Annotated in this window: 43 protein-coding genes and 2 pseudogenes (2 of these 45 running past the window's edge); 26 read left to right on the top strand and 19 right to left on the bottom strand. The window is 66.4% G+C overall.

The genetic code is table 11. The features are described from left to right. The 3 genes in view from ACVWYO_RS21755 to ACVWYO_RS21765 are tightly spaced (each overlapping or abutting the next) and all read left to right on the top strand, a layout consistent with a single transcriptional unit that may run on beyond the window. On the top strand, positions 1 to 817 hold the 3' portion of the coding sequence (locus ACVWYO_RS21755; protein WP_457354382.1) for a bifunctional PIG-L family deacetylase/class I SAM-dependent methyltransferase. Its footprint begins 395 nt before the window's first position; the window shows 817 of its 1212 coding nt (coding positions 396-1212); the start codon falls outside the window, past its left edge; it ends in the stop codon at positions 815 to 817. Next, positions 814 to 1776, top strand: coding sequence for a glycosyltransferase (locus ACVWYO_RS21760; protein WP_457354384.1), 963 nt, complete (start codon positions 814 to 816; stop codon positions 1774 to 1776). Before ACVWYO_RS21755 ends, ACVWYO_RS21760 begins: the two co-directional genes overlap by 4 nt. Continuing rightward, positions 1769 to 2839: an acyl-CoA dehydrogenase family protein gene (locus ACVWYO_RS21765; protein WP_457354386.1), complete on the top strand. Its 1071-nt coding sequence runs from the start codon at positions 1769 to 1771 to the stop codon at positions 2837 to 2839. The genes ACVWYO_RS21760 and ACVWYO_RS21765 overlap by 8 nt, the downstream gene beginning before the upstream one ends. Before the next feature lie 170 nt (positions 2840 to 3009). On the opposite strand, the gene adhP is transcribed toward ACVWYO_RS21765, so the two are convergent. The 7 genes from adhP to ACVWYO_RS21800 form a co-directional block, all read right to left on the bottom strand. Beyond that, entirely contained in the window at positions 3010 to 4104 is a 1095-nt protein-coding gene (adhP, locus tag ACVWYO_RS21770) for an alcohol dehydrogenase AdhP (protein ID WP_457355106.1), read from the bottom strand. 123 nt (positions 4105 to 4227) lie between these two features. Then, positions 4228 to 5679, bottom strand: a complete 1452-nt coding sequence (locus tag ACVWYO_RS21775) for an NAD(P)(+) transhydrogenase (Re/Si-specific) subunit beta (RefSeq protein ID WP_457354388.1) — start codon at positions 5677 to 5679, stop codon at positions 4228 to 4230. Between the two features lie 4 nt (positions 5680 to 5683). Beyond that, positions 5684 to 6031, bottom strand: coding sequence for a proton-translocating transhydrogenase family protein (locus tag ACVWYO_RS21780; protein ID WP_457354390.1), 348 nt, complete (start codon positions 6029 to 6031; stop codon positions 5684 to 5686). Next, complete coding sequence (locus ACVWYO_RS21785; protein ID WP_457354392.1) at positions 6028 to 7197, bottom strand: NAD(P) transhydrogenase subunit alpha; 1170 nt, start codon at positions 7195 to 7197, stop codon at positions 6028 to 6030. Before ACVWYO_RS21785 ends, ACVWYO_RS21780 begins: the two co-directional genes overlap by 4 nt. 62 nt (positions 7198 to 7259) lie before the next feature. Further along, a complete protein-coding gene (locus tag ACVWYO_RS21790) occupies positions 7260 to 8642 on the bottom strand; it encodes an NAD-dependent succinate-semialdehyde dehydrogenase (protein ID WP_457354394.1) in 1383 nt (460 codons plus the stop codon). Between the two features lie 68 nt (positions 8643 to 8710). Further along, the gene (locus ACVWYO_RS21795) at positions 8711 to 9748 is read right to left on the bottom strand and encodes a zinc-dependent alcohol dehydrogenase family protein (protein WP_457354396.1); all 1038 of its coding nucleotides are present in this window, start codon (positions 9746 to 9748) and stop codon (positions 8711 to 8713) included. Positions 9749 to 10239: 491 nt separating this feature from the next. Continuing rightward, positions 10240 to 11856, bottom strand: coding sequence for an FAD-dependent oxidoreductase (locus ACVWYO_RS21800; protein WP_457354398.1), 1617 nt, complete (start codon positions 11854 to 11856; stop codon positions 10240 to 10242). A gap of 544 nt (positions 11857 to 12400) precedes the next feature. On the opposite strand from ACVWYO_RS21800, the gene ACVWYO_RS21805 reads away from it, so the two are divergent. The 5 genes and pseudogenes from ACVWYO_RS21805 to ACVWYO_RS21825 all read left to right on the top strand — a co-directional run bounded on the left by ACVWYO_RS21805 (position 12401) and on the right by ACVWYO_RS21825 (position 17308). Further along, positions 12401 to 13843 (top strand): aldehyde dehydrogenase, encoded by a 1443-nt coding sequence (locus ACVWYO_RS21805; RefSeq protein ID WP_457354401.1) that lies wholly within the window; start codon positions 12401 to 12403, stop codon positions 13841 to 13843. A gap of 7 nt (positions 13844 to 13850) precedes the next feature. Next, positions 13851 to 14327, top strand: coding sequence for a DUF3237 domain-containing protein (locus ACVWYO_RS21810; protein ID WP_457354403.1), 477 nt, complete (start codon positions 13851 to 13853; stop codon positions 14325 to 14327). 29 nt (positions 14328 to 14356) lie between these two features. Then, positions 14357 to 15193 carry a p-hydroxycinnamoyl CoA hydratase/lyase gene (locus tag ACVWYO_RS21815; protein WP_457354405.1) on the top strand — a complete coding sequence of 279 codons (837 nt, stop codon included), beginning with the start codon at positions 14357 to 14359 and terminating at the stop codon, positions 15191 to 15193. A 7-nt stretch (positions 15194 to 15200) separates the two neighbouring features. Then, positions 15201 to 16040, top strand: a pseudogene (locus tag ACVWYO_RS21820) (CoA-binding protein); the annotation flags it as partial. Positions 16041 to 16684: 644 nt separating this feature from the next. Next, positions 16685 to 17308, top strand: coding sequence for an acetate--CoA ligase family protein (locus tag ACVWYO_RS21825; protein WP_457355108.1), 624 nt, complete (start codon positions 16685 to 16687; stop codon positions 17306 to 17308). 4 nt (positions 17309 to 17312) lie between these two features. Here ACVWYO_RS21825 and ACVWYO_RS21830 read toward each other — a convergent pair whose 3' ends face one another. The 4 genes from ACVWYO_RS21830 to ACVWYO_RS21845 all read right to left on the bottom strand — a co-directional run bounded on the left by ACVWYO_RS21830 (position 17313) and on the right by ACVWYO_RS21845 (position 23553). Then, entirely contained in the window at positions 17313 to 17777 is a 465-nt protein-coding gene (locus ACVWYO_RS21830; RefSeq protein WP_457354407.1) for a MarR family winged helix-turn-helix transcriptional regulator, read from the bottom strand. A 28-nt stretch (positions 17778 to 17805) separates the two neighbouring features. Continuing rightward, positions 17806 to 19143: an MFS transporter gene (locus ACVWYO_RS21835; protein WP_457354409.1), complete on the bottom strand. Its 1338-nt coding sequence runs from the start codon at positions 19141 to 19143 to the stop codon at positions 17806 to 17808. Between the two features lie 190 nt (positions 19144 to 19333). After that, positions 19334 to 22399: a TonB-dependent receptor domain-containing protein gene (locus ACVWYO_RS21840; RefSeq protein ID WP_457354411.1), complete on the bottom strand. Its 3066-nt coding sequence runs from the start codon at positions 22397 to 22399 to the stop codon at positions 19334 to 19336. 59 nt (positions 22400 to 22458) lie between these two features. After that, positions 22459 to 23553 carry an alpha/beta fold hydrolase gene (locus ACVWYO_RS21845; protein ID WP_457354413.1) on the bottom strand — a complete coding sequence of 365 codons (1095 nt, stop codon included), beginning with the start codon at positions 23551 to 23553 and terminating at the stop codon, positions 22459 to 22461. Positions 23554 to 23734: 181 nt separating this feature from the next. Between ACVWYO_RS21845 and ACVWYO_RS21850 the strand changes: the two genes are divergently transcribed. The 3 genes from ACVWYO_RS21850 to ACVWYO_RS21860 all read left to right on the top strand — a co-directional run bounded on the left by ACVWYO_RS21850 (position 23735) and on the right by ACVWYO_RS21860 (position 27020). Further along, entirely contained in the window at positions 23735 to 24598 is an 864-nt protein-coding gene (locus ACVWYO_RS21850; RefSeq protein ID WP_457354415.1) for a shikimate dehydrogenase, read from the top strand. Positions 24599 to 24672: 74 nt separating this feature from the next. Next, positions 24673 to 25977, top strand: a complete 1305-nt coding sequence (locus ACVWYO_RS21855) for an MFS transporter (RefSeq protein ID WP_457354417.1) — start codon at positions 24673 to 24675, stop codon at positions 25975 to 25977. Beyond that, on the top strand, positions 25974 to 27020 hold the full coding sequence (locus ACVWYO_RS21860) for a hypothetical protein (RefSeq protein WP_457354419.1): 1047 nt from the start codon (positions 25974 to 25976) through the stop codon (positions 27018 to 27020). The genes ACVWYO_RS21855 and ACVWYO_RS21860 overlap by 4 nt, the downstream gene beginning before the upstream one ends. Here the strand turns inward: ACVWYO_RS21860 and ACVWYO_RS21865 are convergent. Continuing rightward, positions 27017 to 27694, bottom strand: coding sequence for a TetR/AcrR family transcriptional regulator (locus ACVWYO_RS21865; RefSeq protein WP_457354421.1), 678 nt, complete (start codon positions 27692 to 27694; stop codon positions 27017 to 27019). The genes ACVWYO_RS21860 and ACVWYO_RS21865 overlap by 4 nt on opposite strands. A gap of 41 nt (positions 27695 to 27735) precedes the next feature. Continuing rightward, positions 27736 to 29388: a carboxylesterase/lipase family protein gene (locus ACVWYO_RS21870; protein ID WP_457354423.1), complete on the bottom strand. Its 1653-nt coding sequence runs from the start codon at positions 29386 to 29388 to the stop codon at positions 27736 to 27738. Between the two features lie 131 nt (positions 29389 to 29519). Here ACVWYO_RS21870 and ACVWYO_RS21875 point away from each other — a divergent pair, with 131 nt between their 5' ends. Both ACVWYO_RS21875 and ACVWYO_RS21880 read left to right on the top strand, forming a co-directional pair. Then, on the top strand, positions 29520 to 30077 hold the full coding sequence (locus tag ACVWYO_RS21875; protein ID WP_457354424.1) for a DUF3237 family protein: 558 nt from the start codon (positions 29520 to 29522) through the stop codon (positions 30075 to 30077). A gap of 24 nt (positions 30078 to 30101) precedes the next feature. Continuing rightward, positions 30102 to 31967, top strand: a complete 1866-nt coding sequence (locus ACVWYO_RS21880) for a bifunctional sugar phosphate isomerase/epimerase/4-hydroxyphenylpyruvate dioxygenase family protein (RefSeq protein WP_457354426.1) — start codon at positions 30102 to 30104, stop codon at positions 31965 to 31967. Positions 31968 to 32321: 354 nt separating this feature from the next. Here ACVWYO_RS21880 and ACVWYO_RS21885 read toward each other — a convergent pair whose 3' ends face one another. Further along, positions 32322 to 32564, bottom strand: coding sequence for a hypothetical protein (locus ACVWYO_RS21885; protein ID WP_457355147.1), 243 nt, complete (start codon positions 32562 to 32564; stop codon positions 32322 to 32324). On the opposite strand from ACVWYO_RS21885, the gene ACVWYO_RS21890 reads away from it, so the two are divergent. Then, on the top strand, positions 32452 to 33783 hold the full coding sequence (locus tag ACVWYO_RS21890) for a phospholipase D-like domain-containing protein (protein ID WP_457355110.1): 1332 nt from the start codon (positions 32452 to 32454) through the stop codon (positions 33781 to 33783). The two genes, ACVWYO_RS21885 and ACVWYO_RS21890, sit on opposite strands and share 113 nt — an antisense overlap. 679 nt (positions 33784 to 34462) lie before the next feature. On the opposite strand, the gene ACVWYO_RS21895 is transcribed toward ACVWYO_RS21890, so the two are convergent. The 3 genes and pseudogenes from ACVWYO_RS21895 to ACVWYO_RS21905 form a co-directional block, all read right to left on the bottom strand. Then, a complete protein-coding gene (locus ACVWYO_RS21895; protein ID WP_457355112.1) occupies positions 34463 to 35314 on the bottom strand; it encodes a hypothetical protein in 852 nt (283 codons plus the stop codon). A 162-nt stretch (positions 35315 to 35476) separates the two neighbouring features. Beyond that, positions 35477 to 36530: pseudogene (locus ACVWYO_RS21900) on the bottom strand (glycosyl hydrolase 115 family protein); the annotation flags it as partial. Between the two features lie 588 nt (positions 36531 to 37118). Then, a complete protein-coding gene (locus ACVWYO_RS21905; protein WP_457354428.1) occupies positions 37119 to 37619 on the bottom strand; it encodes a hypothetical protein in 501 nt (166 codons plus the stop codon). 50 nt (positions 37620 to 37669) lie between these two features. Here ACVWYO_RS21905 and ACVWYO_RS21910 point away from each other — a divergent pair, with 50 nt between their 5' ends. The 7 genes from ACVWYO_RS21910 to ACVWYO_RS21940 all read left to right on the top strand — a co-directional run bounded on the left by ACVWYO_RS21910 (position 37670) and on the right by ACVWYO_RS21940 (position 49931). Then, complete coding sequence (locus tag ACVWYO_RS21910) at positions 37670 to 38602, top strand: IS5 family transposase (RefSeq protein ID WP_457348219.1); 933 nt, start codon at positions 37670 to 37672, stop codon at positions 38600 to 38602. A 134-nt stretch (positions 38603 to 38736) separates the two neighbouring features. Next, positions 38737 to 40134 (top strand): sugar transferase, encoded by a 1398-nt coding sequence (locus ACVWYO_RS21915; RefSeq protein WP_457354430.1) that lies wholly within the window; start codon positions 38737 to 38739, stop codon positions 40132 to 40134. 345 nt (positions 40135 to 40479) lie between these two features. After that, positions 40480 to 42780 carry a TonB-dependent receptor gene (locus ACVWYO_RS21920; protein WP_457354433.1) on the top strand — a complete coding sequence of 767 codons (2301 nt, stop codon included), beginning with the start codon at positions 40480 to 40482 and terminating at the stop codon, positions 42778 to 42780. Positions 42781 to 42847: 67 nt separating this feature from the next. Beyond that, positions 42848 to 44188: an alpha/beta hydrolase family protein gene (locus tag ACVWYO_RS21925; RefSeq protein ID WP_457354434.1), complete on the top strand. Its 1341-nt coding sequence runs from the start codon at positions 42848 to 42850 to the stop codon at positions 44186 to 44188. A gap of 65 nt (positions 44189 to 44253) precedes the next feature. Continuing rightward, the gene (gene uxuA / locus ACVWYO_RS21930; RefSeq protein WP_457354436.1) at positions 44254 to 45450 is read left to right on the top strand and encodes a mannonate dehydratase; all 1197 of its coding nucleotides are present in this window, start codon (positions 44254 to 44256) and stop codon (positions 45448 to 45450) included. Positions 45451 to 45457: 7 nt separating this feature from the next. Beyond that, positions 45458 to 47356, top strand: a complete 1899-nt coding sequence (locus ACVWYO_RS21935) for a glycoside hydrolase family 2 protein (RefSeq protein WP_457355114.1) — start codon at positions 45458 to 45460, stop codon at positions 47354 to 47356. A 37-nt stretch (positions 47357 to 47393) separates the two neighbouring features. Beyond that, on the top strand, positions 47394 to 49931 hold the full coding sequence (locus ACVWYO_RS21940; RefSeq protein ID WP_457354438.1) for a beta-glucosidase: 2538 nt from the start codon (positions 47394 to 47396) through the stop codon (positions 49929 to 49931). Positions 49932 to 50049: 118 nt separating this feature from the next. Here the strand turns inward: ACVWYO_RS21940 and ACVWYO_RS21945 are convergent, their stop codons facing one another. Further along, a complete protein-coding gene (locus tag ACVWYO_RS21945; protein WP_457354440.1) occupies positions 50050 to 52158 on the bottom strand; it encodes a M3 family metallopeptidase in 2109 nt (702 codons plus the stop codon). Positions 52159 to 52381: 223 nt separating this feature from the next. On the opposite strand from ACVWYO_RS21945, the gene ACVWYO_RS21950 reads away from it, so the two are divergent. Genes ACVWYO_RS21950 through ACVWYO_RS21960 form a run of 3 tightly spaced genes read left to right on the top strand, consistent with a single transcriptional unit; the run spans position 52382 to position 54322 of the window. Continuing rightward, entirely contained in the window at positions 52382 to 53569 is a 1188-nt protein-coding gene (locus ACVWYO_RS21950) for a DUF2252 family protein (RefSeq protein ID WP_457354442.1), read from the top strand. 49 nt (positions 53570 to 53618) lie between these two features. Then, positions 53619 to 54113, top strand: coding sequence for a nucleoside deaminase (locus tag ACVWYO_RS21955; RefSeq protein WP_457354444.1), 495 nt, complete (start codon positions 53619 to 53621; stop codon positions 54111 to 54113). After that, complete coding sequence (locus tag ACVWYO_RS21960) at positions 54110 to 54322, top strand: helix-hairpin-helix domain-containing protein (protein WP_457354445.1); 213 nt, start codon at positions 54110 to 54112, stop codon at positions 54320 to 54322. The genes ACVWYO_RS21955 and ACVWYO_RS21960 overlap by 4 nt, the downstream gene beginning before the upstream one ends. On the opposite strand, the gene ACVWYO_RS21965 is transcribed toward ACVWYO_RS21960, so the two are convergent. After that, on the bottom strand, positions 54319 to 55290 hold the full coding sequence (locus ACVWYO_RS21965) for an NAD-dependent epimerase/dehydratase family protein (protein WP_457354447.1): 972 nt from the start codon (positions 55288 to 55290) through the stop codon (positions 54319 to 54321). The genes ACVWYO_RS21960 and ACVWYO_RS21965 overlap by 4 nt on opposite strands. 91 nt (positions 55291 to 55381) lie before the next feature. Here ACVWYO_RS21965 and ACVWYO_RS21970 point away from each other — a divergent pair, with 91 nt between their 5' ends. Continuing rightward, positions 55382 to 56260, top strand: a complete 879-nt coding sequence (locus ACVWYO_RS21970) for a LysR family transcriptional regulator (RefSeq protein ID WP_457354449.1) — start codon at positions 55382 to 55384, stop codon at positions 56258 to 56260. 86 nt (positions 56261 to 56346) lie between these two features. Then, a protein-coding gene (locus ACVWYO_RS21975) for an oleate hydratase (protein WP_457354451.1) crosses the window boundary here: on the top strand, positions 56347 to 57671 show its 5' portion. The gene runs 247 nt beyond the window's last position; only the first 1325 of its 1572 coding nucleotides appear in the window; it begins with the start codon at positions 56347 to 56349; the stop codon falls past the right edge of the window.

Below are 57671 nucleotides of genomic sequence, written 5' to 3' on the forward strand. Positions count from 1 at the left end.
CGTCGGCTCTGGGATCGGCCGGCTGCTCCAGGTGATGCCGGTGAGCCAGCGGGTCGATCGCCTGTTCGATCCGACCGGCTATGACGCCATCGCGGTGGGAGACTTCGCCGAGCGGAAGCGCGCCGCCCTCGCCTGTCACCGGAGCCAGCTCGACCCGGTCGCGGGATTCTCGCTAGCGCCCGACATTTGCGACGCCTTCACCACGGTCGAATATGTGCGAACCGCCTATGATCGCCGCGATCAGAGCAACGACGCGATCCCCGCCGCGCATTTCGATTCGCTGTTCACGCAGTCGCCCGACCCGTGGCGCTATGACAGCGAGCCCTACGAGCGCGATCGTTTCCAGCGGACGGTCGCCGCGCTGGCAGGGCGCCGCTATCGCTCCGCGCTCGAACTGGGCTGCGCGAACGGTGCGCTGACCGAGCAGCTCGCGCCGCTTTGCGACCGGTTGCTCGCGACCGACGCTTCGCAGCCCGCTCTGAGCGCCGCGCGCGATCGCATCGGCGCGCGCGCGAACGTCGTGCTCGAGCAGCGGACGATGCCGCAGGACATGCCCGACGCGCGCTTCGACCTGATCGTCGCGAGCGACATGCTGTATTACCTCGGCCTCGACGGTGTCGTATCGCTGATGGCCGCGATCGAGCGGTCCGCGACGCCCGATGCGCGCATCTTCCTGGCCAGCTACCTGGGCGAGACCGATACCATCATCACTGGCGAAATGGCCGCCGAGATCGCAATCGCGCATCTTCCCGGCTGGACGCGGATCCACGGCGAACGCACCGATCGTCTGCGGATCGACGTGATGGCGCGGATATGACCAGCGATCTCGTCGCGATTGCGATACCCGCCTACGACGAAGCCGACCGAATCGGGCGATGTCTCGACTCGCTCGCCGCGCAGGACGATCCCGGGCCGATCGTCGCGGTCGTCCTCGCCAACAATTGCAGCGATGCGACCGCCGCGATCGCACGCGCGCCGCGTGCGATCCGAGTCGATGTCATCGAACACAGCTTCGCCGATCACGAGCGTGGCGCGGGCGCCGCGCGCCGCATGGCGATGGCGCACGCCGCGCAGCATGGGACGATCGTGCTGACCACCGATGCCGACTGCGTCGTCGATCGCGACTGGGTCCGCGCGCATCGCGCTGCCTTTGCGCGCGGCGCCGATGCGGTCGCCGGGCGGGTCAGCGCGGACTGGTCCGAACTGTCCCTCCACCCCCTGCCCGCGCTCCGGATCGGCGCGCTCGAATGGACCTATCTCGGTCTGATCGCCGAAGCCGAGCCGCTTTTCGACCCGCTCGCGCACGACCCCGCCCCCCGCCACGCCCAACGCTGCGGCGCCAATCTCGGCATAACCCGCGCGATGCTCGAGCGGATCGGCGGGGTGCCGGCGCTGGCGACCGGCGAAGACCGCGCGCTGCTGGCCGCGGTTGAACGAGCGGATGGACGCGTCCGCCACGATCGCGCGCCGCACGTCACGGCATCGGCGCGTCTGGTAGGACGCGCCGGCGGCGGCATGGCCGACGCGCTGCGCCAGCGGCTCGCCGAGGACTATCTGTGCGACGATCAGCTCGGGCCTGCCGACGCGTTGATCGCGCTGTGGCGCGCGCGTCAGGCGGCGCGCGCCGCATGGCGCGCCGATCTGGCGGACGGAACGACCTTCGGCAGCGCATGGGCAGCGACCGAGCGCAGATCCTATAACACCCCCCGGCTCCGCCCGGCCGACCTCCCTGCCGAAATCGACCGCTTGCGCGACTGGATAGCCTCGAATGCCTGAAACGATATTGGCGGACGATATGCTCGCGGCGATCCGCAGGGGCGACGAAGCGCTCGATCGCGGTACGCGCGGGCCGGCACTCGAACTCGCGCTGCTCGCCGATGCCGGCCTGCTGTCGGCGCCGTTGCCCGTCGGTCGCGGTGGCCGAGGCTGGGGCACCAGCGCCACGGGTGCCGAACCGATGTTTGCGCTGTTGGTGGCGCTGGGCGGCGCCAGCCTCCCGCTCGCGCGGATCTATGAAGGCCATGTCAACGCGATCAAGCTCGTCCTGCGCCACGGGGATCAGGACCAGCAGCAGCGGGTTTGCGACGCGGTCACCGGCGGCGCAATCCTTGGCGTCTGGGGCGCGGAGCGCGACCGCCCGGTCACGATCGATGCCGACGGGCTGTTGGCGGGGGTCAAGACCTTCGCCTCGGGGCTCGGCGAGGTGACGCTCGCCATCGTCACCGCGCGCGTCGCGGATGGGCTGCGCATGGTGGTGATCGACGCCACCGATCCCGCGCGCGGCGAAATCTTCGATTGGGACGTCGACGGCATGGTCGGCAGCCAATCAGGTCGGTTCGATTGTACGGGGCTCCCAGCGATGCGGGCCGATTGCCTAGGGGCGGCCGATGCGCTGTTCATCGAGCCCGATTTCAATGGCGGGGTGTGGCGGTTATGCGCCTGCTATGCCGGCGCGATGGAGCGGCTAGCGCGCTTGACCGCGCAACGGATCGGGCAAGAAGGACGCCATGGCGACCCCCTTGCCGCGCATCGGCTCGGGCATCTGGCGATGGAGGCACGGGGCGCGGCGTTATGGGCCCGCTCGGCGTGTCTGGCCGTGGAAACCAGTGAGGTGCCCCCGGCAGAGGCAGTTGCGACGACGTTGTTCGCGCGCGAAGCGATCGAGCAGGCGGCAACGCGCCTGCTGGCGCTCGTCGAACGCCTCAACGGCACCGCGATGCATCGACGCGGCAGTGAGATCGGACGGCTCGCGCGCGATCTCCGACTGTATCTGCGACAGGCCGACCTCGATGGAAAACTGCGCGTCGCAACTGCAGAGTGGGTCGTCGGTGGGCCTTGATCGGCGGATAGACATCCCGATCGGCACGGACGCTGCCATCCTGAAGCCGCGCCACATGGTCAAGCCGGGCGCCCCGCCGTTCTCAACGGGTTTCTGCGGATGCGATTGGTAGGCCACATGCCGAAACGACCCAGCCGGGCGCACGTTGCGGCCGGCTGGGAGGCTTCGGATCAGGCGCGGACGGGAACGGTTGGCGTGGTCTCCTTGCCCGAATCTGCGGCTTTGTCGTTTTTCGTGTCGGTGAAATCGAGCACCACGCGAGACGGTACGTCGCCATTCTCGAGCCGCTCGAAGATCGTGTTGATCGATGCAAGCGGCTGCAGTTCGATATCGGCCTTGACCTTGCCTTCTGCAGCAAATTGCAGGCACTCGGCCATATCCTTGCGCGTGCCGACGAACGACCCGCGAATGGTGATGCAGTTCGCAACGACATCGAACAGCGGCGTGGGAAATTCGCCCGGCGGCAGACCGACGAGCGCGCACGTGCCCCGCTTGCGCGTCATCTCGATCCCCTGCTTGAACGCCGTCAACGATGGTGCCGTGATCAGCACGCCGTGCGCGCCCCCACCGATCGCCTTCTTGAGCGCCTCGCCTGGGTTCTGCGTCCGGGCGTTGATGACCATGTCGGCGCCGAGCCGCGTCGCATGGGCGAGCTTCCCGTCGTCGATGTCGACGGCGCAAACATGCAGGCCCATGACCTTGGCATATTGAATTGCGAGATGGCCAAGGCCGCCGCACCCCGAGATGGCGATCCATTCGCCTGGACGGGCTTCGGTTTCCTTGATGCCCTTATAGGTCGTGATCCCGGCGCAGATCAGCGGGGCTGCCTCGGTCGGGCTCAGTTTTTTGGGGATATGTGCAACGTAATGGGGGTCAGCAAGCACATATTCGGCAAAGCCGCCATTCTGGGTATAGCCCCCGAATTTCGCTTCGGCGCACACGGTCTCCCAGGCCGACAGGCAATATTCGCAGTGACCGCACGCGGAATAGAGCCATGGCACGCCGACCCGATCGCCTTCTTTTACGATCGTGACCCCGGCGCCGAGCGCAACGACGATGCCGATCGCCTCGTGCCCCGGAATAAACGGCGGCGTTGGCTTCAGTGGCCAATCCCCCTTCGCGGCATGAAGGTCGGTGTGACAGACCCCGCAGGCCTCGGTCTTGACGAGGATCTGGCCGGGCCCGGGCAAGGGAACGGCGCATTCCTGCAGTTCCAGCGGTTTGCCGAAGGCGGTGACGACAGCGGCGTGCATTGTCTTGGGAATCATGACGCGTTCCTTAGTCGGGGGGAATGATTGGCGCGGATGAGGCTCAGACTTCGAGCATCGCGACTGCTGGAGAGAATGCAGCCGAACACACGAGAGCGGGCGTTGCTGAGGTGCTGGCGATCATGCCGCCGCCGCCCCGAGACCGCGCACGGCCTCGATCATCTTGATCAGCACGGCCTGCGCATCGCCATAGACCATGTCGCAATTCGGTTTGTAGAACAGCGCGTTGACGATGCCGGAATAGCCTTTGCCCTGCCCGCGCTTGATGACGTAAACCTGTTGGGCCATGTCCGCGTTGAGGATCGGCATACCGAAGATCGGCGAGGATTTGTCGGTGCGCGCCGCCGGATTCACGACGTCGTTGGCGCCGATCACCAGCACGACGTCGGTGGTGGCGAAGTCGTCGTTGATGTCGTCGAGCTGGAATATCAGGTCATAGGGCACGCCGGCTTCGGCCAGCAGCACGTCCATCTGTCCCGGCATTCTGCCGGCGACAGGATGGATCGCGAAGCGGACCTGTACCTTGGCGGCGAGCAGCAGCTTGACGAACTCGTAGAGCTTCTGCTGCCCCTGCGCGGCGGCCAGACCATAGCCCGGCACGATGATGACGCTGCTGGCGTAGCGCATCTGGATGCCCGCATCGGATGCCTGCGTTTCGCGCTCCGTGCCGGTGACCGCGCCCGCCTTCCCCTTGGCGGCAACCTCCCCGAAGTTGGAGAAGAGCACGTTGGCGACCGAGCGGTTCATCGCCTTCGCCATCAGCAGCGTGAGGAGCAGGCCGGCCGCACCGACCACCATGCCGGCGATCATCAGTGCGGGATTGCCGAGGACATAGCCTTCGAACCCGACCGCGAGCCCGGTGAAGGCGTTGTAGATCGAGATCACCACCGGCATGTCCGCGCCGCCGATCGGCAAAGTCATCAGGATGCCGAACGTCAAAGCGAGGCCGAAGAAGATCAGGATCCAGGTGGCGGCGGGCAGCACCGGTGCCACGCCGCTGAGCGCGGTGAACACCATCCAGCCACCGATCGCGAGCGCGGCAATGAACACGACGCCGTTCAGGGCGCGCTGGCCGCCGAACCGCAGCGGATTGCCGAGCACGCCCTGAAGCTTGGCCCAGGCGATCACCGACCCCGACATCGAGACCGCGCCGATCAACGCGCCGAGCAACGTCACGATGAGGTGCGTGCTCCCGACCGCCCGGTTCCCGAACAGTTCGACCGCAGCGATGCCCCCCGCCGCTCCGCCGCCCATGCCGTTATAGATCGCCACCATCTGCGGCATGGCGGTCATCGCGACCTTGCGGCCGACGATCCATGCAAAGCCACCACCGATCGCGAGTGCGACGACGGCGAGCACGAGGTTGACGATCAGATGCGGGCGCGCCGCAACGTCGATCGTGAAGGCATAGAGGAAGCTGACCAGGACCGCCGCAACCATGCCGATGCCTGCAACGCGGATGCCCGAGGCGGCGGTCGCGGGCGATGACATGCGCTTGAGCCCGAACAGGAACAGGAAGGCCGCGACCAGATCGGTCGCGCCGATCGCGATTTGGGAAACGACGGCGATCATGGTCTCACCCCTTCTTCTTGAGGTGGACGACTTTGCGATGTGCTGGCTTGCCCGCGTCGCCGCTCGATTTGAACATCGCCAGCATCCGGTCGGTCACGGCATAGCCGCCCGCAGCATTGCCCGCGCCGAGCAGCACCGCGACAAAGCCGATGCCTTGCTCGAGCGGCGTGCTGGCGTTGAGAAGGGCGAACACGCCACCGACCACGACGATGCCGTGGACGAAGTTCGAGCCCGACATCAGCGGCGTATGCAGGATCGCTGGTACGTTCCCGATGATGACCCAGCCGGCAAAGCCGGCGAGCATGAAGATGTAGAGGGCGATGAGGCCCGTCATGGCGAGGTCGCTATTCATGCTCGGGGTCCCATCGCGGTCACGCCGCTGTCGCGGTCGGGTGTGGCGGATATTTCGCGCGTCTTGTCGGCGTCACACAGCTTGCCATCATGGGTCAGCGCGGTCTTCGCCAGAACCTCGTCGGTCCAATCGATCGTCACGATATTATCGTGCAGCATCAGCGCGAGCAGATTGAACTGGTTCTTGGCGTAGAGCTCGCTCGCATCTGCGCCGAGGTTCGACGGCACATTCAGCGGCGCGACGATCGTCACCCCATCGACACGGATCGTCTCGCCCGGCTGCGTCGCTTCGCAATTGCCGCCACCCTCCGCCGAGAGATCGACGATCACCGCGCCCGATTTCATGCCCGCCACTTGGGACCTGCTGATCAGCTTGGGCGAGGCTTTGCCGGGGATCGCGGCGGTGGTGATGATCAGGTCGGACGCCTGGATGTGCTTGGTCAGCGCGGCGTCGACCTTGGTCTTTTCGTCCGCGGTCAGCGCGCGGGCGTAGCCGCCCGTGCCCGTCGCATCGACGCCGGTATCGACGAAGGTCGCGCCGAGCGACAGCGCCTGCTCGCGGGTTTCGGGACGGACGTCATAGCCTTCGACCACCGCGCCCAGTCGCTGCGCCGTGGCGATCGCCTCCAGCCCGGCGACACCGAGCCCCATCACAAGCACCTTGGCCGGCCCGATGACGCCCGCGGCTGACGTGATCTTGGGCAGGACGCGGTCCATATGCGTCATGCCGAGCGCGACGGCGTAATAGCCCGCCAGCGCCGACTGGCTCGACAGCGCGTCCATCGCCTGCGCGCGCGAAATACGCGGGATGCGTTCCATCGCGAAGCAGGTGACGTGCCTTGCGAGCAGGCGCTTCACCAGTTCGGGCTCGTTCGCCGCATAGACGAAGCACAGCAAGATTGAACCGGGCTTCATCGCATCGACGATATCGAGCGCGGGTGGTTGGACGCACAGCACGACGTCGGCATCCGCGACCATTGCGCTGCGATCATCCATGAAGATCACGGCGCCATAGGCCGACTCCGGGACCCGGATCGCGTCGGCGGCACCGGTCTGCATGTGGAGTCTGGCGCCCAGCTTGGTAAGTTTGGCCACCGTCGACGGCACCAGCGCGACGCGGCGCTCGTGCGGCTGGGTTTCCTTGAGAACGGCGATATTCACGTACATGGGGCGCTCCGCGGTCTCGCTTCAGGGCGCCCGGCAGGATTGCCGGGCGCCGGGCTTGAAGCTCAGGCAGGCGCTTTTGCGGCGTGGATGCGGACCAGCTTTTTGTTCACGAACTGCTGAATGCCCATGTCGCCGAGTTCGCGGCCGTAGCCCGAGTCCTTGATGCCGCCGAAGGGCAGCTCGGCATCGGTCCAGTCGATGTTGTTGATGAACATCATGCCGGTCTCGACCTTCGACGCGACACGACGTCCCCGCGCGACATCCTTGGTCCACACCGAGCCGCCGAGGCCGAAATCGGAGTCATTGGCGATCGCAATGGCTTCGTCCTCATCCTTCACGCGGAAGAAGAGCGCGACCGGTCCGAAGAATTCCTCGCGGAACGCAGGATTGTCCTTCGCAATGTCGGTCAGGATCGTCGGCGTCATGAAGGATCCGGCACGATCGACACGCGTGCCACCGAGCGCGACCTTGGCGCCGTGTGCGACCGCGCCATCCACTTGCTTGAGCAGATCGACCAGCGCCTGTTCGGTCGAAAGCGGTCCGAGCGTCGTCTTCTCATCCATGGGATCGCCCGCCTCGAGCGCGCCGAGCGCGGCCTTGAACTTCTCGAGGAACGCGTCCGCCATGCTCTCGACCACGATGAAGCGCTTGGCCGCGCAGCAGGTCTGGCCGGTATTGTACATCCGGCCCCACACCGCCCAGGGAACGGTCAGGTCGAGATCGGCATCCTCAAGCACGATGAAGGCGTCACTGCCGCCCAATTCCATCGACGAGACCTTGAGGTTTTTGCCAGCGCGCGACGCGACGCTGCGGCCTGCGCCGACACTGCCGGTCAGCGCGACGCCCTTGACGCGTGGATCGTCCACGACGTCGTCGGACTGGTCATGGCTGATCAGCAGATTGGTATAGAGACCAACCGGCGCGCCGGCTTCGATCAGCAGCTTTTCAAAGGCGATCGCGCACTGCGGCACGATGCCGGCATGTTTCACCAGCATCGTGTTGCCCGCCATCAGATGCGGCCCGGCGACACGGGCGAGCTGGTAATAGGGGAAGTTCCACGGCTCGACGCAGAAGATCACCCCGATCGGGCTGCTCTCCATATGCGCTTCGCCATGGGTCGGATCGAGCTTCACCGGCGCAAGGAAGCGTTCGGCGTTCTTGGCGTAATACGCCATGATGCGCGCGCTGAATTCCACCTCGCCGCGCGCCTCGCCGATGCGCTTGCCCATCTCGGTCGTCATGATGCGTGCGAACGCGTCGGCCCGCGCGTGGAGGATCTCGCCGGCCTTGGCGATGATCTTGGCGCGGTCGGCGAAGGATGTGTGGCGCCATGTCTGGAAGCAGGCGTCGGCCGTCGCGATCTTGGTCTCGAGTTCCGCATCCCCGAGCGTGTCGAAGGTTTCGACGATTTTGCCCGTGAACGGGTTTTGGCTCTGATAGGTCATGACTTCAGCTTTCTGGGAAAATCACGACGGCCCGGGACAGGTCGCCGGTCGTGGCGCGAGGCGCGGTGTCAGGCGTCGATGATAACCTTCAGCGCCTTGGTTTCCGCGGCGCGCCCGAACGTGTCGTAAGCGTCGAGGATCTGGTCGAGCGTGAAGTGATGCGTGATCAACTTGGTCGGGTCGATCTTCCCCGATTGCACCGTCTTCAGCAGCATGGGCGTGGTGACGGCGTCGACCAGCCGCGTGGTGATCGCGATATTCTGCGACCAGAGCGTCTCCAGATGGAGGTCGACCTTCTGGCCGTGAACGCCGATATTCGCGATGATCCCGCCGGGCGCGACGATCTGCTGGCACAGCTCGAACGTTGCCGGGATACCGACCGCCTCGATCGCTGTGTCGACGCCCTTTCCGTCGGTGACCGCCTTCACCGTGTCCGACGCGTTGCCGTTCGCGCTGTTGATGGTCCGGGTCGCGCCGAATGTCATCGCCATCGCCAGGCGATTGTCGTCGAGATCGATCATGATGATCTCGGCGGGCGAATAGAGCTGTGCGGTGAGCAGCGCCGCCAGCCCGATCGGTCCTGCGCCGACGATCGCTACCGTCGATCCTGGCGAAACCTTGCCGTTGAGCACGCCGCATTCGAACCCGGTCGGCAGGATGTCGCTGAGCATGACCATCGCGTCCTCATCCGCGCCCTGGGGGATCGGATAGAGGCTCGTCTCGGCGTGCGGAATGCGGACATATTCGGCCTGGGTGCCGTCGATCGAATTGCCGAGGATCCAGCCCCCGGTCGTGCAGTGCGAATACATGCCGCGGCGGCAATAGTCGCATTTCCCGCACGATGAGATGCAAGAGATGAGGACGCGGTCGCCTGTCTTGAAGGTGGTGACGCCGGCACCGACGGACTCGATCGTACCCACGCCCTCATGACCGAGAATACGTCCGGGCGCGCAGGTCGCGACATCGCCCTTCAGAATGTGCAGGTCGGTCCCGCAGATGGTCGTCTTGACCATCTTGACGATCGCATCGCCCGGATCGGTGATCCCCGGCTTCGGGCGGTCTTCAAGGCTCTTCTTGCCCACGCCACCGTAAACGAATGCCTTCATGATACCCATGCTCCTGGTCCGCGACCCGCGCAAAATTGCCCGACGCGGCCGGTTCAGACGGTTCGCGGCGGCTGGTTCAGGGTTGCGAGGTAGGATTCATCAGCTCGGGATATCAGCGTCGGAAACTACTCAGCCCCATCGCGGTTAGGCTCGACACCGGAACGTGCTGACCTCGTCCGCATTCGGGCACTGGCGCGCTAAACTGCGCGCCACGCCGCGCGGCGACCCCGTACCCATGGCTCGACCCACGCGAATGACCGCAGGCAGGAATTCCCCGAACATGAGCGACCCCGCCAGGTTTGCTTGCGAGATGTGGCAACGGGTCCCGCGCATGGACATTGTCGTGACGACGCCCGTCTATCCGCTGGACCGGGCCAACACGGCACGCGATAACCGGCGAGCAGGCCGGTTCAACGGCGCAGCGGTCACGAGGCCTGACCGGTCATTGGCAGATCGCATGGCGCGTACCGGACAAGACGCTCGTCCGTCGATCAGCCGCGCACGTACGCCCACAAACTGGAGATCACGACGGATCCTTCGCCGACGGACGACGCGACCCGCTTGACCGAATTCGCGCGAACATCACCGACCGCGAATATTCCCGGATGGGAAGTGCCATAAGGCGAAGGACTTCCGACGGTGTCGCCGGTCCGGACGAACCCGTTCGCGTCCAATTCGACAAGATCCGACAACCATCCGGTATTGGGCGCGGCCCCGACCATGATGAACACGGCGCATGTCGCTATGGTGCGCGATGTTCCATCGGCAATGCTGCGGATCGTCACCTCCTCGAGGCGATCCGCGCCGTGCAGCGCGGTGATCTCTGCGCCGTATTCGATCGAAATCGCCGCGTCCGCTTCAAGCCGGGAGGAAAGATAGCTCGACATCGACGATGCCAGGGAGGTGCCGCGCACGAGCAGGCGAACGTGGCGCGCGCTCCGACTGAGAAACATTGCCGCCTGCCCCGCCGAGTTGCCGCCCCCGATGATCACCGTCTCGGCATCCTGACAGTAGCGCGCCTCGTTTTCGGTCGCCGCGTAATAGACGCCCGCCCCCTCGAATTCCTCGAGCCGGTCGATCGGCAAGCGCCGATACTGCACCCCCGTCGCGACGACGACAGCACGTCCGCGCACGCGCTGATCCGTGTCGAACGTCGCGCAGAAACCGCCTTCGTCGAGGCTCTCCAGCTTGGCGACCCGGCGGGGCATGGCAAACCGCGTTCCGAACTTCATCGCCTGAATTTCCCCGCGCCAGACGAGATCGGCGCCGGAGATTCCGGTGGGAAAACCCATATAGTTTTCGATGCGGCTCGACGTCCCCGCCTGGCCGCCGATCGCGATATCCTCGATCACGAGCGCGCGAAGTCCCTCCGCCCCTGCATAGACGCCGGCCGCCACGCCCGCAGGTCCGCCACCCACGATCAGCACGTCGAACGCCTCGTCGTTGACAAGATCGCGGTTGAGCCCGAGCAGCCGCGCGACCTTCTCCGGCGTCGGGTCCGTCACGACGACATCCCGGCCGAAAATCACGGCGGGTCGGCCAGGATCCGTCGCGCAACTGTTGGCCACTGCGGCGGCTTCGGGACTGCCCAGCGCGTAGGACCTGTAGGGCAGCCTGTTGCGGCTCGCGAATTCCGCGATGCGTCTGACCGCGCGGTTGTCATCTTCGCCGATCAGGACGAGCGTGCCATCGCCCGAATCGAGCTGCCGGCGCCGGCGCGCGGCGAGGACCGTAATGACGATATCCGACATCTCGGGAATGTCGGACATCAATCGCAACATCTGTTGGCGCGGCACTTCGATAACGCTGGTCTCGGTGACCGTCCGCATCGCCATCGACCAGTTTCCGCCATTCAGAAACGAGATTTCAGCCATGAACTGGGCGGGTCCCAGCGTCGACGCGAGGTGTCGTTTGTCGGTGAACGGGTTCACCACCTCGATCTCGCCCGACAGAACATAAAGAAAGCGGTCTGCGGGCTCACCAGGCCGCGCCAGGAAGGTTTCCGCGGGATAGCGCCGTTCGACCCCGTTGGCGCGAAGCGCGTCGACATGCGACGCCGTCAAAGGAATGCGCTGCATCTCGCGCAGATCGCGGCCGATAGTTTCCATGGGACATTTCCTGATGGCATCGTGTCGGGATAGTCATGCGCGGCGCATCATATCGCGATGGTCAGAAAGGGCGAGTGATCTGTCGCGGTCGCCAGCACCGCCCCTCACGCATGGAATGCGCTTCGCAGGCCGACGATGACAGCGTCGACGGTCCGCGGCCAAGCTGCTGGGGATCGACGGTGACCCGCGCGACTTTTAATGACCGGCGGCGTTGCAAGATCGCGCACCGCAGTCCTGCGAATACCCCGATTTCGTGCCATCTTCTTCGTGAGCGAAAGGCCGGGCAAGCCCTCATCCGATCGGGTTACCGCGGCCTGTCAGCGACTTTAAACCGTGATGTACCTCGCTCGTCTTTCGTACGGGCCGAGGTGTGCCGCAAGGACCCGGTCCAGCGACCCCATGGACTTCGCGCGGAATGCAGATCGGCGCCGGTCCACTGCCTTGGCCATTGGCGACCGCGGAATACCGGTCCGTCTTTCGTCGCCGACCATATTGCAGCGCATATGCATTTCCGCTATGCGCCATAGCAATACGGAGAGATGCCATGGCAAGCGATATTTCGATGCTCACGGGGGACGATGCGGCTCAGCGCGCCCGGTTCGAGCGACATAATCCCGTGACCGGTGAGGTCGCGAGTAGCGCCCCCGCAGCGACCATTGCCGACGCCAATGCCGTCGCCAGCGCGGCAGCGGCGGCCTTCCCGACCTGGTCGGCGCTCGGCCCCAATGCACGCCGCGCGGCGCTGATGAACGCCGCCGTCGCGCTCGAATCCCGCGCCGACGCCTTCGTCGCGGCGATGATGGGCGAGATCGGCGCGACCGAGGGCTGGGCGCGCTTCAACCTGATGCTCGCCGCCGGCATGGTGCGCGAGGCCGCGGCGCTGACGACGCAGATCAGCGGCGAGGTCATCCCGTCGGACAAGCCGGGCTGTATTTCGATGGCGGTGCGCGAGCCGGTCGGCGTGCTGCTCGGCATCGCACCGTGGAACGCGCCGATCATCCTCGGCGTCCGCGCGATCGCGGTGCCGCTGGCGTGCGGCAATACGGTCGTGCTCAAGGCGTCGGAGCAATGCCCGCGCACCCACGGCCTGATCGTCGAGGCGTTCGAGGAAGCGCTTCCCGCCGGTGTGGTCGGAATCGTCACCAACGCGCCCGCCGATGCCGGCGCGATCGTCGGCGCGCTGATCGACCACAAGGCGGTCAAGCGAATCAACTTCACAGGATCGACTGCGGTCGGCAAGATCATTGCCAAGCGCGCCGCCGAGCATTTGAAACCCGTGCTGCTCGAACTCGGCGGCAAGGCGCCGCTGATCGTGCTCGACGACGCCGATCTCGACGAGGCGGTGAAGGCCGCGGCGTTCGGCGCGTTCATGAACCAGGGCCAGATCTGCATGTCGACCGAGCGGATCATCGTGCTCGACAGCGTCGCCGACGCCTTCGTCGCCAAGTTCAAGGCGAAGGTCGGCGGCATGGCGGTCGGCGATCCGCGCGCCGGTAACACCCCGCTCGGCGCACTGGTCGACCAGAGGACCGTCGAGCACGTCCGCGAACTGATCGACGATGCGCTGGCCCACGGCGCGGAGCAGCTCGTCGGCGGCGTGGCGAACGGCGTGCTGATGCCAGCGCATGTGATCGACAAGGTCACCGCCGAGATGCGGCTGTTCCGCGACGAGAGCTTCGGCCCCGTTGTCGGCGTGATCCGCGCGAAGGACGAGGCCGAGGCGATCGCGCTGGCGAACGACACCGAATACGGCCTCTCCGCCGCGGTCTTCACGCGCGATACCGCTCGGGGCTTGCGCGTCGCGCGCCAAATCCAGTCGGGTATCTGCCACATCAACGGGCCGACCGTGCATGACGAGGCGCAGATGCCGTTCGGCGGGGTCAAGGGATCGGGCTATGGCCGCTTCGGCGGCAAGGCCGGGATCGACAGCTTCACCGAGCTGCGCTGGATCACGATCGAGACGCAGCCCGGCCACTTCCCGATCTGACGCGAGCGTGAGCGTATCCCCTCCCCCGATCGCGCCCGGTCTCGATCACGTCTTCTCGCTGTTCGTCGAGGTCGCCGTGCCGCAGGAGCAGGGGATCGTCGACGGGCGGCAGGTGCGCTTCGTCGCGATCACCGGCGGGCGTGTTGCCGGGCCGCGGTTGAACGGCGTGGTGCTGCCGGGCGGCGGCGACTGGCAGGCGATCCATTCGGACGGACTCGCCTTGCTCGAGACTCGCTACGCGATCCGCGCCGACGATGGCACGGTGATCGGCATCACCAACCCCGCCGTCCGCGTCGCGAGCGAAGCGGTGACGCAGCGCCTCGCCCGCGACGAGCCGGTCGATCCGGCCGACTATTACTTCCGCAGCACGCCGCGCTTCACCGTGCCCGAGGGCGCGCATGGCTGGCTGCGGCGTACCATCTTCGTCGGGGTCGGCATCCGCCGCCCGACCCAAGTCGAAATCCAGGTGTTCGCCGTCGCGTGACGGCCATTGTACATAAAGGGAGTATCCGCATGACACAGACCAGCAGCAACGGCGTCGTCGCCTATGAGATCGTCGACCGCATCGCCTGGGTAAGCTTCAACCGCCCCGACAAGCGCAACGCGATGTCGCCGACGCTCAACCGCGACATGATGGAAGTGCTCGACCTGCTCGAATTCCATGACGATGTCGGCGTGCTCGTGCTGACGGGCGAAGGTTCGGCCTGGACCGCGGGCATGGATCTCAAGGAATATTTCCGCGAGACCGAAGCCAAGGGCCTCGCCGGCACGCGCAAGGCGCAGAGCGAGAGCTATGGCTGGTGGGCGCGGCTGCGCTGGTATCAGAAGCCGACGATCGCGATGGTCAACGGCTGGTGCTTCGGCGGCGGCTATGGCCCGCTGTTCGGCTGCGACCTCGCCTTCGCCGCCGACGACGCCAAGTTCGGGCTCAGCGAGATCAACTGGGGCATCCTCCCCGGCGGCGGCGCGACCAAGGTCGCGACCGAGCTGATGCCGCTGCGCAAGGCGATGTACCATGCGATGACCGGCGAGAATATCAGCGGCACGACCGCCGCCGAATGGGGCCTGGTCAACGAAGCCGTCCCGCTCGACCGGCTGAAGGACCGCGTGACCGAGGTCGCCAACGTCCTGCTTGCCAAGAACCCGGTCGCGCTGAAGGCGACCAAGGACGTCGTCCGCCGTGTCGGCGAGATGACCTATGACAATGCGCAGGACTATCTGATCCGCGCGCAGGAAGCCGCCAACAGCTATGACGGCGAGGGGCGCAAGGAAGGCATCCGCCAGTTCATCGACGAGAAGAGCTACAAGCCCGGGCTTGGCACCTACGACACCAGCAAGACGCAGGGCTGAGCATAGCATGACCGCCCGCCCGCCCGTCACCGCGCTCGATCGCCTGCTGCGCCCCCGCTCGGTCGCGATCGTCGCCGCGTCGGAGAAACCCGGCGCACTCGGCAACCAGGTGCTCGCCAATCTCGAGCGCCACGGTTTTGCGGGGGAGATCCATCTGATCAACCCCAAGGCGCCGGTGATCGGCGGGCGCCAGGCACTGGCGAGCATCGCCGCGCTGCCCGATGGGGTCGATGCGGCGGTGCTGGCGATCCCCGGCGGTGCGGTGCTGGCGGCGGTCGAGGCGCTGGCAGCGCGCGGGGTCGGTGCAGCGATCATCTTCTCGGCGGGCTTCGCCGAGGGTGGCGAGGAAGGCCTGGCCGCACAACACGCCGTCGCGCGGATCGCGGCGGAAAGCGGCATGGTGATCGAAGGGCCGAACTGTCTCGGTATGGTCAATTACGTCGACGGCGTGCCGCTCACCTTCGTGCAAACGCCCGCCTATCGACTGGGCGACAAAAAGGGTGTCGGCATCGTCTCGCAATCGGGTGCGATGGCGGTGGTACTCGGCACCACGCTGATGGCGAAGGACATCGGCCTCTCGCTCTCGGTCTCGACCGGCAACGAGGCGGCCTCGGGCGTCGAGGACTATGTCGAACACCTCCTCGCGGACGCATCGACGCAGGTCATCGCGATGATCGTCGAGCAGTTCCGCCAGCCCGCGCGCTTCCTCGCGCTCGCCGCACGCGCGCGCGCCGCGGGCAAGCCGATCGTCCTGCTCCATCCCGGCCAGTCGAGCGCCGCGCGCGAATCCGCCGCGACGCGCACCGGCGCGATGGCGGGCGACTGGCAAGTGATGAAGACCAAAGTCGAACGCGCCGGCGTGATCGTCGCCCAGACGCTCGAGGAACTCGGCGACTTGGTCGACATCCTCTATCGCGCCGGAATGCCACAACCGGGCGACGCTGCGGTGCTCACCGAATCGGGCGCGTTCAAGGCGCTGACGCTCGACCTGTGCGAGGCCGAGGGGCTGGCGCTTCCCGCCCCCTCCTCCGAAACCGCCGCAGCCTTGCGCGCTGCGGTGCCGGACTTCATCCCGGTCAGCAATCCGATGGACCTGACCGCACAAGCGCTGGTCGATCCGGATCTCTACCGTCGCACACTCGCGCCGTTGCTCGAGGATGACGCCTTCGCGACGATCGTGCTCGGCATCATCCAGACCGACGAGGCGACCTGCCGCCTCAAGTTCGCGCCGATCATCGCCGCGATCCGCGCGCTCGCCCCCGCCAAGCCGGTGATCTTCGCCGGGCTCGACGACGGCGCGCCCGTCCCCGCCCCCTACATCGCCGAACTGCGCGCGCTCGGCGTCCCCTATTTCCCGGCCCCCGACCGCGCCTATCGCGCGCTCGCCCGCCTCGCCGAGCGCGCCGCGCGCGATTTCGCGACGGTTGAGACCGACGCGCCCGCGCCGATCACGGTACCGGCAGGGGTCATCCCGAATATCGCGCCAAGGCGCTGCTCGCCCCGTTCGGCGTCTCCTTCTCCACAGGCGAACTCGCGACGTCAACCGAGGAGGCGCAGGGCATCGCGAGCGCGATCGGCTATCCGGTCGTACTCAAGGCGCAGGCGAGCGCGCTCAGCCACAAGAGCGACGCCGGCGGCGTGATCCTCAACCTCGCCGACGCCGAAGCCGTTGCGCGCGGCTGGGGCGAGATGCACGCCAACATCGCGCACCATGCGCCCAGCCTAACGCTCGACGGCGTGCTGGTCGAAACAATGGGCGCGCGCGGCGTCGAATTGATCGTCGGCGCGCGCAACGATCCCGAGTGGGGCCCGGTGATCCTCGTCGGCTTCGGTGGCGTGCAGGCCGAAATCCTCCAGGACGTGCGCCTGCTGCCGTCCGACCTGACGCCGGCGGCCATCATCGCCGAACTGCGCAAGCTCAAGAGCGGCGCTTTGCTCGACGGCTGGCGCGGCTCGCCCGCGCTCGATCTGGAGGCAGTGGCCGCCATCATCGCCGCGGTCGGGCAAGCGCTCGCCGCCGCGCCCAACATCCGCGAGATCGATCTCAACCCGGTCGTCGTCTATCCGCGCGGCCAAGGCGCGATCGCGCTCGACGCGCTGATCCTCGCCGACTGAGCGATCAGCCCTCGCGCGCCTCGATCCGCGCGAGCAGGGCCACCAGGTGCTGGCGGTCGCCGAGGTCGAAATCGCTCAGCACGGCCGCCTCGTGCGCGCGGATCTGTGCCAGCGCACCCGCGAACATCGTTTTCCCCGCGGCGGTCAGCGACAGGATGAAGGCGCGCCGATCGCTCGGGTCGGTCTGCCGATCGATCCAGCCGCGCTCGGCCATCTCGTTGACCGGCGCGACCATGTTCGCGCGCTGGATGCCGAGCATCCGCCCGACCGTCCCCTGGTTGATCCCGGGATTGGCATCGACGATCGACAGGATGCCGAACAGCACCTGACGGATTCCGGTCCCCTCGAGCGCGCGCGCGAAGTCGCTCGCCATCACCGCCGAGGCGCGGCGCAAACGATAGCCGATCAGATCCGACAGCACCCCCAGGCTGACGCTATCCTCGGTCGGTTCCGGCGCGATTTCAGCCAACACTTGCTCCCCAGTTCGAGCCGGAACGCTAATCGACATCGCCAGTCGGCTCAATCCCACGCGACAGCGCGGCAAAGCGCGCGCGCGCGCCGAACAAGGCGACCGCGGCGACGAGCGACCCCGCCCCCATCAGCGCCGAGACCAGCGGCAAACCATAGCCCGCGGCGAACAGCCCGCCGGCCAGCGCCGGCGCCAGGGCGGATCCGCCACGGCCGATCCCGATCACCAGCCCGGTCGCACTGGCGCGCAAATTGGTCGGATAGGATTGCGCGAGCAGCGCGTAGATCCCGACCACCCCGGCATTGGTCGCAAAGCCGACGATCGCGGCGGTCAGCGACAGCCAGCCGAGGCTGCCGCGCTGATAGCCGAACAGGATGACGAGCGCCGTCGAGGCGAGCATCGCCACGAGCGTCAGCCAATAGACCCGCACCCGCAGCGTCAGCAGCCCGAGTGTCAGCGACCCAAGCGCACCGCCGACGCTCGCCCAGACCAGCACGCCCGCCGCCATCGGCGGTGGAAAGCCGAAATCGACGACGATCTTGGGGATCCATTTGAGAATGTAATAGAAGGTCATGATGTGCGCGAGATAGGCGAGCGTGAGCGCGGCCGTCAGCACGACGTGGCGGCGCGAGAACAGCGCGGCCATACCCGCCCGGCGCGGCTTTGGCGTGGCGGCGGGCAGCGCGGCGATCACCGGATGGCCCATCCGCGCCAGCGTGCGGTTGACCCGGTCGAGCGTCGTCGGGCCCGGCCGCTGCAGCAGGAAGGCAATCGATTCGGGAACGCGCCACACCACCAGCGGGATGAAGGATAAGGTAGCGAGACCGCCGAACACGAACACCGAACGCCAGCCATAACGGTCCAGCAGCACCGCGGCGATCAGCCCGCCGATGATCGTGCCAACCGGATACCCGCCCGCCATCAGCACGACGGCGAGGCTCCGGCGCTTGGCGTTCGCCGCCTCGGCGACCGCCGCATTGGTGGCGGCGAGCATCCCGCCGATCCCCAATCCGGTCAGCACCCGCCATGCCGACAGCGACACCACGTCGTGCGCGGTCGCTGCGCCGAACATGCCGAACGCCATCGCGCACAAGCAACCGAGGATCGTCGCGCGCCGTCCGAACCGATCCGCCACCCCGCCGAGCAGCAGCGAGCCCAGCGCCATCCCGATCAGCTCCATCGACAGGACGAGACCGAGCGCCGCGCGATCGACCCGCCATTCCGCCGCGATGCCCGGCGAGGCGAAGCTGATCGACAGCACATCGAACCCGTCGAGCGCGTTGAGCCCGATCATCACCGCGACCATGATCCATTGGAAGCGTGACATGGGCGCCCGCTCGAGCGTTGCGCGCGGATCCTCGGTCATCATTCTCTCCTGTTGCACACTGGTGTGCGCAACTTTGCTATACGCTGCAACCAATTCCGACGCGCCCGTGCGCGAAAGGGGCGCCACCCGGGTCGGCCGTTGCCGGGCTTAGTCGGGCACAAACGCCGATTGGCCCCCGCGATCGGGATCGCGGGGGCCAAGTCTTGTCACGACCGCGCCGAAGCTACGCTCAGAAGCCCAGCTTGACGCCGAGATAGAAGGACCGCCCGATTGGATCGTACAGCGCGACGTCGGTGCCGTTCTGCGAACTGGCGACGAACGGCAGTCCCTTGTCGAGCAGATTGTTGACCCCGCCGCGAATCTCGAAGCGCTTGTTGATCTTGGTCGAGACGAACAGATCGAACAGCGAATAGGCCGCGACGCCGACCTGCGCGGTCGCGGGCGTCAACACCGCGCTGACATCGCGCAGCGGCCCCTGATAGCGCCAGCGCAGCCCCATCCCGAACGCGTCGGAGCGATAGCCGATCGTCGTCAGGCTCTTCCACCGCGGGGTCGCGCGCGGCGGCACCGATCCGGTCCCGGCGCCACCATTGCTGACCCCGGTATAATCGAGGAACGGCGTGTTGGGGAGCAGCTGCACCTTGTAGCTGTGGGTGTAGCCGACCGCGGTGTCGGCATAGACCTTGCCCTGCGCGCCGGCGATCGCGATCGGCAGTCCGAGATGCGCCTGGATCTCGACGCCGTCGGTCTTCAGACCGCCGAGGTTGAGGTAGGGGGTCGAGACGGAGACGATCTGCCCGGTCGCGTCACGCTGGATCAACTGGCAATAGGGATTGCTGTTGGCATAGCTCGGGTTCGACCCGTCGAGGTTGAAGCATTTCGACAGGACGGTGAGGCCCGGCACCGACGAGATCACGTTCTTGATGTTGATGTTGTAATAGTCGATCGAGAGCGTGAAATCGCGGAACAAGCCGCTGCGCACCGGTGCGTTGAGCACCAGACCGAGATTGAAGGTATTGGCCTTTTCCGGGGTCAGCGCGGTGTTGCCGGTAACGGTCTGCCCCGTCGCGGTGGTCGGGAAGGTGTAGCTGCTGACCGCCGCCCCCGGCACGCCCTGTGCGACGCAGAGTGCACTGACCTGCGCGGCACTCGCGCCGGTGCGCGCGCTCGAGCGCACGTCGCACGGGTCGCCGAGCGACGCCGGCGGCGTGCCGATCACCAGCTGCGTGCCCGATGCCGGTGCGAACAGCTCGCCTATGTTGGGCGCGCGGACGGCGCGCTGATAGCTGCCGCGGAACAGCAGCGGCTCGATCGGACGCCAGCGCGCATCGCCTTCGAAGCTTGTGACCGTCCCGGTGGTCGAATAATCGGAAACGCGGATCGCGCCGCCGATGCCGAGTTCGCGGAAGAACGGCCGGTCGGAAAGCAGCGGAATGTCGAGCTGCGCCGCGGCTTCCTTCAGGTTGATCGCGCCCGTTGCCCCCGCCGAGGCGATGATCGACTCAAGGTTCTGCGCGGCCAGATCGCTGTCGGGCACATAGCTGTAGCTGTTGCGCCGATAGTCCGCGACGATCGCGATCTGCGCCGGGCCGGCGCCGAGATCGAACAGCTTGCCGTTGATCTGCCCCTGGACCTGCGTCTGCGAGACCTTCTCCTTCGAGAAGGCGTCCTTGGTGATATAGGTGGCGCACGCCTGCGACAGGCCGCGCGCATTGGCATCGCCGAACGGGTTATAGCCGCCCGCGCACAGCGACCGCCCGCCGTCCGCCGCGTTCAACAGCGTCTGGACGCGGCTCTTCACGACCGCCGAATGGATCGCCTGGTCGTGCACCGACTGATCGTAGGACGCATAGACGTCGAAGGTCCATCCGCTGGCGATCCCGCCGCGGACACTCGCCAGATATTGCTGGACGTTATACTGCTCTTCGAAATTCTTGTACGGCACGCCGACATAGCGGCCGTTGATCGTGAAGCTAGCGCCCGCATTGGGACGCGACGCGAGGATCGTGCGCAAATCGGTCGGGATGAACGGATTGGTGACGGGCACGGTGAGCGGCACGCCGAACTGCGTCAGGCTGCCGCCGCTCGCCGTCTTCACGTTCAGATCAACATACATGAACTGGCCGTAGGCGGTGATGCCGGGGGCGAGCTCATAGTCGGCCTTCACGAACGCCGTCTTGCGGTCGAGGCCGTTGTAGAAATCGGTCTGCTGGCCGACCGGCATGCGGACGTTGTTGCCGACCAGCAGATAGCCCGACGTGTTGGTCGGCCCCTGATAGTTGACCGCACCGGTCTGCACGAACAGCGTCTGGTTGGCGTTGAAGCCCAGATTGAGCAACGGATTGACCGTGTTGGTCACGCCGTAGCGCGCGAACACCGCCTGCTCGACCGCGGCGTTCGGCGCGTTGGTCGCGCTCGGTACGAAGGTGCCGGTTCCGATGAACGACGATGGCGTCTTGTCGTAGAAGAAATCGCGGGCGCTGCCGTTGATCGGGTTCTGCTTGGCATAGCTGAACGCCGCGATGACATGCCCGCGATCGTCGGCGAAGCTCGAGCCGAAGGCGAGCGAGCCGTTGAAGCGATAGGCATCGCCGCGCTCGCTGATCGTGTTGAGCAGGTCGACGCGGACGCCCTCGAGCTTGCGCACGGTCTTGAAGTTGACGACGCCGGACATCGCGTCCGAGCCATAGACCGCCGACGCACCGCCGGTGATCACGTCGATTCCGTCGATGATCGCCTCGGGCAGGATGTTGACGTCGACATTGCCGTTGATGTCGGACGACGGCAGCCGGCGCCCATCGAGCAGGACGAGGTTGCGGTTGGTGCCGAGCCCGTGAAGGTTGATCGACGCGCGACCGCCGGTGCCCTGCCCGCCCGTGCCGGCATTGCCGCCGGTGGTGAAGCTCGGGAACTGGTTGAGCGCATCCTGCAGCGTCGCGACGCCGGCTTCCTTGATCGCGATATCGCCAACGCTGACGATCGGGCTGACCGAAGTATTGTTGGGCCGCTGGATCAGCGATCCCGTGACGACGATGTCGGCGCCATCGGTGGTCGGCTCGGGCGCGGACGGGCGCGGCGCGATCGTGGCGCGCGCCGCATCGGCCTGCGCGGCAGCGGTGGTGGCATCCCCGGGCTTGGTGACTTGATCGGCGGTCGTCGTCGGGCCGGTCGTGCCGATCGCCTGTGCCGTCGCCGGCGTGGCGGTCACGCCGATCATCAGTGCCGCCCCCGCGACGATTGCTCCGCGCGAAACCGAATGTGCCAGAGCACGGCGCGTCAAAATGCTCGTCTTCATGGTCGTCCTCCCCGTTGGTGCGTCCGCCGGTTTGGCCGGCGTGACGGATTGCCTGATATCTATCGTTTCGCCGCGTCGCCGATCTGCGCGTCGATGAAGTCGATCGCGGTGCGCAGCGCGAGCTTGCTCGCATCGCGCGTCGCCTCGGGCGTCTTGCCGATCCAGCTATGGTCGACGCCGGGAATGACGATCTTGCGCACCGACACCCCCTTCGCGCGGAGCGCCGCGTCGAACAGCTCGGTCTGCGCCTCGGGCACGGTGCGATCGTCGCTGCCGTGCATCAGCAAGAATGGCGGGTCGCTGCGGTCGACATAAGTGACGGGCGACGCGAAGGCGCGTTGCTGCGCGGTGCAGTTGCCCTCGGGGCAGCCGAGGAACAGGTCGTCGGCGCTCGGGCCGGCGGGAACGCCCGGCGGCGGGCTGGTCCGTTTGGCCAGCGCGGCGAAATCATAGATGCCGAACCAGCCGACCACCGCCTGGACGCAATCCGACGCCTGGTCGCTGCCAGCTGCAGTCGAGGCGACGGTCTCGACATTGCCCGATTTGGGAACGATCCGCGCGCCGGGTTCGAGCGCGGCGACGTTGCAGCTCACGCCCGCCAGCGCCGCCAGATGCCCCCCGGCCGACTGACCCCAGATCGCCGCGCGCTTTGGGTCGATATTGTAATCGGCGGCGTGCGCGCGCAGCCAGCGGATGCCAGCCTTCACATCCTGGATCGCCGCTGGAAACGGCGCCTCGCGCGAAAAGCGGTAGGAGACGCTCGCGACGACATAGCCCTTGGCGGCAAGCGCGGCGAGCACCTTGGGCCAGTCGACATAGGCCGCACTACGCCGCGGGCCGCCCGCCATCCAGCCACCGCCATGGACATAGACGACCAGCGGGCGCGGGCCCGCCGCGGCAAAGCTGGCAGGCGGCAGGAACAGGTCGAGCTTGAGCGGACGATAGCCCGGCAGCGTCTGATAGGGCAGGTCCGGATAGCCGGTAACGCCGTCGGGGAACGCGACCTTGACGCCGGCAAACGAATCCGCACCGACCGCCTGAACGCCCGCGCCAATCGGGCTGGCGTCGGCGATGCGCGCACCATTGCTCTGCGCAGTCGCGGCTCCCGCGGCGCAGCCCAGCATCGTGGCGATAGCAAGAGTGGCGAGTCGCATGCCGATCTGATCCCCTCAAAAACAACGCTCTGCGGCGTTTGTCCCGTCCCCCGGCTCGCACCATTCGCGCCCCGTTGACATTTAGTGTACGAAATGGTTCGTACCAAGTCAATGGATGTACAAGCAGCCGGTGGACGCCCCATCTCAGGGTCGATCGAGCCGGCACCGGGGAGGTTTTGGCGTGAGCGACGACGGCACAGCGATGGCGACGGAAGACGTCGCGCGCGGCGTGATCCTGACCGGGTTGATCGGCATGGATATCCAAGGCTCGCGCTCGCCCGAAATGCATGAGGCCGAGGCCGCCGCGCAGGGGTTCGCGCTGCGCTACCGCCTGCTCGATCTTGCGCAGGCGCCCGAGCGTGACGCCGATCTCGCGCAGACGCTGGAGATGGTGCGCGCGGCGGGTTTTGCCGGGGTCAATGTGACGCACCCCTTCAAGCAGCACGTGATGGCCTTGCTCGACGAACTCAGCGACGAAGCGCGCGCGATCGGCGCGGTCAACACGGTGGTGTTCCGCGATGGCCGCAGCACCGGGCACAATACCGATTCGTACGGCTTTGCCGAAGGCTTCGAGCGGCAACTCGGCGGCGTAGCGCTCGACCGCGTGGTTCAGGTCGGCGCAGGCGGTGCCGGCGCAGCGACCGCGATGGCGATGGTCAAGCTCGGCTGCCGCGAGCTCGTGATCGTCGACCCACAGGCGACGCGCGCCGCTGATCTGGTCGCGCGATTGCCCGGCGGGATCGCCCGCGCCGCCACGCGACCGATCGCCGCGGAGATCGCCGATGCGCAGGGCGTCATCAACGCAACGCCGATCGGCATGGAGGGGCATCCGGGCGTTCCGATCGATGCGGCCTTGCTGCGGCCCGATCTTTGGGTTGCCGACGTTGTCTATTTCCCGCTCGAGACCGCGCTGCTGACCGCCGCGCGGGCGATCGGCTGCCGCACTGCGCATGGCGGCGACATGGCGGTGTTCCAGGCGGCACGCGCGTTCGACCTGTTCACCGGCCACCCGGCGGATCGCGAACGAATGGCCGCGCGTTTTTAAAAAGATTGCCGCTACGGCGGGACAAAGCGGGCGAGGTGGCACAAGACCATCCCCCGCGTGCGAGAGGATGAGGCATGAGCGACACCGGTACGATCCACGCGAGCGTTAGCGCCACCCGCCCCAGCCGCGCGCGCTTCGCGATGCTCGGGCTGATCGCGACCGGTACGCTGGTCAACTATCTCGACCGCACGATCCTCGGCATCGCCGCGCCGGCACTGACCAAGGACCTTGCGATCAACGCCGCGGTGATGGGGGTCGTCTTCTCGGCTTTCTCGTGGAGCTATGCCGCGTCGCAGATCCCCGGCGGGCTGTTCCTCGATCGCTTCGGCACGCGCCTCACCTATGCGCTCTCGGTCGGTTTCTGGTCGCTGTTCACCCTGCTCCACGCAGCCGTCGGCGGGCTTGCCTCGCTGCTTGGCTTGCGGCTCGCGCTCGGGATCGCCGAGGCGCCGTGCTTCCCCGCCAACAGCCGAGTCGTCGCGACCTGGTTCCCGCAATCCGAGCGCGCGTTCGCCACCGGCGTTTATACCGTCGGCGAATATATCGGGCTCGCCTTCCTCAGCCCCGTGCTGTTCTGGCTGCTGGCGCATTATGGCTGGCGTTCGCTGTTCCTGGTGTGCGGTATGCTCGGCCTCGCCTTCGTGCTGCTGTGGCTCGCCAAATATCGCGAGCCGCGCGACCATAAGGGCGCCAACGCAGCCGAACTCGCGCTGATCGCCGACGGCGGCGGCCTGGTCGCGAATGCGGGCAAGGGTGGCCGGCTCGACTGGAGCAAGGCCGGCCAGTTGCTGCGCTATCGGCGCATGTGGGGGATCTGCATCGGCCAGTTCGCCGGCAATTCGACGCTGGTCTTCTTCCTCACCTGGTTCCCGACCTATCTCGCGACCGAGCGGCACATGGCGTTCCTCAAGATCGGCTTCTACGCCGTGCTGCCGTTCATCGCGGCGTCGATCGGCGTGCTGTTCGGCGGCTGGTGGTCCGACACGATGCTGCGGCGTGGTCTCTCGGCCAACGTTGCGCGCAAGACGCCGATCATCACCGGGCTGCTGCTCGCCTCGACGATCATCGCCGCCAATTTCGTGCAATCGGACGCCGCGGTCATCACGATCCTGTCGGTCGCCTTCTTTGCGCAAGGGATGGCCGCGCTCGGCTGGACGCTGGTATCCGATATCGCGCCCGCCGGGATGCTCGGGCTGACCGGCGGGATCTTCAACCTCGCCGCCAATCTTGCCGGGATCGTCACGCCGCTCGCGATCGGCGTGATCGTCGCGTCGACCGGTTCCTTCTTCTATGCGCTCGCCTTTGTCGGCGGGCTCGCGCTGGTCGGGGCGCTCGCCTACATCTTCGTGGTCGGCGACGTGAAGCGGATCGTGCTGTGATCTGGCTCGCCGGGCTGCTCGCTCTGGCCGCGCCCGCCGAGGCGTGCCCGCCCGGCCCCGCGCTTGCTTTCGTCTGCGGCGCCGCGCATCCCGAGGATGTCGTCGCGATCCCCGGCACGCAATGGATCGTCGCCAGCGGCTTCGCGCCGGGTGCCGGGCTCAAGCTGGTCGACACGCAGACGCATCGCGCTGCGCCGTGGTTGGACGGGAGCGCGGCGCAGGTCGATCCCGACCGGCGCGCCTATCCCGACTGTCCCGGCCCGGTCGATCCAGCCTTGTTCAACGCGCGCGGCCTCAGCCTCCGCCACGTCGGCGACGGGCGCTACACGCTCCACGTCGTCAATCATGGCGGCCGCGAATCGATCGAGATCTTCGACGTGACGCTGGGAGCAAGCGGCCCTGCCCTCCACTGGCGCGGCTGTCGCCTCATGCCTGCGGGACAAGTCGGCAATGCCGTCGCCACCTTCGCCGACGGCACGCTGCTCGTCACCGTCCTCACGCGCCCGGGCACGACGATCGCCGATTTCGTCCTCGGCAAGCGCACCGGCGTGGTGTGGCAATGGGCGCCCGGCGCCGCGGCGTTCAGCGAGATCCCCGGCACGCAGCTGCCCGGCAATAACGGGCTCGAGACCGACCCCGACGAACGCCATTTCTACGTCGTCGCGTTCGGCTGGCATGCTGTTCTGGTCTACGACCGGCACCATCCGAAAAAGCCCGTCCGCACGATCGAGATGCCTGGCTTCATGCCCGACAACATCCACTGGACCGACGGCCGCCTCGTCGCAGCCGGAATGCGGCTCGACGAGCCCGCATGCGGCGGGCTGCGGCGCGTCGTCGCGGGCGAGGCCGACAAGATGCTGTGTCATCGCGGCTATGTCGCCGCCGCGATCGATCCGCGAGCCGGCACCGTCGCGACCGTGGCGTATGGCGAACCCGACCCCGCCTTCAACGGCGTCTCGGCCGCCGCGATCGTCGGCGACACGCTGTGGCTCGGCTCGTATCAGGCCGATCGGCTCGCCTATCGCAAATTACCCGGCCGCTAGGCTGGCCGACACGCCGCCAGCACCACCTCGACCACCTGCTCGCGCCGCCGCTCGACCGCGTCGGGGGAGACCATGTCGCGCCGGAAGATTTCCGAGAAGGTGTAGCGGTTCGACACGTTGTAGAAGCACAAGGCGCTGATCGTCATGTGCAGGTCGATCGGGTCGAGATCGGCGCGGAACACGCCTTCGTCGCGACCCTTCGCCAGGATCTCGCCGAGTACGCGGATCACGCTCTCGTTGCGCCGCTTGATCCCCGCCACGTCGCGGATGAAAGCGCCGTGGTGCATGTTCTCGTTCATCACCAGCCGGACGAATTCGGGGTGCTCGTGATGATAGTCGAAGGTCATCCGGACATTAGTCTTGAGCGCCTCCTCGGCGCTCATCGTCTCGATCGGCATCGCGGTCTCGGTCTCGCGGATGCGGGTATAGGCTTCCTCGAGCACCGCGCGATACAGCCCCTCCTTGCTCGCAAAATGATAATAGATCATTCGCTTGCTGGTGTTGGTGCGCTCGGCGATCTCGTCGATCCGCGCGCCGCTCAGGCCCTTGTCGGCGAATTCGGCGCGCGCGACCGCGAGGATGTTGGCCTTGGTCGTCTCCGAATTCGCGGCACGCGTGCCGCGCGGCTCTGATGTCGTAGCGATGACGCGGTCCCTTGGCTGAGTTGCTGACATGACGCGTAGAAGCTCGGCTCGCTGCGTTCAATATCAGCGCGTCAGTCGCGTGGCGAGCCGCGCGGTGCGAGCGGCGTCCGCGCCACCGGATGCGCCGCCAGCCATGCGAGCTCCGCCGTATCGAGCGGCCGCACTGCGACGCCGTCGCCGAACACCAGCTTGCGTTGATCGCGCGCCGACCAGGCCGGCCAGCCCGCGCCCGGTCGACCGTCGCGGGCAAAGGCGATCAGATGGTCCATCATCGTCGTCGCGAGGCTGCGGTCGTACGGCACCCAGTCGCGCGTCCGGCGCACGCTGTTGTACACGTCGAGCGTGCCCAACCAGTAGGGGATGTCGCCGGTGTGATAGGCGCCGACCGTCGCGGGATCCTGGTCGGCAAAGCGCACCCCGGGCGTGTAGGGATGCTTGCGCGCGAAATCGTCGATGTACGTCGCCTGCCCGGCCTGCGCCTGATCGACCGCGCATTGCTGCGACGCGAGCGCAAAGCCGCCGAGATGCGCGACGCGCCGTGCCGCAGCCTTGGCTTCGGCATCGCTCGCCGCCGGGAAACGCTGCAGAAACGCGTCGGCCTCGGCGCCGAACGCCGCCCGCGCGGTGGTGCGATACGCGTCGAGCGTCGTCACCTTGCCGAACGGGCTCATCGCAATGTCGATATCGTCGGTGTTCGAGCTGGCGATGATCGGCACGCGGTTGATCCGCCCCGCCGCCAGCAAGGCGGCCTTCTGCGCGGGCAGCACGACGCCATCGACGATCGGCCCGCCGATCCGGACGCCCGCAACATTCGCGCCGAGCTGGCTCTCGCTCTGGATCGCCAGGATGCGGTCGGCCGGGAGCGCGCGCATCGCCGCAAGCGAACCCGCCTTGAGCCGCTCCTGCACCGCCACGCCGATCGCCTCGCCTTCCGCGAGCGTCGGCAGCGTGTCGCGATAATTGCACCAGCTCGTCATCACGGCGCTACGGAACAGCCCCTTGGCCTCGGGCGAAAAGATCAGCGACGCCACCGACAGCGCGCCGGCCGATTGCCCGATGATCGCGACCTTGTCGGGATCGCCGCCGAACGCCGCAATGTTCGCCTTGACCCAGCGCAACGCCGCGATCTGGTCCATCAGCGCGTAATTGCCCGAATGGCCGCCCTGCTCGCGGCTGAGCTCGGGATGCGCGAGGAAGCCGAACGCGCCGACGCGATAGTTGAAATTGACGAACACCGCGCCGCGCCGCGCGATCTCGGCGCCGCCATAATTGGGCATCCCCGACGACCCGATCGTGAAACCGCCGCCGTAGAGGAACACGACCACCGGCAGCTTCGCGGCAGACGTCCGCGGCGGCGCCCAGATGTTCATCGTCAGACAGTCTTCGGAGACCGCCTCCTCGCCGAAATAATGGTTGATGTCGTGCGGCCGCAGCACCTGCATGCATTCGGGGCCGGTACGATCAGCATTGCGCACACCGCTCCACGCGACGGCGCGCGGGGGCGCCCAGCGCAGGTCGCCGACGGGCGGCGCGGCATAGGGAATGCCGAGATAGGCGCGGACGCCACCGTCGCGCTGCGTGCCTGCGACCAGGCCCGACTCGGTGCGCACGGGATCGGTCGCAACCGGCTGCGTCGCCATGATCTGAACCGCTTGGCCAGCAATCGCGGCCGCCGCCGACACGAGCAAGGTCGATGCTGCAAGCACCCGCAAGATCGCTTTCATCCATCCTCCTCGCCGGGCCGCAACGCGCCTCTTGCCGATTTCGGTCCCGACGGGCAGAGTGTGTACGAAACGGTTCGTGATCGTCAAGCGGCGGGGCGAAACCGGGCAAACGGAACGAACTGGGAGATGCGATGATGGAGAGCCTGACCAGTCGGCGCACCGTGCTCGGGGCGATGGCCACGACGCTGCTGCCGCTCGCTTTGCCCACGCCTGCGCAAGCCCTCGCGCCGAGCCCCGCCCCGCTCCCGCCGCCGGAGGCCACGCCGCGCGTCGAATTCGCTTTCTCCGCTCACGCCCTGCTCGAGCCGACGCGCGAGATCGGCCGCACGCCGTACGGCATCCGCCGCCGCATCCCGATCATCGGCGGAACATTCGAGGGACCGCGCATCAGCGGCCGGATCTTTCCCGGCGGTGCCGACTGGCAGCTCCAGCGCGCCGACGATTACACCGTGCTCGAGGCGGATTACATGATCGAAGCCGCCGACGGCACGCAGATCCACGTCCGCAATCGCGGCCTCACTAACACCCGCGTGGCGGGCGCAAAGGCGCGCTACCTCCGCACCGTTCCCGAATTCGAAGCACCGACCGGGCCGCACGACTGGCTCAACCAGTCGGTCTTCGTCGGCAGCCTGCAGAGCGTCGCGGGCGGGCCGCCCGCGGTGCTAGTCCATGTCTTCCGTCTCGCCTGACCTCCCATCGATTGGAACTGTCGCTTGCGTACCTCCATCGCCACCGTCTCCGTCAGCGGGACGCTCGAACAGAAGCTCACCGCGATCGCGGCGGCGGGCTATGACGCGGTCGAGATCTTCGAGACCGACCTGCTGTCCTGCGCCGCGTCGCCGCGCGAGATTGCGCGCCAACTCGACGATCTCGGGCTGACCTGCGCGCTCTACCAGCCGTTCCGCGATTTCGAGGGGATGCCGGGCGCGCTGCGTCAGCGCGCGCTCGACCGCGCCGAGCGCAAGTTCGACGTGATGGCCGACCTCGGCACCGACCGGATCCTGGTCTGCTCGAACTGCTCGCCGCATGCGCTCGGCGAGCAGGACCGGATCGTCGACGACTTCCGCGCGCTCGGCGAACGTGCTGCGGCACGCGGGGTGCTGGTCGGTTACGAGGCGCTCGCCTGGGGGCGGCACGTCTACGATCACCGCCAGGTGTGGGAGATCGTCAAGGCGGTCGATCATCCCTCGATCGGAATCCTGCTCGACAGCTTCCAATCGCTGTCGCGCGGCATTCCCAATGAGAGCCTCGCCGAGATCGACCCGGCCAAGATCGTCTTAGTCCAGCTCGCCGACGCGCCCTTGCTGTCGATGGACCTGCTGTTCTGGAGCCGCCATTTCCGCTGCATGCCGGGGCAAGGCGATCTGCCCGTCGCGGGCTTCGTCGCCGAATTGCTCAAGCTCGGCTATGACGGCCCGCTTTCGCTCGAAATCTTCAACGACCGTTTCCGCGCCGGCTCGACCGCATCGGTCGCGCAGGACGGCCTGCGCTCGCTCGTCGCGGTCCACGACCAGGCCGAGCGGCTGGTCGGCAAGCGCTCGCCATTGCCGCCGCCCTCCCCGATCGGCGGGATCGAATTCATCGAATTCGCCGCCTCGGACGAAGAGGCGACGCGGCTCGAGCCGCTGCTCGCCGGGCTCGGCTTCGCCAAGGTCGGGCAGCATCGCACGCTGCAGGTCGATCGCTGGCGCCAGGGCGCGATCAACCTCGTCGTCAATCGCGAGCGCCGCGGCTTCGCGCATTCCTACGACATCATGCACGGCGCCTCGATCTGCGCGCTCGGACTCACCGTCCCCAACCCCGACGCGACGCTGCGCCGCGCCCGCGCGCTCGCGATCCAACGCTATGACGACGGGACACCGCGCGGGAGCGCCGGCATGCCCGCGCTGCGCGGCGTCGGCGGCAGCCTGATCTATCTGCTGCGCGACACGGCAACCGACCGGATTTGGACCGATGAATTCCGCCCGCTGCAAAGCGACGCGGAGGGGGCGCGCCTGGAGCAGGTCGATCACGTCGCGGCGTCGGTCGACATCGACGAATTCCTGTCGTGGCAGCTCTATTGGACCGCGTTGTTCGACGTGGCGAAACAGGTCGAGCTCGACATTCCCGATCCCGCCGGGCTCGTCCAGAGCCGCGCGATCGAGGGCTCGGACGGCGCCTTCCGCGTGACGATGAATGCCTCGGGCGGCCGCGGTACGCTGTCCTCGCGCTTCATCGGCAACGTCTTCGGTGCCGGTTTCCAGCATGTCGCCTTTACCACCCCCGACATTTTCGCAACCGCGCGCACGCTGGCGGCAAACGGCGTTGCGACGCTGGCGATCCCCGGCAATTATTACGACGATCTGGTCGCGCGCTTCGGGCTGTCGGATGCTCTGGTCGGTGAGATGGCCGCGCTCAACATCCTGTTCGACCGCGACGAAGCCGGCAACGAATATTGGCAGCTGTACACGCGGGCCTTCGAAAAGCGGTTCTTCTTCGAAGTCATCGAGCGACGCGGGGCCTATGCCGGCTATGGCGCGGCAAACGCTCCGATCCGGCTTGGCGCCCAAAGTCAGTTTCGCACAGAACCGGTGGCATGACGCCTGCTCCCCGGATTCACGCCTCGCGTAACAGCGTCGGTCAAAAAAGCGAGGTGGTTCCCGGTTACGTGATCGGGTGCCCCGCCTCGGTTGGCGCCCGAGCCGTGACCGCTCCGCAAATCCGATCCCTGCGCGCAAATAGCCTTGCCGTTTGCCCGAACGGGATCGTCAACCAGCGCGACCTGTCAGTGACCGAGCGCCTAGGGAATCGGTGAGGCGAGACACGGACTTGCATCGGCGGCGAGGAGAATCGACGCGCAGGACCATCGGCGAGACACAAGCGGCCAGTTGCAACGCCGTTAATTTCTGTCAAACGGCACGCCAAGGTGGTTCGCCACTGTGCGCGACGGCACATCACCCCGTGGCTTGATAGGGATGATATCGGGTGGGCATGGACAGCAAGGCGTTCTGGCGCGTCGCGAGCGCAACCCGGATGGGCGTCATCATCGACGCGGACGCATATTTTAAAAATGCCCGGCTGGCGATGCTCAAGGCGCGGCGTCGGATCATGCTGATCGGTTGGGATTTCGACGCGCGAATCCATCTCGTGGGCGCGAAACGCGAAAGCGACGAGCCCGCCGCCGTCGGCGATTTCATCTATTGGCTCGTCGAGCGGAACCCTGATCTCGAGATTTTTCTCCTGCGGTGGGACGTGGGCGCCCTCAAGACGCTCGTTCGAGGTTCGAACATCGTCACGCTTGCGCGATGGATGCGGCATCCCCGCATCCACACCAAGCTCGACAGCTTCCATCCGACTGGCGGATCGCATCATCAGAAGATCGTCGTGATCGACGACTGTCTCGCATTCTGTGGCGGAATCGACATGACGATCGAGCGATGGGACACGCGGCGCCACCGCGATGCCGAGCCTCTCAGGGTCACACCGAACGGCAAGCCTTATAAGCCATGGCACGATGCGACGACCGCGTTGCAAGGCCCCATCGCCGCGGCGTTGGGCGAACTCGCGCGGGATCGCTGGACGCGCGCCGGTGGCGAAACGCTCGCCCCGGTTGAGTCCCAGAACGATTGTTGGCCGAAGGGTTTGGCCGCAGAGTTCCGGAACGTCGAGGTCGGCATTGCTCGCACCGCTCCGGAAATGCCGGAATGTCCGGAGATCCGCGAAATCGAGCGCCTGTTCGTGACCCAGATCGCCGCTGCGAAGGTCTCGATCTACGCCGAAAGCCAATATTTCGCGTCGCGCCGCATTGCCGAGGCGATCGGCGCTCGGCTGGCGGAGCCGGACGGTCCCGAGATCGTGATCGTCAATCCGGAACACGCCCAGGGGTGGCTCGAGCCGATCGCGATGGACACGGCCCGCGCCCGCCTCGTGACTGCGCTCAAGCGACGCGATCCCCACGACCGCCTGCGGATTTACCATCCCTTCACAGCCAAAGGCACGCCCATCTACGTTCATGCGAAGGTGATGATCGTCGATGGGCGCACCCTGCGTATCGGTTCGGCGAACATGAACAATCGCTCGATGGGCCTGGATACCGAATGCGACGTGACGATCGATGCCGGCGACGAAGGCGCTGATGCCATTCGCGCGATCCGCGATGGCCTCATCGCGGAGCATCTTGGCCTTCCGGTCGCCACGGTTGCCGCCCAGATCGATGCGCGAGGCTCGCTCATCAGCACGATCGAGGCACTGCGCGGCAAGGGTCGGTCGCTTCGGCCATATGCGGTTCCGGACCTCGGTGCTGTCGAGGCGTGGCTCGCCGACAATGAGGTGCTGGATCCAGAGAGCCCATCGGAAATGTTCGAGTCGACCGCCAAACGCGGGCTTTTCCGTCGCCTTCGCCATCCCTTCGGTTGACACGCACGGCTCGGACTCAGGCTGCCAGTAGGTAGCGACAGCGGTCGTCCGGCCATCAAGCCTGATCGACCCTATAGGATTCGCACCGGGCAGAACGGAGCCCGCTTTCCCGAACTGCTGGGCACAACGACCCGCCCGCGTGCGGAGCCGCCAATGCCGTCGGATCTAAGCCGGGCAAGCAACCTCTAAGGTCCGCCCGGCTTTCCGACCTGATCTAACCGTGGTTCGCTGTCCGGCGATCCTCAGCGAAAGAGAAAGGGAGCGGCCAGAGCCACCCAAAGCAGAGCCGATACCGGGAGTGCGAGCAGGACCCCGTGGGCTCCGAACGGACGGTAGCTAACCCGTCGGGCATCAAAAACGTCAGAATTCGGTTCGCGCAACTTATCTCTCCAGGCCTTATGGTCCAGCCGTTACAGGACCGCTTCGACAACGCCCCAAATTGGGACAAAGATCAATACGGATAGCTAACAAATGTGATTAATTTTGGGACTCGGTGTGCCGTTTATGGGCCACGACCATTTCGAGAATGGCGTGACCAGCGAAATACCACCCTCCGATCGAGCCCCGGAAACCAGGAAGCTAGCGAGATCGACCGTGCGGCCTGTTGCGTTCTGGGAGACAGCCCATCGCCACCGGGCGGTCGCTGGCGTTGGCTGGCTCAGTTGGAACAGCGCCGCAATCAGTCTGGAACCACCCTTACATGCAGGCGCTCGAGCACGACGTCGTCGTCGAGCCGCCAGATCTTGACGATATGCGACCCGGCATGTTGCGATGGAAAATCGACGTCAAGCTCTCGGATGTTGCTTTCGACGGCAGCGTTCCAGTCTCGCTGCGCTTGGCTGGTCGCATCGTTCGGCGCGGGTGTTAGATCATCTTCGAGCGTGCGCATCGGGCCGTCGTCGAGCGATATGCCGAGGCGTAGCGTGCCGGAGCCGGTGACGTCCAACGTCGGCGCAAGTGCCACTTTGACAGAGATCCTGCCCGCCGTTCGGGTCGATACGGCATATTCGAGCCGCACGCCGTCTGCCTGCGTGGTCGGCTTGGCGCCTTGGGGCAGCGCGACGACCGCCGCCGATCGACCGAGATGCGCGATCGTCCGCCACGTCAGCCCCCTGCCGCCAACTGCACGGGTATAATCCGCAGCCGCGATGCCGGCATCGCCCGACTGGGAGGTCAGCACGAAGCGGATCGGTTCGGCGGCCCCGGCGACGCGCGTGACGGCGGGCATCACATTCCGGTCAGGCTGTTGCCAGCTGGTATAGCCAATATGCGTCTGCGCCATCATGCCGTCCCACTTGCGGCCATTCAGCGCATGATACGCCTCGGTGATCGCCGCATCGCGCGCGAAAGCCGCTTCGGCCTGGTTGGCAAAGCTGTTTGCACGTGCGTCGGCCGCCGCCGCGAGCCGCCGGTTCCAGGCGACGGCGTAATAGAGGTGATAGAGATTGCCGAGCGCCTCGATCGGATGTTCGACCAATTGGAAATAGGCGTCGCGCTGGTCCGGCCGCAAGCGCTGCTTCGTCGCGCGCATGTCGCCGCGCAACGCGTCCCAAGCGGCCAGGCGCGCGCCGAAGTCGCCGCCATCGAGCGCGACGGGCGTCGCTTCCCCGAGCGCGAAGCTATCGGCATCGAGCAATTCGGGTTTTCGCCGCGCCGCGAGTTGCGCGTAGCGGGTGACGAGGCCGCCGACCGCTTCGGCCTGCTCGGCCCCGAAGGTCACCCGCGCCCAGTCCGCCGGGTAGCGGGCAAGCGCATCGGGGGTCATTGCCACCGGGTCCCACGCCTGTTTCAGGAAAAAGCTCAGGGGATATTCCATCGGCTTGATATCGCCGACATTGACCATCCACAGGCTGCGGGCGCCCTTTTGATAGGCGAGATCCATCTGCTGCCAGGTCTTCTCGATCTGGACGGCATCGAGCCACTTATAGTTGCGCGGCGCCCCGACATAATCGAAGTGATAATAGACCCCATAGCCTCCCTTCCGCTGGTCGACCGCATCGGGCAGGCGTCGGATCTGCCCCCAATTGTCATCGGAAAAGAGCAGGATAACGTCGTCGGGCACCTTCATGCCCTTGTCGTAATACGCCTGCACCTCCTTGTAGAGCGCCCACACCTGCGGCGTCTGATCGGCCGGCTTGCCGGTCGTCGGCGATGATCTTGCGCTGCGCGGCGACGACCGATTCGAGCAGGCTGATCGCGGTGCCGCCCGCCATCGCCTCGTCGCCATCGCCACGCATGCCGATCGTCACCAGACTGTCGTACGGCGTGCCGTCGCGCTTCGCCATCATCCGCTCGATCCCGCCGCGCCAGAAGGTGCGCAGGTTGGCTGCGTTGGCCGCGTAATCCCATTTGCCGCCCGTCACGCCGCCGGCGAGATTGCGATGCCATTCGTCCTGCGCGCGCGTCAGCGGTTCATGGTGCGACGTCCCCATCACGACCCCGACCTGATCGGCGAGGATCATGTTCTGCGGATCGTCGGCGTTGAACGCCTTGGGCGCCCACATGGCCGGCCACAGCGTATTGCCCTTGAGCCGCAGCAGCAGGTCGAAGACGTGCGCATAGGCCTTGGCGTTTGGCCCGCCGAACTGCTTGCGTACCCAACTGCTGAATCCGGGATCCTCGTCGTTGATGAAGAAACCGCGATAGCGCACCTTGGGCTGATCGCGGCGCGAGCCCGCGGTCACGAACATTGCGGCGCGGCGCTCGACCGGCACGTCGGCCCACCACGACCAGGGCGACACGCCCATCTTCTCCGACAAGTCGTAGAGCCCGAACACCACGCCGCGGCGATCCGCCCCGACCACGACCAGCGCGCGCGCGACGCTCGGGAAAGGATGCTCGACGACGATTTGGCGAAAGGCTTCCCACTCGCCGGCAAGATCGCGCGCGTCGATCTTGCCGCTGCGTACCAGCGCATCGATCACCGCGCTGTGGCCGAGCACGCCCGCGATCACGACGTCACCGGTGATCTGGTCGCGCGACTGGATCCGGCGCGGCGCACGCCCCGAAACCTGTGCGAGGTCGTGCGCGAAGCCGTCGGCGGCGTGAACAACCGCAGGATCGGCGGTCGAATCGACGAGCAGTTGTGCCGGCCGCTTCCCCGACACGAGCGCGAAACGCGCCCGGCGACGGCCGCGTGCAGACCGAAACCGGCGTATCGCACGCCCAGACAGGCGTCGCGAGCGCCAGCGCGCTAAATAACGGGAAGAGACGAAGAACCTTCATGCCGCGAACTCCTCAGCGGCGCGCGGCCAAGCCTGCCGCCGATCGGTCGATAAATAGAAAGGACGGGAGCGGACAGAGGCCGCTCCCGCCAAGGGGTCCCGAGGGAGGGATCAGAAGCTGCCGCGAAGCCCGACCAGCACCTGCCGGCCAGGCTTGTACTGGGTGAAGGTGTCGTTGTTGAACTGGAAGTACGACCGCAGCGTCGCGTCGGTGAAGTTCGACACGTTGACCGTCAGCTGCGGCAAGCTCTTGATGCCGAAGATCTTGTCGAGGTCGAATGCCGACGAGAAGTCGTACGACGTATAGTCGTTGCCGAACAACGCCGCGGCGGGAATGCCGTTCTGTGCCGCACCGCTATTCTGCGACCCGCGACGCGACGTCGTCGAGACCCGCAGCATCACGCCATGCTTCTCGTAATAGGCGGTGATGTTGTAGGTGAACGGGGCCACGCCGTAAGCGATCGCCGCGCCCTTGCTGGTCTGGTCGACGATCGTCGCATTGGCATTGAAGCCAAAGCCGGTGACGCCGATGTGCTGGGTCAGGAAGTCGAGCGGCTGGACCCACTGGAATTCGAGTCCGTTGATCGTCAGTTTGTCGGGGCTTTGTTGCAAAACTGATGGCGGGGATTCACGCAGGGAATCGAGCGGTATAGATAGGCGTAATGCCCAAACCTGCCGCACCTGTGTATCGTACGACGAACTGGCCTGAGTATAATGCGGCGCTGAAGCGGCGTGGGTCGCTGGAAATATGGTTTGATCCGGAGATGCACTGGCTTTCGAAGCCGTGTGGTCGCCCTGGTCGCCCGATGCGGTTTTCAGACAGCGCGATAGAGCTGTGCCTGACGCTGAAGACGCTGTTCAACCTGCCTTTGCGGCAAGTGACGGGGTTGGTTTCGAGCCTGATCAAAATGGCGGGGCTGGATTGGTCGGTGCCGGATTATACGACGCTGTGCCGACGGCAGAAGACGTTGAAGGTCAACCTCGGCGGGCGGATCAGCTCGGGCGGACTGCACCTGCTGGTCGACAGCACCGGGATCAAAATGACGGGAGAAGGCGAGTGGAAGACGCGCAAACACGGACCGTCCTACCGTCGCCAGTGGCGCAAGGTGCATCTCGGGATTGATGCTGGGACGCTGGATATCCGGGCCATTGAGGTCACGACGAATGCCATTGGTGACGCACCGACGCTGCCCGTTCTCCTGGCGCAAATTCCCGGAGACGAGCGGATACTCAGCGTCGGCGGAGATGGCGCTTATGATACCAGGGACTGCCATGCCGCTATTGCCGGGCGCGGTGCCGATGCGGTCATCCCGGTCCGCCGCAACGGGCAACCATGGGCAGAAGGCGGTCCCGGCGTCGATGCACGCAATGGAGCGCTACGCGCGACAAAGCGGCTTGGTCGCGCAATCTGGAAAAAGTGGAGCGGCTATCATCGCCGCAGTCTGGTCGAGACCAAAATGCACTGCTTCAAACTCCTGGGCCAGCGCGTTGTCGCCCGCACCTTCGATCGTCAGATTACCGAGCTCAAAGTCCGTGCTGCAATTCTCAATCGGTTCTCCGAAATAGGAACGCCGGTGACCGTCCGCATCCAATAACATCTTCAAGTAAAACGTCGGTCATGCTCTCGCGTAATTATGCAACAAAGCCGCGACCATGCGAGCGGCATGCCGTCGGTCGAACCCGCGGTGTCGCTCGTCGTGCCGGAGGCCGACCGAGCCCGGCGGCGGGCATGAAGTACGAGGCCGAGTTCGTCGCGGCTGGAAGCGTCCCGCTCGCGACGAGCGTCGCCGCATCGACCTGGCGCCGCGAAATCCGCTTGTGCATCTATGCTGCGCTGGCCCTCGGCGATGGCGTCGCGATCAGCATCGCCTTCCTGCTCGCCACCCTCATCCGCTTCGGTACCCCGTTCGACCCCGCCGGACTGACGAGCTTAACGGTGATGCTCCCCGTCTATTACGGCATCGCATTCCAGCGCAAACCGTATAGCGGGCGGTTCTTCACCAACTGGCGCCGCACCGCGCACGATGCGATCACCGCGCTCGTCACCGCGATCGCTGTGTCGGCGATCGTCGCCTTTTCGATCCACGCGCAGATCGACATATCGCGCAGCGTCGTGCCGATCGGCGGCATCTTTAGCGGTCTCGCGCTGATCGGCACGCGCGCGCTAATCCACCGCATCGCGCTGCCCCTGCTCGGCGGCCATCCCATCGCGACGATCGTGCTGATCGACGGCGCGCCGATCGACGTACCGCCGGGCGTGCGGTCCCTCGACACCGGCGTTTACGGCTTGCGCCCCGACCCGACCGATCCCCACGCGCTCGACCGGCTGAGCGCGGCGATCGGCCGGGCCGAACGGGTCGTGCTGGCCTGCCCCGGCGAGCGTCGCGAGGCGTGGGCGGTGACGCTCAAGGGCGCCAATGTGCAGGGCGAGATCGTCACCCCTGACCTGATGGCGATCGGCGCGGTGCGCCTGTCGTCGTTTGCCGACTGCGCCTCCGTCGTGGTGTCGCTCGGTCCGCTCGACACGCTCAACCGCATCCTCAAGCGCACCTTCGACATCGGGGTCTCGCTTGCCACGCTCGCGCTGCTGTGGCCGCTGCTGCTGGGCGTCGCGATCGCGATTCGGCTCGACAGCCCCGGCCCAATATCGTTCCGCCAGCCGCGCATGGGCCGCGGCAACGCGCTGTTTTCGATCCTCAAGTTCCGCAGCATGCGCATCGACGCGTGCGACATCGCCGGCGACCGCTCGACCGAGCGGGACGACCCGCGCATCACCCGCGTCGGTCGCTTCATCCGAGCGACCAGCATCGATGAACTCCCCCAGATCCTCAACGTCCTGCGCGGCACGATGAGCATCGTCGGCCCGCGCCCGCACGCGCTCGGGTCGCTCGCCGGCGACAAACTGTTCTGGGAAGTCGATCGGCACTATTGGTATCGACATGCGGTCAAGCCAGGCATCACCGGTCTTGCGCAGATCAATGGTTTCCGCGGCGCGACGACGGTGCCCGAAGATCTCGAAAATCGCCTGCGCTCCGACATTTCCTATATGCGCGGCTGGACGATCTGGCGGGATATCCGCATTCTTGCCGCGACCACCGGCGTGTTGCTGCACCGCAACGCTTTCTAGCGGCGCCGGCAACGATCAGCGCCGAGGCCGGCCAGGGCTTTTTTTGGCTCGCAATGACGCAACGGCGTTTCACCAACCTAGGGTGTATGGCCTGGCGTGGGTCTCAAACGGCGTGGTCTTCGATTCGAGCGCGGATTGGTCAGGTCACACTGGCCGCAGCACGCTCGTCGGGGACCCGCAACATCATCATAGCACCGGCAAATCGACCTCTAAAACGCATACCCCGGAGGCGTTGCACAGGCAGGTCGACAACCCCTTGCATGTGGTCAGACCATTTGATACTTTCTAAGTCTAACGGGTCCGCAAACAGCAAAGAAGTTGCGGTCTGATTGGGGGAGGAACAGCATGATACACTTGCGCAATTCCGTGTGCCGTCACGCCTTGGTCGCGGCAATGCTCGTCGGTGCGACACCTGCGCTGGCGCAGACCGCGACTCCGGGCGCCCTGACCGCGCCGTCGCAGAGCGCTCCTGGCGGCCCGACCAGCAGCGTCGCGCCCGACCCGGACAACGCGACCGACATCATCGTTACCGCCAACAAGCGCGCCGAGAACGTGCAGGACGTGCCGCTTGCGGTCTCGGTGCTGCAACCGGCGCAGCTGCAGGCAGCGGGCGTGCGCGAATTCCAGGATCTCGGCCGGGTCGCGCCCTCGCTGGTCGTCCGCCCTGCCGAGCACCCCGTCAACGCCAACGTTTCGCTGCGTGGCGTCGGCACCTTCGCCTTCGGCATCGGCGTCGAGCCGAGCGTCGCGGTGCTGGTCGACGAAGTCCCGCTCGCCTTCCAGGCACGCGCCTTTTCCGATCTGCCCGACGTCGAGCGGATCGAAGTGCTTCGCGGGCCGCAGAGCACGCTGTACGGCAAAGCGGCGTCGGCCGGCCTGATCAACATCATCACGCGCGACCCGACCCCGACCTTCCACGCGCGCGCCAACGCACTGGTGACGAGCGACCAGGAATATGGCGGCAATTTCAGCCTGTCGGGGCCGATCAGTCCCGAGCTCGGCTACGTCTTTTCGGGCAGCTACAATTTCTATGACGGCAACGTCCGCAACGTCTTCAACGGCAAGGACGTCAATGGCCGCCGCACGATCAACACGCGCGGCAAGCTGCGCTGGAAGCCGAGCGACGACGTCACCATCACGCTGTCGGCCAACTATCTGAACGGCAAGACCGATGTCGGTCGGCCCTTCATCCGCGTCGCGCCCAACGCCCTGTTCCGCAACACCGCTGGCCTGACGCAAGCGGTGGTGTTCCCCGGCTTCACGCCGAGCACGCAGAACGACAAGATCAGCAACAATTACAATGCGCGTACCAATTACGAAGGCTATGGCGGCTATCTGCGCGGCGAGATCGGCCTCGGCGACCTGACGCTGGTGTCGATCACATCGTACGACAAGTTCCAGCTCAACGACTTCCTCGACCAGGACGACACCGCGCTGTCGGTCCCGCTCGGCAGCAACGTCCAGATCGGCACGTTCAATTCGAAGCTCGTCACGCAGGAATTGCGGCTGCAGTCACCGGGCGACAAGCCGTTCCGCTACACGCTTGGCGCCTATTTCGCGAAGGTCGATTTCAACCGCCCCTTCTATCGCGGCCCGGCCTTCTCGCTCGCCAACTGGTTCGCGACGTCCGATTCGCGCCAGCTTGCCGGCTTCGTCCAGGCCGATTGGGAGTTCCTGCCCAAGGCCACCCTGACCGGCGGACTGCGCGTCCAGAACGAGAAGATCAACTACACCTTCCGCGATATCCAGAACGGCAACGCCTTCTTCAGCGGCGGTGCCGAGGATACCGCGGAGACCCACCGTGTCAGCCTGCGCTACGAATTCACCCGCGACCTGAGCGTCTTCGGCACTTATTCGACCGGATATAAGGGCCAGACCTACGATCTGACCACCGGCTTCAACGCCAACCGCGCGCTCGCCGGACCGATCAAGCCCGAGACCTCGCGCGACTTCGAATTCGGCGTGCGGACGCAGTTCCTCAATCGCCGCGTGACGCTCAACGTTACGCTGTTCGATACGAACTTCACCAATCTCCAGGCACAGGGGATCGAGACGCTCGCCGACGGCACGCAGAATTTCCGCCTCGCCAATGTCGGCAAGCTCAACACGCGCGGGGTCGAGGTCGAGAGCTCGGCGCGGATCGGCAGCGACGTGTCGGTGAACGCCGCCGCGACCTATCTCGATGCGCGGATCAAGTCGTTCCCGGTCGCGCAATGCTATATCGGGCAGACCGCGGCGCAGGGGTGCACCGGCTCGCCGGCGCGCCAGAATCTGGCCGGCGCACGCGCGGCGCAGGCGCCAGAATGGAAGCTGTCGGCCGGGGCGGATTATTCGCCGGCGATCGGCGATACGCTGCGCGGCGTCGCGCAGATCAACTGGCAATATACCAGCACGGTCAACTATTCGCCGTCGCAGGACCCCGAGACGATTCAGAAGGCCTACAGCATCTTCAACATCGGCCTCGGCATTCGCGATGCCAACCGCCGCTGGGAAGTGGGCGGCTTCGTCAACAATCTGTTCGACAAGCAATATTTCCCGGCTTTGGTGAACACTGCAGGCAATTTCGGCAATTTGCAGGCGACCCAGGCGATCCTGCCGCGCGATTTCCGGCGCTATGGCGGGGTCCGGCTTGCGCTGAACTTCTAAGCGTATGCGTGGGGGCGGCTTGGTCGCCTCCACGGAGCTGGCATCGGACTTGATCAGGGACAGTATGATGCAGCACAAGATGAAGATTGCGCTTGCCGCCTGTGGTGCCGGGGCGCTCCTTGCCAGCGGTGCCCCGGCTCAACATGCCTCTGCCGGAGACGCGCCGGTACAAACCGCGCAGGCCCGGCCGGGCATCGACGCGCCGGAACTCGCACGGCTCGGCGCGCATCCGGTCGGGGTCGCGGACGTGGAGTTCGTCCAACCGGCCCAGGCCGATCCGCTGACCGGCACCGACGCGCCCACGGTCGCCGACCGGCATTTGCCGCTCAAGATCTGGTATCCTGCCGCCGCCGCAGGGCGCGGGACGCTTTATCGTACCGGCTTGCCGGGCGAGGACGGTCGCGACGTCGTCTTTACCGTACCCGGCATCGCCACCCCCGGCGCGAAGGCCGCGGCGGGCCGTTTCCCGCTCGTCATCCTCGCCCACGGCTACAGCAACACGCCCGAGGTACTGTCCTGGCTCGGCGAAAATCTTGCGAGCAAGGGCTATGTTGTCGTGACGCCGGCGTTTCGCGATCCGTCGATCACGATCCGCACCGCCGCCGCGGCCGCAGGCCCGATCACGCGGCGACCGCTCGACATCGCCTTCGTCGCCGCCGAGGCGCAGCGGCGCGCGACGGCCGGGCCAGGCCTGTTCGCCAGCGCCGACCCGATGCGGACCGCGCTGATCGGCTATTCGATGGGCGGTTACGGCGTGTTGACCGCGGCGGGCGCGCCGCTCGATCCGGGGCTCGCGGCCGCCACGCGCGGCGTGCTCGCGCCCTATGTCGCGGGCGCCAGAGAGGCCGCCACCCTCAAGGTCGCCAACCTCAAGGCAGTGGTGGCGATTTCGCCGGCGAGCGTGATCCGCGGTACGCCGCTATGGGCGGCGCCCGGCGTCGCAGCGCTCAAGACACCAACCTTGTTCATCGTCGGCAGTCAGGACCATACCGTCGGCTATGCGCCCGGCGTGCGCACGCTGTTCGACGATGCCGTCCACGCGCCGCGCTATCTGCTCACCTTTCGCGAGGCCGGGCACAGCATTGGCCTGATCGGCGCGCCGCCGGTGATGCAGCATTCGTTCTGGGACAAGGACTGGTTCGAGGATGCAGTGTGGCGCAAGGACCGGCTGCTGGCGGTCGAGGCGCATTTCATCACCGCGTTTCTCGACCGCTACGTCAAGGATGACACCGCCAAAACCAGCTATCTCGACGGGCTCGTGGCCAATTCGAACGATGGCGTGTGGGCGGGTCTACCCCCCGGCCGCCACACCGAATACAGCCCCGGCCCACCCGCAGCGACGCTGTGGAAAGGTTTTCAGCCCGGCAAGGCCGCCGGCATGAGCTTCGAGTTCAAGCCAGCGCAATAGACCGACACGTTGAGGGGCCCGCCGGTATCGGCGCCAAGGCCCGGGAGCATATGGCCTTCATGTTGATGACACAGACAATGCGCTGGTTCGGGCCCAATGACCCGGTGGCGTTGCGGGATATCCGCCAGGCCGGCGCGAGCGAAGTGGTGACCGCGCTGCACGAGGTGGCGAATGGCGACGTCTGGCCGTACGCCGCAATCGCCGCGCGCAAGGCGATGGTCGAACACGCCGGACTGGGCTGGAGCGTGGTCGAGAGCCTGCCCGTCCATGAGGCGATCAAGACGCGTGGGGCCGGGTGCGACCGATTGATCGCGCAATATTGCGAGAGCCTGCGCAATCTCGCAGGGTGCGGCATCAGCGTCGTCACGTACAATTTCATGCCGCTGCTCGACTGGACCCGGACCGATCTGGCTTGGGCGATGCCCGATGGTTCGCTCGCGTTGCGCTTCGAGCTCGAGGCGGTCGCGGCCTATGACATCCACATCCTGCGCCGCCCCGGTGCCGCCGCCGACTACGCGCCCGCACTGGTCGAGGCCGCCGCCCGACGCTTCGAGGCGATGGACGACGCCGCGCGCACCGCCTTGGCGCGAACGATCCTCGCTGGACTGCCGGGCAGCGAAGAGAGCTTCACCCAAACCGAATTCCAGGCGGCGATCGACACCTATGCCGAGATCGGCCCCGATCGGTTGCGCGCCAACCATGTCGCCTTTCTTGAGGCCGTCTGCCCCATCGCCGAAGAGGTCGGGGTGCAGCTGGTGGTCCATCCCGACGATCCGCCCTTCCCGCTGTTCGGCTTGCCGCGCACGGTCAGCACCGAGGCGGACGTCGCCGACCTGTTCGCGCGGGTGCCGAGCCGCGCCAACGGGCTGTGCTTCTGTGCAGGATCGTTCGGTGTACGCGCCGACAACGATCTGCCGGGCATGGTCGATCGGCTCGGCGACCGGATCGGCTTCCTCCATTTGCGGTCGGTCCAGCGCGAACCGGATGGCGCCTTTCACGAAGCCCCGCATCTCGAGGGCGATGCCGACATGGCGGCGATCGTCGGCGCGGTACACCGGCTGCAGGGGCGGCTCGGACGCGCGATCCCGATGCGCCCCGATCACGGGCACCAGATGCTCGACGATCTGAGCAAGCGCACCAACCCGGGCTATTCGCTGCTCGGCCGGATGCGCGGGCTCGCCGAATTGCGCGGGCTCGAACGCGGCATCGCCTTCGCGCGCACCGACGCGGCACAACCCCAGATCAACCCAGAGGAGCGCTGACGTGCAGATGACCCGCAAAGTACGATATTTGGTGGCGGCGGCGCTCGTCGGTGCGGCGCCGGTTGCGGCGCAGGAGGTTGCCCCGCAGCCGTTGACGCTGGCGACGGTCAAGAACAGTCCGCTGCTCGCCTCGGCCGACATGCGTGACGGGGTCGATCTTTCGGGGCCGTGGCATTATTCGATCGACCCGTTCCGCTCGGGACTGGCCGGCTTCCACGGCGAAGTCCCGGGGCTGTCGCAGCAGCGCTATCTCGATCTCGACGTCGGCAAGGCGATGCGCGACGATAATCGCGCGCTGTTCGAATTCGACATGCCGCACTCGCCGGTCACAACCCTGCCTTCGTCTTGGCTCACCGAGGCGCCCGAGCTGCGGCACTATCAGGGGCTGATGTGGTATCAGCGCAGCTTTCCCGCGCCCGCGCAGCGCAAGGGCCGCAGCTTCCTGCGCTTCGGCGCGGCCAATTACGCAACGGTGGTCTATCTCAACGGCAAGCCGCTCGGGCGCCACGAGGGCGGCTTCACGCCCTTCGCGTTCGACGTGACCGGACTGCTGCGCGACGGTGACAACCAGATCACCGTCGGAGTCGATTCTCAGGCAACCGCGGCCACAGTGCCGCCGCCAGTCACCGACTGGGAGAATTACGGCGGCATCACGCGCGCGGTCCGGCTGATCACGACGCCCGATACCTATGTCGACGACGCCTGGGTCCGCATGACGCGCGACGGCAAGCTCGCGGTCGAAGCGCATCTGAACGGCCCGCAAGCCGGCGACCAGCCGCTCCATCTGCGCATCGCCAAGCTCGGGCTCGACCTGGCCGGCCGGACCGACGCGAAGGGCGATTGGCGCGCGACCGTCGCCGCGCCGCGCGCTTTGATCCGCTGGTCTCCCGAGCGACCGCAGCTCTACGACGTCACGATCGCCGCCGGTGCCGATACCTGGCGCGATCGCATCGGTTTCCGCACGATCGAAGTGCGCGGCAGCGACATCCTGCTCAACGGCAAGCCGATCTTCCTGCGCGGCATCTCGCTCCACGAGGAGGAGATCGGCACCGAGCCGACGCGCGCGATCACGCAGGCGGCGGCGCGCGCGCTGCTTGGCGAGATCAAGGACGGGTTGCACGGCAACTATGTCAGGCTGTCGCATTACCCGCATTCGGAAGTGATGACGCGGATGGCCGATGAGATGGGCCTGATCGTGTGGAGCGAGGTGCCGGTCTACTGGCTCGTCGCCTGGTCCAACCCCGACACGCTGGCGACCGCGCGCAACATGGTGGCGGAAAATATCCTGCGCGACCGCAACCGCGCCTCGATCGCGATCTGGAGCGTCGCAAACGAAACCCCGGTGACCGACGCGCGCAACACCTTCCTGCGTACGCTCGTCAGCGACGTACGCGCGCTCGACGACACTCGCCTCGTCAGCGCGGCGCTGCTGGTCGAACGCTCGCAAGGCACGACCGGGCCGGTGATGACGATGGCCGATCCGCTCGCCGACGTGCTCGATGTGCTCGCGATCAACACGTACAACGGGTGGTACACGCCCGATCGGCTCGCCGACGTGCCCGGCATCAGCTGGCGCGTGCCGGCCGGCAAGCCGCTGGTCTTTTCCGAATTCGGCGCCGATGCCCGCGCCGGGTTCCACGACATCGGCTCCACCCCGCAGAAATTCTCCGAGGAATATCAGGCCGCCTATTATCGCGCGACGCTGGCGATGGTCGATCGGGTGCCGACGCTGCGCGGTATGTCGCCTTGGATCCTCAAGGATTTCCGCTCGCCGCGGCGGCAGAATCCCGACTTCCAGCAAGGCTGGAACCGCAAGGGGCTGATCTCCGAGACGGGCGAGCGCAAGCAAGCGTTCGGCGTGCTGGCGACCTATTACGACGCCAAGGCCACACCGCGCGCGAAGTGACGAGGCCGCGTGAAGCGGCCCTTTAGGAGAGCAGACCATGACCATCCGCACCGCGCGTATCGCCCATTTCGCAGGAGTGGGGGCGCTGGCGCTAGGCCTTCCCGGCACCGCGCCCGCATCGCCGCCCCCGTCCTGGATGGCACCCGCCGTCGTCGCAAAGCAAGCGGCCGCGCGCGCCGATGCAGCCAAGGAGGCGATCGCCCGGTCCCGCGCGCGCCAGCTCGTCGCGGCGATGTCGCTCGCACAGAAGCTCCAGCAATTGACCGGCAGCGCACCGTCGGTGCTTCCCGAACTGCCCAATTGCTTCGGCGCGCGCCACGTCACGGGCATTGCCGAGCTCGCCATCCCGACCTTCCGGATCACCAACGGCCCGGTCGGGGTCGGCCAGAACGACTGCGTCTCGCGCGATGTGGAAAAGGCACGACCGGCGGGCAACGCACCCTTTTTCGCCCCCTACACGCACCCGAGTTCGGCACACGCGACCGCGCTCCCTTCGGGCATGGCGGTGGCGGCATCGTTCGACCCGCGCGTGGCGACCGACTTTGGCGGTGTGATCGCGACGGAGATGAACAATCTCGCGCTGCACGTCTTCGAGGCGCCGGGGATGAACCTCGCGCGCCTGCCGATCCTCGGCCGCAATTTCGAATATTTCGGTGAGGACCCCTATCTCGCCGGCACGATGGCGGTCGCCGAGACCAAGGCGGTACAGTCGGCCGGGATCATCGCGATGGCGAAGCATTTCGTCGCCAACGAGCAGGAAACCAACCGGATGACGATCCGCGAGACCGTCGACGATCAGGTCCTGCGCGAGCTCTATCTGTTGCCGTTCGAAATGAGCGTGAAGGACGGCAACGTCGCCGCGATCATGTGTTCGTACAATTACCTCAACGGCCTGCAGGCGTGCGCCAACACGGCGATGCTGACCGGCGTGCTGCGTGACGACTGGAAATTCAGCGGGTACGTCCAGACCGATTTCTTCGCGCTGAAGAACACGGTACCGTCGCTCGAGGCGGGGACCGATCACGAAATGCCGACCCCGCTCTACTGGTCGCCCGACAAGATCGGCGCCGCGATCGACCAGCACAGCCTGTCGATCGGCCAGATCGATACCGCGCTCGAACGGCGCTATACGCAGATGTTCAAGGCCGGGATCTTCGACCGCAAGCTGGTCCAGACGCCGATCGATTTCGTCGCGGGCGGGAAGGCGGCGCGGCGGATCGGCACGCGCGCGGCGGTGTTGCTGCAGAATAACGGCGCCCTCCCGCTGTCGGCGACGGTGCGCAGCATCGCGCTCGTCGGCAAGGCCTCGCAACCCTATGCGAAACAGGCGATCGCGGGCGGCTCGATCCTCGGCAAGGCGATGGGTGCGGGCGGCGGAAGCTCGGACGTGGTGCCGGACTACACCGTTTCCCCGGTCGATGGCATCCGCACCGCGCTGCGTGAGCTCCGGCGCGACGACGCGGTGGTCAAGCTGGTGCTGATCGACGATGCCAACGCCAGCGCGACGATTGATGGGGTGACGGTCCCGTTCGCCAAGGCGCTCGAGATGATCGGCGCCTCGGACTCGGTCGTCGTCATGGCCGGCACCAATGCCGAGGAAGGCGCCGATCGCGCGACCTTCGTGGACAAGTACGGCCACCAGCTGGCGGCAAGCGCGGCGGCGGGCCTGTCGCTCGATTGGTATGTCGCCAAACCGAGTGCGATCGCCACGACCGATCCCGTGGGCAACACCGCCAAGTCGAGCCAGACCGGCGCTATGCTTAACGCCATCCTCGCTGCGCGCTCGACTACGGGCGTGGCGATGCCGCAAAAGACCGTGCTTGTGTTGAAGGACAATGCCAGCGTTGCGATGGATCCGGCGCTGCTCGGACCGCACGGGCCTGCGATCCTCGAGACGTGGTTTCCAGGGCAGGAAGACGGCAGCATCGTCGCCGACCTGCTGTTCGGGCGTGCCGATCCGGTCGGACGACTGCCCGTCACCTTCCCCGTCGCGGGCAAGGGTTTCCTCGACGAGATCGCGCCCGATCAATTTCCCGGCGTGCGCGACGCGGGGGGTACGTTTCAAGCCGTCCAATATAGCGAGAAGCTTGCCATCGGCTATCGCTGGTACGACGCGAATGCGGGCGGAAAATGCACGACAACCGGCGGGGTGAATCGCTGCGTGGCGTTCCCGTTCGGCTATGGATTGTCCTACACTCGCTTCGCGACATCGGCGCCCAAACTCGCTGTCGATCCGCAGGCGGGCGGATATCGTGTCTCGCTCGACGTCAAGAATATCGGTCGGCGCGCGGGGTCCGAGGTCGTTCAGGCGTATGTCTCGCTCCCCGAAAGCGCGGATCGGCTGGGCGTGAAACAGCCGCCGAAGCGCCTCGTCGGGTTCGGGCGCGTTACGGTCGAGCCCGGTGCCACGCAGACGGTGACGATCGCGATCGATCCGGCCGCCAGCAACCATCCGCTTGGGGTATGGGACAGCGCGCAGCATCGCTGGGTGATTCCGTCGGGCCGCTACACGGTGTGGGTCGGCACCTCCGCATCGCCGGCCGACCTGGTCGAAGCGGGCCGTTTCGCGCGATAGAACGGAGCCGCGGATGTTGACGGTGCACCGGCATCCGTCAGTCGGAAGCGATCCCGATTGACGGATGCCGAGCCCCCGCCGGCGCTCGGCGCTTGCGGCAGGTTGCCGCGATGCCCCGTTACGGTTTTGCCGGGTCCAGTCCATGCTTGCGCAACAGCGGCGCGACCTGCGGTTCGTGCCCGGTCATCGCGCGGAACATGACGGTATAATCCTCGGTATGCCCGCGCGAAAGGACAAGATCGCGCAGCCGCTGCCCGTTCGCCCGCGTCATCCCGCCATGCTGTTCGAACCAGTCATAGACGTTCTGCTGGATCATGTCGGTCCAGAGATAGGCGTAATAGCCCGCCGCATAGCCCGAACCCCAGATGTGCGCGAAGTAGCTGCTGCGATAGCGCGGTGGAACGTGCGCCACGTCGAGCCCGGTCGCACCGAGCGCCTTGGCCTCGAACGCATCGACATCGGTCGGCACCCCGGTCGCCGGGACCGAATGCCACGCCATGTCGAGCTGTGCCGCGGCCAGCGTCTCGCCGAAACTGTACCCCTGGTTGAACGTCTCGGCGCGCTTGATCTTGTCGACCAGCGGTTGCGGCATCGCCGCGCCGGTCTGGTAATGGTGCGCGTAATGCGCAAGCACGCGCGGCTCGAGCGCCCAATGTTCGTTGAACTGCGATGGAAATTCGACGAAGTCACGCGCCACCGCGGTGCCCGACAGCGTCGGATAGGTCTGGTTGGCGAACAATCCGTGCAGGCCATGGCCGAACTCGTGGAACATCGTCCGGACGTCCGAGAACGTGACGAGCCCGGGCTGCCCCGCCGCGGGCTTGGTGAAGTTCGCGGTGTTGGCGATGACCGGCTTGGTCCCGAAGATCTTCGCCTGCCGCACGAAGCTGTTCATCCACGCGCCGCCCGACTTGTTGTCGCGCTTCCAATAATCGAAATAGGCGAGCCCAAGCGGCTTCCCGCCTTCTTCGAAAACCTCATAGACGCGAATGTCGGGATGATAGGTCGGGATGTCGGTGCGCCGTTTGAACGTCACCCCATAGAGTTGATTGGCGGCGTAGAAGACCCCGTTCTCGAGGACGTTCCAGATCTCAAGATACGGCTTGGTCTCGTTGAGATCGAGGTCGAACTTCGCCTTGCGGACCTTCTCGGCGTACAATTCCCAATCCCACGGCTCAAGCTTGAAGCCACCCTTCTCCGCGTCGATCGCCTGCTGAAGCTCGCCGACCTGAACCGCCTGCGCCGCCGCGGTCGGGGCATCGAGCGCATCGAGGAAGCCGCGCGCGGTGTCGGCGGTCTTGGCCATCTGCTCCGCCAGCGAGTAATCCGCCCAGGTCTTGTACCCGAGCAGATTGGCCTTGCGCGTACGCAGCGCGATCAGCTGGAGGATCGCAGCGCGGGTATCGTTGGCGTCGCCTTTTTCGGTGCGCGTCCAGCTCTGGTCGAACAGCGCCTTGCGCGTCGCGCGGTCGCTCAGCGATTCGAGCGCCGGCTGGCCGGTCGTGTTCTGAAGCGGCAGCAGATACTTCCCCGGCAGCTTGCGATCGGCGGCGTCGCGTGCGGCGGACTGAACCTCGCCCGGCGCCATCCCGGCGAGCTTGGCGGGATCATCGAGCACCAGCGCGCCTGCCTTGGTGCCCGCGAGCAACCGCTGGCGGAAGGCGATCCCGGCGGTCGAGATCTGCTTGTTGAGGTCGCGCAGCGTCGTCTGGTCGGCCGCCGACAGTTGCGCGCCGGCGCGAACGAAGGACGTGTAATATTCCTCGACCAGCATCGCCTGCTCGGCATCCAGCTTCAACGACGACTTGTGGTCGTGCAACGTCTTGACCCGGGCGAACAGCTTGGGATCGAGGTAGATCGTGTCGCCATACGCGGCGAGCTTTGGCGCCAGGGCGGCCTGCGCGGCCTGCAGCGTCGGATTGGTGTTCGCCTGCGCCACCTGCCCGAACGCCGCTTGCGCGCGCGCCAGCATCTGCCCCTGGCGCTCCATCGCGACGATCGTGTTGTCGAAGGTCGGCGCGGCGGGATTGTCGGCGATCGCGCGAACCTCGGCGAGGCTTTCGACGATCCCCTGCTCGATCGCCGGCTGATAATCGCCATCCTGGATCTTGTCGAACGGCGGCGCCTGATACGGCAGCGTACTGCGCTGCGCGAAAGGATTGGCGGCCTCGGCCGGAGCGATGCCGATCGCGGCGGCAACAGTGGCAAGCAGGAGCGTATGGCGCATCTTCAGTCCTTTCGGGAACCGGGAGACGCTAGCGAAGGCAGCTGCCGCTTGTCGACCCTGTACGACCAATGCCTGCCCCCGGCCGAGCCGTGGGTCCTCGCCGCGACCGCAGGTTCGCGCATCGATCGCCGGCGGGCTCGACTTTCGTCGCTCGAGCAACGTTGCGTTACAAATGCGGCCGACGCGCGTTGATGCGCTCGCCACAGATCGAGGTTGCCTGCCGATGCCCCTGCCTACCGACCGTTCCGCTATCCTGGAAGCGACGCGCACCCTCAAGATGGCGCGCTCGGCCCATGCCTATGTACGCGGAAATACGGCCAAGTTTTATGACTGGCTGGCAGTCTCGCCGGCCGCGCGCCGCGTGCCCGAGGGACCTGCCATCTGGATCTGCGGCGACTGCCATCTCGGCAACCTCGGCCCGCTCGCCAATGCCGAGGGACGGGTCGAGATCCAGATCCGCGACCTCGATCAGGCAGTCATCGGCAATCCCGCGCACGACCTCATCCGGCTCGGCCTGTCGCTGGCGACGGCGGCGCGCGGCTCGGACCTGCCCGGCGTCACGACAGCGCGCATGATGGAGGAGATGGTCGATGGCTATGCCGCCGCGATCCACGATCCGACCAGCGGCGACCCGGGCGTCGAGCCCGAGGTGGTGCGCAGCATCAAGCGCGCCGCGCTCGGCCGTCGCTGGCGCCACCTCGCCAAGGAACGGCTCGACGCGGTCGAGCCCCGCATCCCGCTCGGCAAGAAGTTCTGGGCGCTGGCGGCGGAAGAACGTGCCGCGCTCGAGCATCTCTTCGCCGATCCCGATGTCGCGCGGTTGATCCTGTCGATGAAGGGCAAGCCCGCCAATCGCGACGTACGCCTGGTCGATGCCGCCTATTGGATGAAGGGGTGCAGCTCGCTCGGGCTGCTCCGCTACGCCGCGATCGTCGGGATGAAGACGAGCAAGGGGCGTCGGTCCTATGCCTTAGTCGATCTGAAAGAGGCGACCGCGCCGATCGCGCCCGCCGCCGCCACTGCGGAGATGCCGGCCGATAACGGTGACCGCGTCGTCGCTGCGGCGCGCGCGCTTTCGCCGCATCTGGGAACGCGGATGAAGGCTGTCCGCCTGCTCGACCGGTCGCTGTTCATCCGCGAGCTGGCACCCCAGGACATCAAGCTCGAGGTCGACCAGTTCAACCATGCCGAGGCGGTCCGCTCGGCGCGCTACCTCGCCTTCGTCGTCGGCAAGGCGCATGCCCGGCAGATGGACAGTGCGACCCGCGCGGCGTGGATCACCGTGCTCGAGGCCGACCGTCGCGGCGCGATCGATACGCCGTCATGGCTGTGGGAGAGCGTGGTCTCGCTCGCTGGCAGCCACGAGGCGGGCTATCTCGACCATTGCCGTCGCTATGCACTTGCCGCCTGACGCGTCGATTTCGCGCGATGTGCGTTGCGCCTTCGACAAGGAGACCCCGATGCCCGCCGACGACGATGAAACCTACATGCGAATGGCGATCGAGGTCGCGCGGTCGAAAGGTTCCGACCCGTCGACATCGCCGCTCGGCTGCGTGATCGTGCTCGACGGAAAGGTGATTGCCGCCGAGCGCAATCAGACGCACGAATTGCCCGATGCCACCGCGCATGCGGAAATGATGGCGATCCGCCGTGCCTGCGAGGACACGGGCGAACTCGAACTGCGCGGCGCGACGCTCTATTCGACGTTGCAGCCGTGCGGCATGTGCACGATGGCCTCGATCTGGTCCAAGGTCGGTCGTGTAGTCTACGGGGCGGGCAAGGATGACGTGCACCCGATGTATTTCGAGGCGCGTCACGTCGATACGCTGAGCTTCATCGGCGATGCCTATCGCGACGACATCGTGATCGAGGGCGGCTGCCTCGCCGACGCGTGCGCCACCCTGTATTATGGGCCCGACGCGGATCTCCCCAAGGAAGAACAGGCAAATCTATGAGCGACGCTCCCCTCACCGACGTCAACACCGCGAGCGCCGAGGAACTCGATCAGATCCCGGGGCTGCACGGACATGGCTTCGAGATCGTCCGCTATCGCGGCGAGCGCGGTCGTTTTACCGATCTGCGCCAGCTCGACGAGGTGCCCGGCCTTACCGGCAAGGCAGACGCGAGCAAGGCGGCGCTGACGGTCGGGCGCGACGGGCTTTAGGACCGCGCGCCCGTCCCGCACTTCACGCATCCCATGCTCTTGAGCGTCGTGCGCACGGCATCATCCAATGGGGTGCGCGGCTCGGGTCCGAGCCTTGCGACGAGACGGGCATTCGTCATCCGGACTGGCCGGTCCCACAGATATTTCATCGCCAGCACCTCGCGAATCGTGGGCACGAACGGCGCCATCAGCCGCATGATCCACCAGGGTGTCTTTCGGACCGGCACCGCGGGATCGCCGAGCGCCCGACAGATCGCGTCGGTCATCTGCGTACCGTCGGCATCCCACAGGCCTTCCATGTGGAAGCTGGCGAAGGCATCGAGTCCGTCGGTCTCGAGCAGCCGCATCATCGTCTCGGCCACGTCGGGCAGATAGGCCCATTGATGCCCGACGCCGCGCCGACCGGGATAGGTGACGGCAGCGGGGCGCTTGCCCGCCGGCGCCAACTGCGCGAACCAGGTGTTCAGCGCCCCCGGCCCGAAGAAATCGCCCGCACGCACGATCAGCACGGTCCCCGCCTTGCTGTCGGCGAACGCGCGGAGCCGGCGCTCCATCTCGACGCGGATGGCGCCCTTGCGGGTACCGGGATGCTGGGGCGCGTCGTCCGCAATCTGGGGGAAGGCGTCGGGGCCGTAATTATAGACGGTGCCTGGAAAGAGGATCCGGGCACCGTTGGCGCGTGCAGCAGCGATGGTATTGTCGAGCATCGGCAGCACGAACGTATCCCAGTCGCGATATCCCGGCGGGTTCACCGCATGGACGATGAGCGCTGCACCCTCGGCCGCAGCAGCGACGTCGCGGGCGACCATCGCGTCGCCGGCGTGCCACTCGAAGCCATGCTGGTCAGCCACGCCGTCGGGCGCGCGGTGCAGGGCCCGAACGTGCCAGCCGCCTGCGTCAAGCCGTCGCGCGACCGCGCCGCCGATCCCGCCCGTTGCGCCCAGTACCAATGCGATCTTGCGTTCCATGTTGCGTCCTCCACTGCGTGTAACGGAGCAATGCGCGGGATCTGGACTCAACGAAATCGCGGAAAACTGGCGATCGGGTATACGCAAACAGATGAACATGCCGAGCTGGGATCTGTACCGCACGTTCGACGCGGTGTTGCGTACGGGCTCCTTGTCGGGCGCTTCGCGAAGCCTTGGGCTGACGCAGCCGAGCGTCGCGCGGCATATCGATGCGCTGGAGCAGGCGATCGGCCGCGATCTGTTCGTCCGAACGCACCGCGGCCTCACGCCCACCGCTGCCGCCATCGAGCTCAGACCGTATGCCGAACTGCTCGGATCGACCGCGGCGGCGTTGCTGCGCACCGCGGATGGCGGCGCCGGTACGGTCGCCGGAACGGTCCGGATCAGCGCGAGCGAGGTGGTGAGCGCCGAGCACCTCCCGGCAATGCTGGCGCGACTGCGGCTGCGCCATCCCGCCCTCACGTTCGAGCTGTCGGCGTCGAACACCGTCGATAACCTGCTGCAGCGCCAGGCCGATATCGCCGTCCGCATGGTGCAGCCAACGCAACAGTCGCTGATCGCGCGCAAGGTCTCGCCGATCCCGCTCGGTCTGCACGCGCATGCGGACTATCTGGCGCGGCGCGGCACTCCGTCGACCTTGGCCGCGCTCGCGGACCATGATCTGATCGGTTTCGATACGGAAACCCCGGCGATCCGCGCCATTGTCGAGCGTTTCCCCGAACTGAACCGCGCGGCCTTTGCGCTGCGGGTCGATAGCGACCTCGCACACCTTGCCGCCATCCGGGCGGGCTTCGGGATCGGCATCTGCCAGCTTCCGGTTGCGGCCCGTGATCCGCGGCTCGTCCGGATACTGCCCGACGGCTTCGCGATGGATCTGAGCGTCTGGATCGTGATGCACGAAGATCTGGGCAACAGCCCCCGCTGCCGTGCCGTGTTCGACGCGCTCGTGGCCGAGTTCAGTTCACTGTAGCCATGCCCTTCTGGGTAGTTTCCGGGGCTTAGCGATACGCCGTCGACGCGCGCAAAGCACGATTTTCGGACAGAGGATCGCAGGCCATGAGCAGCTATACATTCGTCGGCAGTGGCATCGCCTCGCTCGCTGGGGCGGCCATCCTGCTGCGCGATGGCGACGTCGCCGGCAAGGACATCACGATCCTCGAGGAAAGCCACCAGAGCGGCGGCGCGTTCGATGCGCACGGCACCGCGCAGGACGGCTATTTCATGAGCGGCAGCCGCATGTTCGAGGCGATGTACCAATGCACCTTCGCGCTGTTCGCCGGCATCCCCTCGGCGACCGACCCGGCCATCTCGGTGACCGAGGAGACCAACCGGGCGGCCAAGAGCTGGCCGTGGGACAACAAGGTCCGGCTGGTCAATCTCGACGGCAGCGTGCGCGACGCGCATGCGATGGGCTTCAGCGCGCATGACCGGATCAACCTGGTCACCCTGATCGGCGAGCCCGAAAGCCTGCTCGACGACAAGCGCATCACCGATTGCTTCACCGCGCATTTCTTCGAGACCAATTTCTGGATGGAATGGTGCACGCTGTTCGCGTTCGAGCCGTGGCACAGCGCGATCGAGTTCCGCCGCTACCTGCGCCGCTTCGTCCACCATTTCTCGACGATCGACGTCCAGCACGACATCTATCGCACCGTCTACAACCAGTATGACAGCATGATCGTCCCGCTGATGACGTGGCTGAAGGACCGCGGCGTCCAGTTCCGCCACGGCGTGCGCGTCGAGGATCTGGGCTTCGCCGCGGGCAGCGACGCGGTCACGGTGACGAGCATTTCGACGATGACCGCCGATGGGCCGGTCGCGATACCGGTGGCGACGGGCGACCTGGTGTTCGTCACCAACGGCTCGATGACCGCCGACAAGGCGTTCGGATCGATGACCAAGGCCCCCGGCCTCGATACGACCAGCCATTCGGGCGCGTGGAACCTGTGGGAGAAGCTGGCGCAAGGGCGCCCCGCGTTCGGCAACCCTGCCGCGTTCAACGGCAATGTTGCGGAGAGTTCGTGGATCTCCTTCACCGTCACGGTCAACGACCCGCTGTTCCTCGAACTGATGGAGCGTTTCAGCGGAGTTGCTGCGGGCACCGGCGGGCTGATCACCTTCAAGCAATCGGCGTGGCTGCTGACGCTGTCGATCTATCACCAGCCCTTCTTCCCCGACCAGCCCGAGGGTGTCGCGGTGTGGTGGGGGTACGGCCTGTTCCACGATCGGCCCGGCGATTACGTCAAGAAGCCGCTGGTCGACTGCACCGGCGCGGAGATTTTGGAGGAAGTGCTCGGCCATCTGCGCTTCAGCGCACCCGATACCGCCGCGGTGCTCGCCGCCTCCAACTGCATCCCGTGCGCAATGCCGTACATCACCAG

This window comes from Sphingomonas sp. UYP23, from assembly GCF_054059235.1.

Bases quoted from the DNA above. Each gene is read 5' to 3' on its own strand.
- ACVWYO_RS21875 (WP_457354424.1), top strand. From the start codon at position 29,520: ATGATGGAGAGCCTGACCAGTCGGCGCACCGTGCTCGGGGCGATGGCC.
- ACVWYO_RS21935 (WP_457355114.1), top strand. From the start codon at position 45,458: ATGACCCGCAAAGTACGATATTTGGTGGCGGCGGCGCTCGTCGGTGCG.
- ACVWYO_RS21795 (WP_457354396.1), bottom strand. From the start codon at position 9,748: ATGAAGGCATTCGTTTACGGTGGCGTGGGCAAGAAGAGCCTTGAAGAC.
- ACVWYO_RS21895 (WP_457355112.1), bottom strand. From the start codon at position 35,314: ATGCGCGCGACGAAGCAGCGCTTGCGGCCGGACCAGCGCGACGCCTAT.
- uxuA (WP_457354436.1), top strand. From the start codon at position 44,254: ATGACACAGACAATGCGCTGGTTCGGGCCCAATGACCCGGTGGCGTTG.
- ACVWYO_RS21925 (WP_457354434.1), top strand. From the start codon at position 42,848: ATGCAGCACAAGATGAAGATTGCGCTTGCCGCCTGTGGTGCCGGGGCG.
- ACVWYO_RS21870 (WP_457354423.1), bottom strand. From the start codon at position 29,388: ATGAAAGCGATCTTGCGGGTGCTTGCAGCATCGACCTTGCTCGTGTCG.
- ACVWYO_RS21955 (WP_457354444.1), top strand. From the start codon at position 53,619: ATGCCCGCCGACGACGATGAAACCTACATGCGAATGGCGATCGAGGTC.
- ACVWYO_RS21940 (WP_457354438.1), top strand. From the start codon at position 47,394: ATGACCATCCGCACCGCGCGTATCGCCCATTTCGCAGGAGTGGGGGCG.
- ACVWYO_RS21910 (WP_457348219.1), top strand. From the start codon at position 37,670: ATGCCCAAACCTGCCGCACCTGTGTATCGTACGACGAACTGGCCTGAG.
- ACVWYO_RS21815 (WP_457354405.1), top strand. From the start codon at position 14,357: ATGACACAGACCAGCAGCAACGGCGTCGTCGCCTATGAGATCGTCGAC.
- ACVWYO_RS21950 (WP_457354442.1), top strand. From the start codon at position 52,382: ATGCCCCTGCCTACCGACCGTTCCGCTATCCTGGAAGCGACGCGCACC.
- ACVWYO_RS21970 (WP_457354449.1), top strand. From the start codon at position 55,382: ATGAACATGCCGAGCTGGGATCTGTACCGCACGTTCGACGCGGTGTTG.
- ACVWYO_RS21890 (WP_457355110.1), top strand. From the start codon at position 32,452: ATGCTCAAGGCGCGGCGTCGGATCATGCTGATCGGTTGGGATTTCGAC.
- ACVWYO_RS21800 (WP_457354398.1), bottom strand. From the start codon at position 11,856: ATGGAAACTATCGGCCGCGATCTGCGCGAGATGCAGCGCATTCCTTTG.
- ACVWYO_RS21865 (WP_457354421.1), bottom strand. From the start codon at position 27,694: ATGTCAGCAACTCAGCCAAGGGACCGCGTCATCGCTACGACATCAGAG.
- ACVWYO_RS21805 (WP_457354401.1), top strand. From the start codon at position 12,401: ATGGCAAGCGATATTTCGATGCTCACGGGGGACGATGCGGCTCAGCGC.
- ACVWYO_RS21945 (WP_457354440.1), bottom strand. From the start codon at position 52,158: ATGCGCCATACGCTCCTGCTTGCCACTGTTGCCGCCGCGATCGGCATC.
- ACVWYO_RS21780 (WP_457354390.1), bottom strand. From the start codon at position 6,031: ATGAATAGCGACCTCGCCATGACGGGCCTCATCGCCCTCTACATCTTC.
- ACVWYO_RS21885 (WP_457355147.1), bottom strand. From the start codon at position 32,564: ATGAAATCGCCGACGGCGGCGGGCTCGTCGCTTTCGCGTTTCGCGCCC.
- ACVWYO_RS21920 (WP_457354433.1), top strand. From the start codon at position 40,480: ATGATACACTTGCGCAATTCCGTGTGCCGTCACGCCTTGGTCGCGGCA.
- ACVWYO_RS21845 (WP_457354413.1), bottom strand. From the start codon at position 23,553: ATGCGACTCGCCACTCTTGCTATCGCCACGATGCTGGGCTGCGCCGCG.
- ACVWYO_RS21765 (WP_457354386.1), top strand. From the start codon at position 1,769: ATGCCTGAAACGATATTGGCGGACGATATGCTCGCGGCGATCCGCAGG.
- ACVWYO_RS21855 (WP_457354417.1), top strand. From the start codon at position 24,673: ATGAGCGACACCGGTACGATCCACGCGAGCGTTAGCGCCACCCGCCCC.
- ACVWYO_RS21775 (WP_457354388.1), bottom strand. From the start codon at position 5,679: ATGATCGCCGTCGTTTCCCAAATCGCGATCGGCGCGACCGATCTGGTC.
- ACVWYO_RS21835 (WP_457354409.1), bottom strand. From the start codon at position 19,143: ATGACCGAGGATCCGCGCGCAACGCTCGAGCGGGCGCCCATGTCACGC.
- ACVWYO_RS21840 (WP_457354411.1), bottom strand. From the start codon at position 22,399: ATGAAGACGAGCATTTTGACGCGCCGTGCTCTGGCACATTCGGTTTCG.
- ACVWYO_RS21915 (WP_457354430.1), top strand. From the start codon at position 38,737: ATGAAGTACGAGGCCGAGTTCGTCGCGGCTGGAAGCGTCCCGCTCGCG.
- ACVWYO_RS21960 (WP_457354445.1), top strand. From the start codon at position 54,110: ATGAGCGACGCTCCCCTCACCGACGTCAACACCGCGAGCGCCGAGGAA.
- ACVWYO_RS21785 (WP_457354392.1), bottom strand. From the start codon at position 7,197: ATGTACGTGAATATCGCCGTTCTCAAGGAAACCCAGCCGCACGAGCGC.
- ACVWYO_RS21760 (WP_457354384.1), top strand. From the start codon at position 814: ATGACCAGCGATCTCGTCGCGATTGCGATACCCGCCTACGACGAAGCC.
- ACVWYO_RS21790 (WP_457354394.1), bottom strand. From the start codon at position 8,642: ATGACCTATCAGAGCCAAAACCCGTTCACGGGCAAAATCGTCGAAACC.
- ACVWYO_RS21965 (WP_457354447.1), bottom strand. From the start codon at position 55,290: ATGGAACGCAAGATCGCATTGGTACTGGGCGCAACGGGCGGGATCGGC.